This is a genomic window from Luteitalea sp., assembly GCA_009377605.1.
Taxonomy (GTDB): domain Bacteria; phylum Acidobacteriota; class Vicinamibacteria; order Vicinamibacterales; family Vicinamibacteraceae; genus WHTT01.
In genome coordinates, this window is sequence record WHTT01000015.1 from 34562 (window position 1) to 88862 (window position 54301).

General features: G+C 64.1%; 47 protein-coding genes (2 of these 47 cut by a window edge). 23 read left to right on the forward strand and 24 right to left on the reverse strand.

Features of this window, described 5'->3' with window-relative positions:
• The 4 genes from GEV06_07170 to GEV06_07185 all read right to left on the reverse strand — a co-directional run.
• A protein-coding gene (locus GEV06_07170; protein ID MPZ17674.1) for a cupin domain-containing protein crosses the window boundary here: on the reverse strand, positions 1–695 show its 5' portion. 64 nt of this gene lie to the left of the window's left edge; 695 of the gene's 759 nt are visible here — the first part of the coding sequence; the start codon lies at positions 693–695; its stop codon lies beyond the left edge, outside the window.
• Positions 679–2046: a mandelate racemase/muconate lactonizing enzyme family protein gene (locus GEV06_07175; GenBank protein MPZ17675.1), complete on the reverse strand. Its 1368-nt coding sequence runs from the start codon at positions 2044–2046 to the stop codon at positions 679–681. The genes GEV06_07170 and GEV06_07175 overlap by 17 nt, the downstream gene beginning before the upstream one ends.
• A 174-nt stretch (positions 2047–2220) precedes the next feature.
• Positions 2221–2526, reverse strand: a complete 306-nt coding sequence (locus tag GEV06_07180) for a DUF86 domain-containing protein (protein MPZ17676.1) — start codon at positions 2524–2526, stop codon at positions 2221–2223.
• A 10-nt stretch (positions 2527–2536) separates the two neighbouring features.
• Positions 2537–3262 (reverse strand): hypothetical protein, encoded by a 726-nt coding sequence (locus GEV06_07185; GenBank protein MPZ17677.1) that lies wholly within the window; start codon positions 3260–3262, stop codon positions 2537–2539.
• An 88-nt stretch (positions 3263–3350) separates the two neighbouring features.
• On the opposite strand from GEV06_07185, the gene GEV06_07190 reads away from it, so the two are divergent.
• A complete protein-coding gene (locus GEV06_07190) occupies positions 3351–4433 on the forward strand; it encodes an OmpA family protein (protein ID MPZ17678.1) in 1083 nt (360 codons plus the stop codon).
• Between the two features lie 252 nt (positions 4434–4685).
• Here the strand turns inward: GEV06_07190 and GEV06_07195 are convergent, their stop codons facing one another.
• Positions 4686–5321, reverse strand: a complete 636-nt coding sequence (locus GEV06_07195) for a hypothetical protein (GenBank protein MPZ17679.1) — start codon at positions 5319–5321, stop codon at positions 4686–4688.
• 112 nt (positions 5322–5433) lie between these two features.
• Positions 5434–6690 carry a hypothetical protein gene (locus GEV06_07200; GenBank protein MPZ17680.1) on the reverse strand — a complete coding sequence of 419 codons (1257 nt, stop codon included), beginning with the start codon at positions 6688–6690 and terminating at the stop codon, positions 5434–5436.
• A gap of 335 nt (positions 6691–7025) precedes the next feature.
• Here GEV06_07200 and GEV06_07205 point away from each other — a divergent pair, with 335 nt between their 5' ends.
• Positions 7026–7757: a hypothetical protein gene (locus GEV06_07205; protein ID MPZ17681.1), complete on the forward strand. Its 732-nt coding sequence runs from the start codon at positions 7026–7028 to the stop codon at positions 7755–7757.
• A 550-nt stretch (positions 7758–8307) separates the two neighbouring features.
• Positions 8308–8661 carry a hypothetical protein gene (locus GEV06_07210; GenBank protein MPZ17682.1) on the forward strand — a complete coding sequence of 118 codons (354 nt, stop codon included), beginning with the start codon at positions 8308–8310 and terminating at the stop codon, positions 8659–8661.
• Positions 8662–8889: 228 nt separating this feature from the next.
• On the opposite strand, the gene GEV06_07215 is transcribed toward GEV06_07210, so the two are convergent.
• Both GEV06_07215 and GEV06_07220 read right to left on the reverse strand, forming a co-directional pair.
• A complete protein-coding gene (locus GEV06_07215; GenBank protein ID MPZ17683.1) occupies positions 8890–9732 on the reverse strand; it encodes a hypothetical protein in 843 nt (280 codons plus the stop codon).
• A 330-nt stretch (positions 9733–10062) separates the two neighbouring features.
• Positions 10063–10473: a serine hydrolase gene (locus GEV06_07220; protein MPZ17684.1), complete on the reverse strand. Its 411-nt coding sequence runs from the start codon at positions 10471–10473 to the stop codon at positions 10063–10065.
• A gap of 413 nt (positions 10474–10886) precedes the next feature.
• Between GEV06_07220 and GEV06_07225 the strand changes: the two genes are divergently transcribed.
• The 4 genes from GEV06_07225 (at position 10887) to GEV06_07240 (ending at position 12884) form a co-directional block, all read left to right on the forward strand.
• Positions 10887–11396 carry a hypothetical protein gene (locus GEV06_07225; protein ID MPZ17685.1) on the forward strand — a complete coding sequence of 170 codons (510 nt, stop codon included), beginning with the start codon at positions 10887–10889 and terminating at the stop codon, positions 11394–11396.
• A 197-nt stretch (positions 11397–11593) separates the two neighbouring features.
• On the forward strand, positions 11594–12004 hold the full coding sequence (locus GEV06_07230; GenBank protein MPZ17686.1) for a hypothetical protein: 411 nt from the start codon (positions 11594–11596) through the stop codon (positions 12002–12004).
• A gap of 114 nt (positions 12005–12118) precedes the next feature.
• Positions 12119–12469: a hypothetical protein gene (locus GEV06_07235; protein ID MPZ17687.1), complete on the forward strand. Its 351-nt coding sequence runs from the start codon at positions 12119–12121 to the stop codon at positions 12467–12469.
• A 10-nt stretch (positions 12470–12479) separates the two neighbouring features.
• Complete coding sequence (locus GEV06_07240; protein ID MPZ17688.1) at positions 12480–12884, forward strand: hypothetical protein; 405 nt, start codon at positions 12480–12482, stop codon at positions 12882–12884.
• Positions 12885–12892: 8 nt separating this feature from the next.
• On the opposite strand, the gene GEV06_07245 is transcribed toward GEV06_07240, so the two are convergent.
• Positions 12893–13102, reverse strand: coding sequence for a hypothetical protein (locus GEV06_07245; GenBank protein ID MPZ17689.1), 210 nt, complete (start codon positions 13100–13102; stop codon positions 12893–12895).
• Between the two features lie 152 nt (positions 13103–13254).
• Between GEV06_07245 and GEV06_07250 the strand changes: the two genes are divergently transcribed.
• Positions 13255–14163: a hypothetical protein gene (locus GEV06_07250; protein MPZ17690.1), complete on the forward strand. Its 909-nt coding sequence runs from the start codon at positions 13255–13257 to the stop codon at positions 14161–14163.
• A gap of 119 nt (positions 14164–14282) precedes the next feature.
• Here GEV06_07250 and GEV06_07255 read toward each other — a convergent pair whose 3' ends face one another.
• Positions 14283–15257 carry a hypothetical protein gene (locus GEV06_07255; GenBank protein MPZ17691.1) on the reverse strand — a complete coding sequence of 325 codons (975 nt, stop codon included), beginning with the start codon at positions 15255–15257 and terminating at the stop codon, positions 14283–14285.
• Between the two features lie 259 nt (positions 15258–15516).
• Between GEV06_07255 and GEV06_07260 the strand changes: the two genes are divergently transcribed.
• The 5 genes from GEV06_07260 to GEV06_07280 all read left to right on the forward strand — a co-directional run bounded on the left by GEV06_07260 (position 15517) and on the right by GEV06_07280 (position 23275).
• Positions 15517–16044 (forward strand): outer membrane beta-barrel protein, encoded by a 528-nt coding sequence (locus GEV06_07260; GenBank protein MPZ17692.1) that lies wholly within the window; start codon positions 15517–15519, stop codon positions 16042–16044.
• 201 nt (positions 16045–16245) lie between these two features.
• Positions 16246–16863 carry a hypothetical protein gene (locus GEV06_07265; protein MPZ17693.1) on the forward strand — a complete coding sequence of 206 codons (618 nt, stop codon included), beginning with the start codon at positions 16246–16248 and terminating at the stop codon, positions 16861–16863.
• Positions 16864–16867: 4 nt separating this feature from the next.
• Complete coding sequence (locus GEV06_07270) at positions 16868–18349, forward strand: FAD-binding protein (GenBank protein MPZ17694.1); 1482 nt, start codon at positions 16868–16870, stop codon at positions 18347–18349.
• A gap of 193 nt (positions 18350–18542) precedes the next feature.
• Positions 18543–21947: a hypothetical protein gene (locus tag GEV06_07275; protein ID MPZ17695.1), complete on the forward strand. Its 3405-nt coding sequence runs from the start codon at positions 18543–18545 to the stop codon at positions 21945–21947.
• A gap of 716 nt (positions 21948–22663) precedes the next feature.
• On the forward strand, positions 22664–23275 hold the full coding sequence (locus GEV06_07280) for a hypothetical protein (protein MPZ17696.1): 612 nt from the start codon (positions 22664–22666) through the stop codon (positions 23273–23275).
• 240 nt (positions 23276–23515) lie between these two features.
• Here GEV06_07280 and GEV06_07285 read toward each other — a convergent pair whose 3' ends face one another.
• The 8 genes from GEV06_07285 to GEV06_07320 all read right to left on the reverse strand — a co-directional run bounded on the left by GEV06_07285 (position 23516) and on the right by GEV06_07320 (position 32626).
• A complete protein-coding gene (locus GEV06_07285) occupies positions 23516–26368 on the reverse strand; it encodes a hypothetical protein (GenBank protein ID MPZ17697.1) in 2853 nt (950 codons plus the stop codon).
• Positions 26369–26379: 11 nt separating this feature from the next.
• The gene (locus GEV06_07290; protein MPZ17698.1) at positions 26380–27063 is read right to left on the reverse strand and encodes a response regulator; all 684 of its coding nucleotides are present in this window, start codon (positions 27061–27063) and stop codon (positions 26380–26382) included.
• 187 nt (positions 27064–27250) lie between these two features.
• Positions 27251–27847: an RdgB/HAM1 family non-canonical purine NTP pyrophosphatase gene (gene rdgB / locus GEV06_07295; protein ID MPZ17699.1), complete on the reverse strand. Its 597-nt coding sequence runs from the start codon at positions 27845–27847 to the stop codon at positions 27251–27253.
• 71 nt (positions 27848–27918) lie between these two features.
• Positions 27919–28650: a ribonuclease PH gene (locus GEV06_07300; GenBank protein ID MPZ17700.1), complete on the reverse strand. Its 732-nt coding sequence runs from the start codon at positions 28648–28650 to the stop codon at positions 27919–27921.
• A 37-nt stretch (positions 28651–28687) separates the two neighbouring features.
• Positions 28688–29272 carry a hypothetical protein gene (locus tag GEV06_07305; protein ID MPZ17701.1) on the reverse strand — a complete coding sequence of 195 codons (585 nt, stop codon included), beginning with the start codon at positions 29270–29272 and terminating at the stop codon, positions 28688–28690.
• Entirely contained in the window at positions 29269–30828 is a 1560-nt protein-coding gene (locus GEV06_07310) for a hypothetical protein (GenBank protein MPZ17702.1), read from the reverse strand. Before GEV06_07310 ends, GEV06_07305 begins: the two co-directional genes overlap by 4 nt.
• Before the next feature lie 479 nt (positions 30829–31307).
• Complete coding sequence (locus GEV06_07315) at positions 31308–32057, reverse strand: hypothetical protein (protein ID MPZ17703.1); 750 nt, start codon at positions 32055–32057, stop codon at positions 31308–31310.
• Positions 32058–32119: 62 nt separating this feature from the next.
• On the reverse strand, positions 32120–32626 hold the full coding sequence (locus GEV06_07320) for a hypothetical protein (GenBank protein ID MPZ17704.1): 507 nt from the start codon (positions 32624–32626) through the stop codon (positions 32120–32122).
• Positions 32627–32954: 328 nt separating this feature from the next.
• On the opposite strand from GEV06_07320, the gene frdA reads away from it, so the two are divergent.
• From frdA to GEV06_07345, 5 genes are all read left to right on the forward strand, one after another.
• On the forward strand, positions 32955–34709 hold the full coding sequence (gene frdA, locus GEV06_07325; GenBank protein ID MPZ17705.1) for a fumarate reductase (quinol) flavoprotein subunit: 1755 nt from the start codon (positions 32955–32957) through the stop codon (positions 34707–34709).
• 6 nt (positions 34710–34715) lie between these two features.
• Positions 34716–35459 (forward strand): succinate dehydrogenase/fumarate reductase iron-sulfur subunit, encoded by a 744-nt coding sequence (locus tag GEV06_07330; GenBank protein MPZ17706.1) that lies wholly within the window; start codon positions 34716–34718, stop codon positions 35457–35459.
• A complete protein-coding gene (locus GEV06_07335) occupies positions 35456–35938 on the forward strand; it encodes a fumarate reductase subunit C (GenBank protein ID MPZ17707.1) in 483 nt (160 codons plus the stop codon). The genes GEV06_07330 and GEV06_07335 overlap by 4 nt, the downstream gene beginning before the upstream one ends.
• Complete coding sequence (locus GEV06_07340) at positions 35935–36288, forward strand: fumarate reductase subunit D (GenBank protein MPZ17708.1); 354 nt, start codon at positions 35935–35937, stop codon at positions 36286–36288. Before GEV06_07335 ends, GEV06_07340 begins: the two co-directional genes overlap by 4 nt.
• 121 nt (positions 36289–36409) lie before the next feature.
• The gene (locus GEV06_07345; protein ID MPZ17709.1) at positions 36410–37519 is read left to right on the forward strand and encodes a hypothetical protein; all 1110 of its coding nucleotides are present in this window, start codon (positions 36410–36412) and stop codon (positions 37517–37519) included.
• 54 nt (positions 37520–37573) lie between these two features.
• Here the strand turns inward: GEV06_07345 and GEV06_07350 are convergent, their stop codons facing one another.
• Together GEV06_07350 and GEV06_07355 are read right to left on the reverse strand one after the other, a co-directional pair.
• Complete coding sequence (locus tag GEV06_07350) at positions 37574–38992, reverse strand: hypothetical protein (protein MPZ17710.1); 1419 nt, start codon at positions 38990–38992, stop codon at positions 37574–37576.
• Positions 38911–39714, reverse strand: coding sequence for a DUF2437 domain-containing protein (locus GEV06_07355; protein ID MPZ17711.1), 804 nt, complete (start codon positions 39712–39714; stop codon positions 38911–38913). Before GEV06_07355 ends, GEV06_07350 begins: the two co-directional genes overlap by 82 nt.
• A 96-nt stretch (positions 39715–39810) precedes the next feature.
• Here GEV06_07355 and GEV06_07360 point away from each other — a divergent pair, with 96 nt between their 5' ends.
• The 5 genes from GEV06_07360 to GEV06_07380 all read left to right on the forward strand — a co-directional run bounded on the left by GEV06_07360 (position 39811) and on the right by GEV06_07380 (position 47112).
• Complete coding sequence (locus GEV06_07360; GenBank protein ID MPZ17712.1) at positions 39811–40563, forward strand: TIGR02453 family protein; 753 nt, start codon at positions 39811–39813, stop codon at positions 40561–40563.
• 110 nt (positions 40564–40673) lie between these two features.
• Positions 40674–42899, forward strand: coding sequence for a hypothetical protein (locus tag GEV06_07365; GenBank protein ID MPZ17713.1), 2226 nt, complete (start codon positions 40674–40676; stop codon positions 42897–42899).
• A 664-nt stretch (positions 42900–43563) separates the two neighbouring features.
• Positions 43564–44472, forward strand: coding sequence for a hypothetical protein (locus tag GEV06_07370; GenBank protein ID MPZ17714.1), 909 nt, complete (start codon positions 43564–43566; stop codon positions 44470–44472).
• 142 nt (positions 44473–44614) lie between these two features.
• The gene (locus GEV06_07375; GenBank protein ID MPZ17715.1) at positions 44615–45700 is read left to right on the forward strand and encodes an oligogalacturonate lyase; all 1086 of its coding nucleotides are present in this window, start codon (positions 44615–44617) and stop codon (positions 45698–45700) included.
• A gap of 167 nt (positions 45701–45867) precedes the next feature.
• Positions 45868–47112, forward strand: a complete 1245-nt coding sequence (locus GEV06_07380; protein ID MPZ17716.1) for a DEAD/DEAH box helicase — start codon at positions 45868–45870, stop codon at positions 47110–47112.
• Here the strand turns inward: GEV06_07380 and GEV06_07385 are convergent.
• From GEV06_07385 to GEV06_07400, 4 genes are all read right to left on the reverse strand, one after another.
• On the reverse strand, positions 46981–48441 hold the full coding sequence (locus GEV06_07385; GenBank protein ID MPZ17717.1) for a hypothetical protein: 1461 nt from the start codon (positions 48439–48441) through the stop codon (positions 46981–46983). The genes GEV06_07380 and GEV06_07385 overlap by 132 nt on opposite strands.
• A gap of 180 nt (positions 48442–48621) precedes the next feature.
• Positions 48622–49509 (reverse strand): family 16 glycosylhydrolase, encoded by an 888-nt coding sequence (locus tag GEV06_07390; GenBank protein ID MPZ17718.1) that lies wholly within the window; start codon positions 49507–49509, stop codon positions 48622–48624.
• 19 nt (positions 49510–49528) lie between these two features.
• Positions 49529–50875, reverse strand: a complete 1347-nt coding sequence (locus GEV06_07395; protein MPZ17719.1) for an alpha-L-fucosidase — start codon at positions 50873–50875, stop codon at positions 49529–49531.
• A gap of 60 nt (positions 50876–50935) precedes the next feature.
• Positions 50936–54301 carry the 3' portion of a hypothetical protein gene (locus GEV06_07400; GenBank protein MPZ17720.1) on the reverse strand. It continues 120 nt past the right edge of the window, so the window shows 3366 of its 3486 coding nt (coding positions 121–3486); the start codon falls outside the window, past its right edge; its stop codon occupies positions 50936–50938.

The following is a 54301-nucleotide window of genomic DNA, read 5'->3' on the forward strand; positions in this document are numbered from 1 at the left end:
CCATCCAGGACGAGATAAATCTCTTCCTCGGTCTTATGGCGATGAGGGTCGTTGGTGCCGCCCGGATCGATGTCCATGATGAACAAGCTCGTGAGCACATGACCCGCGGCGATGACGTCGCGTTTGCTATCGGTCCCGCCCATCAGCAATCGATATCGCGTTGAATCGGGGTGGTTGTCCAGCACTTGCGGCTTGGCCTGGCTCGTATTCGCAATCAGCAGCTTGTCGGGAATCGTGAGCTGCGTGCCCTTGGGAATGTGATAGCCCATGACCAGAATGTGGAGCGGTTCACTCCCAGAATTCGCAACGTTGTGCTCGATGCCCGGCGGCAGGTACAAAAAGTCCTCGGCTGCAATCGAACGCTCGTCCTTACCATAGTGCAGGGTTCCCTCGCCAGAGATCACGAAGTAAGCCTGTTCTTCGTCTGGATACTGCACGCGAGCGCTCTCACCACCCGCATCGACTATCAATTCACCGAAGCGCGCCAGGCCCTTGACCAGACTCGTCTCAGTGTCGCCTTCTCCAAACAGCGGCTTGTAGCGGCAGGTTGCGGTGCTCACGTCCGAAGGCTTTGCCTGCACGCTTTCCAGCCGGCGGTAAATGAACCCAGAGTTGGCCGTGCTTTCCGCCACCTGAAGAGCGAGCACTGCCGCGATACACGCTGCGAAGAACGCCACACTACTGGTACGTGACACAATTACACCAGTTGCCTTCCTCGTCGTAATGCGGCCACGGACCGCCCGGGTTGAAACCGGAGACGATCATTTCGTCGTACATCGGCGTCGGCTCGAAGTATCCCGGAATGCGCAGATGCTCCTTGAGCGCTTCGTCGTTCAGCTCGACGCCGAGGCCCGGCTTGTCGGGGACAGCGGTATGCCCGGCGTTGATAATTGGCTTCGGCACCCCGTCCACCAGGTCCTGCCACCAGGGCATGTCCAGGGCGTGGTTTTCCATGGCGACGAAGTTCGTCAGTGTGGCCGAGGTGTGGACGCCCGCGTAGAAGCCCACCGGCGAGCCGGCCATGTGCATGGCACAGCCGATGCCGGCTTCGTTCGCGTAGTCGGCAATACGCTTGGTCTCCAACAGCCCGCCAGAGGTCAGCAAGTCCGGGTGCACGAAGTCCACCGCGCGGTTATCGATGAGCTCGTGGAATCCTTCCTCGAGACCAAAGGAGTTCTCACCCACCAGAATCGGCGTCGTGCTGGACTCGGTGATCTTCTTGAACCCGCGCCAGTCGCGCCAGGCGATGAAGTCTTCCGCCCACGCCAGCCGGAACTTCTCGAACGATTGCGCGTAGCGGATGGCGTCGTCCACCGTCAAGCGCCCGAAGTGGTCGGCCGCGAGCGGTGTTTCCCAACCGAGCACGTCGCGCATCGCTTGAATGTACTCACCGAGATACTCGAGACCTTTGTCGGTCGCGGCGCCTGTGTAGTCCACCGCGCCCGGTTTATCGTTCACGAGCTCGGTGTGCAAGTCCATCTTGAAGAAGGTGAAGCCCATCTCCTGACGCTTGCGCATGCGCTCGGCATAGACTTTGGGCTCCTTGTGCTCCGTCGTGTCGGCGTAGATGCGAATCTTGTCGCGCAGCTTGTTGCCCAGCAGCCGCCATGCCGGAACACCGTAGACTTTGCCGGCGATGTCGTGGAGCGCGATATCGACGGCGCTGAAGCCGCCGCCCATGCGCCCCTGCCCGGCAAACTGTCGGATGCGGCGCAGAATGCCTTCAATCTCGAGCGGGTTCCTGCCCACGATATGCGCCTTCAAAATCAGGGCAATCCCTTCGACGCCGGCATCGCGCACCTCGCCGAGGCCGTAGACGTCCTGGTTCGTGTAGATCTTGATGATCGGATAGTCGTAGTTGGCGGCCACCCGGCAGGCGCGCATGTCGGTGATCTTCAGATCACTCGGCGCAGAGAACTTGTTGACGGTGGACTGGGCGCTGACAGAGCCTGCTGTCGCCTTGAACAAGGGGCCGGCCAGCGCCGCGGCCGCGGTGCGCCGCAGCACCGCCCGCCGGCTGATTCCTCTTTTCTGAGAAGGACGCATAGTTTGCCTCGACGAGTCTTGGAGGACCAGAAACGGACGCCTCGGCGAGGCGTCCCTACCACCATGGCAGAGTGCCTTCGCCGCACCACGAGGGCAGAGCAAATTCGCGGAACCACGATGGTAGGGCGCGTTCGCCGAACGCGCCGTGAGCTGCAGTGGTTCCAGCGCAACCTCTTACCGGAGCGTGCTCACTCTACCTTTCCTGCTCGCCATTTTCAACGTGTTCGACGTGCCCGCATGGGCATGATTCTGTGCCTCGGCTAACGCTGGAATGATGTCGGCGTATGTCGACGGACGCGGGAGACCCAGCGCGGCGATGCAATGGGTTCCTATGTCGAAGACGGCTTCGATCGCGAGGTGCAGGAAGCGCTCAGCGGCGCCGTAGTTCCGTGGGTCCGCTATAAACGCCGGGAGGTCCAGTGCCCCGAAGGGTGCAAGAATGCGGAGGTTTTCCTCGAGCACAGACAACCGCGTCGCAATGACTTGTTCGTCAAGTTCCAAAGCGCCCCTCGCGCGCTCGCGACAGGAGGATGCGATCAAAGCGCGCGAGCACGGGTTGGAAGTCGAGATATTCGGTCAGTGCTCGCGCCTCAAAGGCCACACGCCGCCGCTCGTCGCGCGTGTACAGCAGCCGTCCGTCACGCACGACACGGTGTCGGAGCAGTGGCGGCGCCTCGTTCAGGATGGCAAGATCGACCTGCTGTTCCGTTGCGCGTTCGGCCTCCTCGACAAGCGCCGCGGCAAGCTCGAACCGGCGGGACACGTCAACGTCATCATCGAAGAGGATAGCCAAGTCGACGTCGCTCAAGGGGCCAGCGTCGCGACGTGCCACGGAGCCGAACACGTACCCGCACACGACGTGAAATGTCGGGCGCCCACACACGCGCGAAAGGGCCACGAGTATCGTGTCCACCGATGTGCGCTCGCTCTGGATCCCAGCGGGACGCTCAACAGGAAACCGCATCGTGAGCAGTCTAACACGCTGAGTCCAGGGGCAACTGAGTCTACTCCAGCCCCGACCGGGTCGACGGATTCGACAGGGTCGACAACCTGATCCGGCAGAAAACCCTTGCCGTCTTCCCACGCCAAACGCCGGGCCGTGGCTCCTTGTCACTGTTGCCGGACGCGTCCCTTCCATGGGACGGGTGCGATTCCTACGTACCTTCGTAGTGACGCCCGGTCCAGACATCGCGGGTCCTTGACCAAAGGCGACCATTCAGCTCGATCAGGTCGGACGCTGACATGCGGCCAGCGCAGTCTCCCAAAAATGCAATTGCAGGCCGCCAAAACAAGGAACGTGTGACGTGTTCAGATGGATTCTCGCGATTTCACTCTTGGCGACCGCTTCTCTTGCGCTCGCCGAGGCCACGATTCCAACGGCAGACAAGAAAGGCAGCAAGGACCACCCGCTGTTGAAGCGGTACGAAGGGTCCTTCATCGTGGCATACGAACAGAAGCGCTTCGACGCCTTCACGTTGCCGCTCTCCAAATTGGAGCCTGTGCCAGAGCGGACGGACAGCCACAACAACGATTATCACGAACCGAAAGACAAGAGAGCCTTGGAAGGGGCGTACACGAGGCTCGTCTACCTCACTCCGGCAGAGCGGTCGCCTTTGGAGGTCTTGCGCAATTACCAAGACGAGCTCGAGGGGAAGGGCGCGAAGATTCTCTTCGAGTGTCAAGCTGGGGAGTGCGGCGGTGATCCGGGGCGGAGCAGCAGCGGTGGCGGCGGAAACATGAGCCTCTCCATGTATCTCTACCCAGCGGAGCGCATCACCGAGGATGGCGATTTTTCAAACGGCTACTGCGCCATGACCGCGGACATTTCCGATCAGCGCTACATGGCCGCGGAGCTGCCGGACAGCGGCGCGCACGTGTCCGTGCTGACGTACACGCTGAAGGATGATCTGTACTGCAAAGCCTTCAACGGTAGAACCATTGCCGTCGTCGACATCGTCGAGGGCAAGGCCCGAGAGGCGAAAATGGTGACGGTGGCGGCCGACGAGATAGCCAAGGCGATTTCCAGCGCAGGGCGGATCGCACTCTACGGGATCTATTTCGACTTCAACAAAGCAGACGTCAAGCCGGAATCCGACGCGACGCTCGAGCAGATCAGCAAGCTCCTCGAGAGCGCTCCAGCCCTGAAGCTCCTGGTCGTCGGGCATACCGACAATGTCGGAAGCCTGGCGGCCAACCAAACGCTCTCTGAGCAGCGCGCCGCCGCCGTGGTGACCGTGCTCACGACTCGCTTTGGGGTGGCGAAAGAGCGCCTCACTCCCCTCGGCGTCTCGTTTGCGAGCCCGGTGGCATCGAACACGACCGAAGACGGCCGCGCCAAGAACCGCCGGGTCGAGCTCGTGGACAATGAGCCCGCGTCGCGACCGTGAGAGGCCGGCCACGGTGCCGGGACGTTCCGCAGAACTGCACGAAAGTCATAGGTCGTCGACAACGTAGCGCCCGCTGTTCAGCCCGCGGGGAGAATCGGATATCCTGCGCTCCAGCGGCCGGAGGATGCTTTATCCTTCCAGTCGACTACCTAGTGGGCGCGATCGTCAATCTACGGCACAAGGGGCAGGATTGTGCACAGGATACCGTCCTGGATCCCGGTCCCAGCAAACAAGTCGACGCCAAGATCGCGTTCAGTCGAGCAGATACCCGGTGATCGTCGCTCCGACGGTCCCGTCCTTGCTCGGGGTGCTCGGCTGTTCTACCCTGAGGCACCAGGGGTCGGCTCCAGGGCTCAGGGGAAACACGATTGGGACGGGATAGGTGAGCTGCACCGTGTGAAACGATGGCACGACCACGTCAACGCCCGTCGATACTATGCTGCCCTGGCAGTCGTGTACCAACAGGCGCAGGGTGACGGACCGCGTGGCGCTCGAGGAAGGTACGAAGCTGAACGCGGCGCTTGTGATTGCGTAGTGACCGGACACCTCAAAGGCATGGACGTTGGTGTCCACCAGCTCGACGACGTCCCCCGCCACTGCAAAGCCCTGCATGACTTTCTGTTGTGTGGGTGTGGGTACCGCGAGGAGATTGTCGACGCGCACCGCCCCGTTTACGGGGACGGGCTCGGCCGGCGCGTTCGTCACGGTCACCGGAAGGCCGACGGCGGCCGGGCTTCCGGGCTCGATCTGACTGACCGCTTGGACCTCCTTGGCGTTGGGGCTGTCGATGCCCTGACCGGCGTGGGTCACCCCGATGATCCCGGTCACGCCGGCCAGCAGGCCAACCACGACGATCTTCGTCACCACGGCTTTCACGGTTGTTGTCATGTGTGCGTGCACGTTTCCTCCTTAGCGCGGTCACCTCACGGCACGTGAGGTGAAATCGACCCGCCAGATGCACGATGCGGTCGCCGGGCGGGTCCGAGGTGGTTCACCGACGTCAAGGAAACAACAACAGTTGCCGCACGAAGACGTACGCTGCCCCCTGGGAGCTGTTTCCGCCAACGTCGGCATTCGGTGCGCCAGCGACCAGTGTGTTGCCGGCGATCGCGACAGATCTGCCGAAGTCGTCGCCCGGCGCCCGGCCCAATGACACCAGCTTCCTCTGCGTCCAGCCGGTCGCGGTTAGGCTGAACACGTATGCCGCGCCCTGGTAGTCATCGGCGTAAGGCGCGCCGACCACGACCCTGTCACCGGCAACGGCGACCGATTCGCCAAACCGATTGTCGAAGGAGCCATCCGACGCAACGAAGTAGTCGAATATCCAGCCGCTCCCGTATCGCAAGAACACGAAGGCGTGGCCAACCCCGAGGTTGCTGGTGCCCGGGTCGCCGACGACCACGCGATCGCCGTCGATCGCGACAGACCAGCCAAATGCCCCCCCACTTACCTGAGGCGGTAGCAGCTGCGCCGTTTCCGTCCAGGTGCCCGACCACCAGCTCCGCCTGAACACATACGCCGCCTTACCAATCGCGCCAACGACGACTGTCGACGGAATTGTGTTGCGGGCAATGGCCACGGATATGCCAAACCAGTCGTATGCCGCCCCATTCGACGCGGTCAGCGTGGCGGTCTCGGTCCAGACGCCGCCGACTTCCGTGAACACGTAGGCCGCGCCCTTCGTGTCATCGGCACCAATCGCGCTAACGACCACCGTGTTACCAGCAATGGCCACGGAGCCTCCAAAGAAGTCGTCCTCCGTGCCGTTGCTGGCGGTTAACTTCGCCGTCTCGGTCCAGACGCCGCCGGCTTCCGTGAACACGTAGGCTGCGCCCCGCTCCGACTCTCCGGCGACATCATCCTCAGCAAGCGCACCAACGACGACCGTGTCGCCGTCAATAGCCACCGAAATTCCAAACCGTTCGATCGAAGCGTCTGACGTTGTAAGCTGCGCCGTCTCCGTCCACGTGTCACCGACCCGGCGAAGGATATAGGCTGCTTGGGCGCGAGGCGCACCGACAACCAGGGTGTCGCCGTCGAGGGCGACGGACCGGCCGAACTCGTCGGAGGGTGTGCCATTTGACGCGGTCAACTGCGCCTGCTCGGCCCAGTAAAACAAGGGGAAGCCCTGGGCGGACGGCTGCGCGATCATCCCTCCAAGGAGGATGCCGAGGACGGAGACGAAACGACCCTTCGAGAACCTCAGGGTCGCCCTGAGCCCTGTCGAAGGGCGAATGCGGGTTGAGCTTCTCAGCATGATGTCTCCTTCAATCCTCGCGTGGTCCGCGCGCCCTTCGACTCGCTCAGGGCGGCCGCGCGACGCTGTGCAATACCAATAGCCCAGCGCGGCGCGGCAAGCACTACGTACGTACGTAGCAATCTGCTCTTGGCCAGGCACGTCCGGACGATCGATGCACCATGCATTGCTGGACCGTACGATTTGGGGTGACGTTTCACCCTCGGTAACCAACCGATGTACGGCCGTCGTCGCTTTGCTACGTACCTGCGTAGTCCTCTCCAGGCGGAACGTCAGTAGTCTCTATTTCAGAACGTCGCAGCGGCATGCGTGACGAATGGAAAGAGGAGGAGACGATGCAAAAGTCAGATAGCACCGACAGGGCACATGAGATTCGTTCGATACGACTCCACGATAGGAGTCTCACGCTGAAGGTCGCTCTCGTGGCCGCTGGCATCGTCATCGGGGCCACCGCGATACCGCGCGGACCCGCCGCGGCGGAGAACGACGCGCCCCAGGCGCCCAAGGCTGGAGGGAACACCCAGCCCTCGGCGTCGGGCCTCCTGGGGCTCGGGGACGTGTTCGTTACCAACGACAGCGCCCATCCCGTGCCCACGATGGCGACGGGCACGACACCCATCTCGGGGTCCGTCACCGTCGCCAACCCAAACCCGATCCCCGTCTCCGGCTCGGTCACGATTGCCAACCACAATCCGGTCGTGATCGCCGATCCCGAGCTCGCCCGGGAGCCGACGCGCATCCCTCTCGGCTTCTATGGCGACTACCCAACCATCTACGACGTTCCCGCCGGCAAACGGCTCGTCGTCGAGTTTATCAGCGCCTGGGACTCGGACGTCGCCACGCCGCTGTGGGATCTGGTTGTCGTCGACGCTGGTAGCGGTCATGGCCGCGTCCGTTACCAGTTCGTCGGTGAGCCAGTCCCCGGCTGCTCCCCGAGCTGCTATGTCCTGAACCAAGCGATCCACTTCTACGCCGACGAGGGCGATCGGCTTATCCGAGGTGCCGGTGGCGTGGGCACCGAGGACTTGCCGCTGAACATCACTGGTTACTTCATCGACCGTCCTTGATCTCGAACGTGGTGCCGCACGCTATCCGCGCCGTTGGCGCCAAGCCGTCTGGAAGCTGGCCGCGGCACCGGTTCCGCCTCGCATCGAGACGTGTACTACGTACCCACGTAGTGCCCGCGCGGCCAAGGATCCGTTATTTGAGGGTGGAGGCTGGGAGAGACTCGGCCCTCGAAAGGCGCCGACATGATGACGAAGAAGGATTCTCGCGCCTTTACGTGGCGGAGTTGCGTGTTCTCTGAAAGCGCACTGCGTCATGTCAGTGCTCAGGCATGTACGACACGCCAGAGCGTGATCCTCGCGACCACGCTTGTGGGGGAGAGCGCGCTATATAAGATGAGGTGAGCGACGATGGCGGCGCAACGGCTCGCGGCGGCGGTGCGGACGGTGACGGCGCCGGGCCGCGATCGCGACGCATGGACGGTCATCTTCGACTGCCGGACGGCCGTCGTGCGTGCCCTGCGGGCCGTGCTTGTCTTCCACGGGTAGCGGACCGCTCGACGACCAGATCGCCACTTGGCAGGGAGCTCATCGGTTTGAAGGAGGATTGAATATGACCGGACGGAGCCTTTGCGTGGGTGCGGCGGTGATCCTCACGCTGACTGGGTCCGGCTGCGCGATCCGGGATCGCATGACCGGCGAGGCGGAGGCGAAGCAGATCCGTGCCGTGGGTGTCGCCGCCGAGGCGACTGTCGTCCAGATCTGGGACACGGGCGTGACCGTCAACGACGATCCGGTCGTCGGTTTCCTGCTGGATGTGAAACCTGATGGACAGCCGCCGTTCCAGGCGAAGACAAAGGCGCTCGTGTCGCGCCTGGCGGTGCCGCGTGTGCAGCCGGGCGCGCACCTGCGCGTCATGTTCGATCCGCACGACACGACGCGCGTGGCGATCGACCCGATTCGCTGACCTGGCTGGGATAGATCGACCGAAATGATGTCCGCGTGTGTCGAGGGACGCGAAAGACCCAGCACGGCGTGGGTCCCTCTGTCGAAGACGGCTTCGATCACGAAGCGCCCCTCGCGCGCGCGATAGGAGGATGCGATCAAAGCGCGCGACGCAGGTGGAAGTCGAGCTATTCGGTCACCGTTTCTTCACTGCGCTACCGACGTCATCTCACAATCCTGACGTGCACCCTCAGCGGAGGGCAGGCTCGAGGCGTAGGGTCGCCTCCCACGCCGTGCCATCTGTGAGCAGGAGCCGCAGCTGGCCCTTGATGCCCGGGTCTTCGATGCCGACGAACATGGTGGCAAGCAGGCCACTCCCGGCGCCGACCAGGAAGTAGCCGCTGGTGGTGCCATCCCAGGCCGCCTGGCCGGCCAACGTGAGCTCGAAGCTGAGCGAATCCGGTTCCGGGGTGAACAACACGGCCCTGAGGCGCCCGCTCAACGCGCCGCTCTCCGACTGCACGATGCTGGCCTCGATTCGACCCAGGCGTTCATCCGGCTCACCCAGCATCCCCATCCACGAGCCGCCAATAGATGGTGCGCCCAGCACCGGCCGCTGGTGTACGGCGACCAGGTCACCCTCCTGACGGCCACCCGAGAGCAGAGACACCCGATAGCTGCCCGCCAGGATGCGGGCTCGAGTGCCGCCGTCCCAGGGGCCGGTGTCGATGCTGTGAGCCTGTGCCTCCACGACGTACGGCCCGTCGAAGTCGGCGCCGATTCCTTGGAGGTTGACGCTCTCGCCTGGCCCAAGAGTGCCGGAGCCGGCGGTCGAGTGGCCGGCCAGGTTGGTTTGGCCGATGAGGACGGGCCCGGCCTGCGCCGTGATGTCGAGCGAGCCTGGCACCGTGTCCGGGTTGCCGATCGAGTCTTGGTCAGGGCCGGAGCGAGTAAAGGCGGCAAAATGGCCACGCAGGTCAGGCAGCTCGCCCGCCCTCTCGGGCTCGGCATCCGCGGAGGACGTCCCTACGGACGTGACCGCGATGAATGAGAAGGCCACAAGCGCGGTCAGTGCTCGAAGTCGGGTCTTCATCCTTGATCCTTACGAACGACCACTGTCATTGCAGGCGCCGGTCCGCAGTGCTGTGACGGCGGCCTTGGTCTGAGAGGGGATGTGACGCGTCTCGTCACTGCGACCTGTGGGCGAATCGCCCCACCGGCCGTGTCGTCGGGTCGGTATCATGAGCTTCACCGAGGTGCCGTTGCGACGAGAGGACGCGATCTCGAGCTCACCACCGAGCGCGCGAGCCCGGCGGTCCATGCTCGCCAGGCCGTTTCCCTGTCCAGTCTGGGTTTACCATTCGAGAGGGACAACGCATCGGCGCTCCCATGCGAACAGTTGCGGACGCCGAATCGACACAGCTCAACAGTGAACTTGCTGCTTCTTCGGATCGCCGGCGAGGAACGCGAGGTACTTCGCCATGTCGGGCAGCGGCGCGTTGAGGCCACCGTTGGATACCGTGATGCCGGTGTCGAAGTCGAACCGCGCCTCCTTCAGCCCCGCGTCGGTCAGGTAATAGCTATGCGAGCGGTGCCGCGTCAGATGATACGGCGCGCGATCGAAGAACGCGTCACGCATCCCGAGCGACGACAGGATGTTCTTCGTCACGTACATCTCGTAATCGTCGTTCGTCAGCGCCTCGATCGTGCGACCCAGATAGATGAACGCGGGATTCGAGTAACTGAACCTGGGTACATCAGGTAGTTGGTGCGCTGATAGTTGGGCATGGACGACTTCCAGCGGACCGCTACCGCTTGTAGGTCCTTGCCACATCACGTCACTGCGAATGGACGTGGGCTTCTTTGCATCAGTTGCGTCAGCATTCGCCTCCTATGACGTACGATCTCACGGCTGTCGTCGCTTTGCTACGTACCTGCGTAGTCCTCTCCAGCCGGAACCTCAGTAGTCTCTATTGCGAAACGTCGAACCCGGCATGCGTGACGAGTGGAAAAAGGAGGAGGCCATGCAGAAGTCAGCTAGCACTGACAGGGGACATGAGATTCGTTCCACGCGACTCGACGAGAGGAGTCTCGCGCTGAAGGTCGCCCTCGTTGCCACTGGCATCGTCATCGGGGCCACCGCGATACCGCGCGGCCCCGCCGCGGCGGAGAACGACGCGCCACAGGCGCCCAAGGCTGGAGAGAACGCCCAGCCCTCGGGCCTCGGGCCTCTTGGGGCTCGGGGACGTGTTCGTCACCAACGACAGCGCCCATCCCGTGCCTACGATGGCGACGGGAACGACCCCCATCTCGGGGGCCGTCACCGTTGCCAACCCGAACCCGATCCCTGTCTCCGGCTCGGTCACGATTACCAACCAGAATCCGGTCGTGATCGCCGATCCCGAGCTCGCCCGGGAGCCTGCGCGCATTCTTCTCGGCTTCGATGGCGACTACCAACACATCTACGACATTCCCGCCGGCAAACGGCTCGTCGTCGAGTTCATCAGCGCCTGGGACTCGGACGTCGCCAGGCCGCTGTGGGATCTGACTGTCGTCGACGCTGGTAGCGGTCATGGCCGCGTCCGTTACCAGTTCGTGGGCGAGCCAGTTCCCTATTGCTCCCCGAGCTGCTATGTCCTGAACCAAGCGATCCACTTCTACGCCGACGAGGGCGATCGGCTTATCCGAGGTGCTGGTGGCGTGGGCACTGAGGACTTGCCGCTGAACATCACTGGTTACTTCATCGACCGTCCTTGATCTCGAACCTGGAGCCGCACGCTATGAGTGTCGCTGGCGGCAAGCCGTATGTACGACACGCCAGAACGTGATCCCCGCGACCGCGCTTGCGCTGATGCCGATCATGAGCGCGCACGGAGCGGATCAAAGGCAGACCACCCACGGTGCCGGCCTTCACGTCACGCACGTCGCCCTCCCAGCGGCCGCGCAGGCGACGATTGCCGACAGGATTGGCCGGGACGACCGCCGCTATCACGCCACCACTGTCGGGCGCACAGGGCGTGCAGGGCGAACCGGGCCTGCAGGGGCTGCAGGGCGAACAGGGTCCACAGGGCGAGCCGGGGCCGGCGGGACCCGGGATCACCGGCTACCAGATCGTCGAGGATGAGGTCGGTCCCAACACATGGATCGAGAAGCAAGCTGAAGCAGCCTGCCCTCTTGGCTTTCGAGTGCTCGGGGGCGGTGCGTCCACTTCCTGGATCCACATCGCGTCGATCTATGGCTCCCCCAGGACTACCACTATTGGCAAGTCGTCCTGGTTTGTCCGGGCCGCATTGCTACCCGATGTTGCCCCGGGTCTTGAATGGAGCCTCACGGTGTATGCGATCTGCGCTCAGGTCGAGGAGTGATGACCGGAGCGAGCCTTTTCGTGGGTGCGGCAGTGATCCTCACGTTGGCTGGGTCCGGCTGCGCGATCCGAGATCGCATGACCGGCGAGCGCGCGCTATATAAGATGGAGTGACGTGTCGGGCAGTTACACGGCGCAGTGGCAGGAGTACCGACGGCGGCGGCGGTGGGCGTTCGGGCTCGCGCTTGGGATAGGGCCCTTGGCCGCGCTCTGGCTCGTCATCGATGGGCACGCGTGGCTAGAGCCGTTTGCCGTCGCGCTCAGCCTGGCCTGGATGGGCGCCATGGTGATCGCGGGCTGGCGGTTTGGCCTCTGGCCGTGCCCCCGCTGCGGGCGCCCGTTCTGTCTCACGTCCGTCAGGGACTGGTTCTGGTCCATGGGCGGCGACCGACTGCGCGCGCTCCTCACACCGCGCTGTGTGCATTGCGGCCTCCCGAAGTGGGCGACGAGAGACACGGGCTCCTGAGTGGGGCGACATGGATGACCGAGCGACCAAGGCAGCGCAACGTCTCGAGGAGGCGGTGCGGACGGTGACGGCGCCAGGCCGCGAGCGCGACGCATGGACCGTCATCTTCGACTGCCGGACAGCGGCCGTGCGTGCGCTTCAGGCCGTGCTCATCTTCCACGGGCAGGCGGGACACAGCAGTCGCGACCTGGGTGAGCTCATCACCCGCGTCGGTGGGATCGACGCGGAGTTCCTGAAGCTTCGAGCGCAGCGGCCACACCTTGCCCAGCCGCATCTGCGCGTGCTGGAGACCGTTGATCCTCTCGCTTCCTCCAGAGTCGACCGGGCGTTCGCGACCACCTGCACCGCCTTTGCGCTTGCACATCGCGCCCTCGACCTGTCCTACAGCGACCCTCCTCGCCCGAGTTTCAGCTAACCAGTCGATCACCGGATCTCGGGGTCCCAAACCCCGAGCTCGGTGACAATCTCGTCATGGAGGCGGGGGAGGATCGCTCCGTCATCGCCGTCGAACTCGAGCAGGTTGTGAAAGGCGCCGAGGGGCTCACCTTTGCGACCTCGGACGAGGCCGGAAAGCGCCTGCAAGAAATCGTCCGCACGATCGCCGAAGGATATCGAGTCGATCCCAAGAGTCAACGCTTGATCAGTGAGGGTCGCTGACTCCTGGGCTCGTCCGTCCAGACAGTTGACGCGTTGGTATGTATAGAAGTCAGGTGGGTGAGGACGAGCCCGCAACGAGCCCGCGGGGGTCGTGACTCTCGCGCAGGCCGGATTACACATTGCCGATCATGAGGACATTCATTGCCACGGGTCGCGATCAGTCTGGTGGGCTCATGACCATCGCGCGCGGAAGAACGCTGCCCCTCGTGTGGCTGGTCGTGGTGCTTGGCGGGGGCGTCGCACACGGGACGCGCGGCGCGCAGTCCGCGTCGCCGAAGCTGCCGCCAGACGCGTGCGCGCGCCTGACGCGGGCGGAAGCGGCGCAGGTGCTGGGTGCGCCGGTGGGCGAAGGGCGGGTGCGGACGCACGACATGGCGACCGAGTGTCGGTACGACACGGCCGGTGACACGCGCGGCCGGCTGACACTGGCGTTCGACGTCTACGAGACCGGTCGCGCGGGCCTGGACGGTTCGGCCGCGGCGTACTTCGCGCAGGTGCGCCGCGGGTCGGGCCACATGGGACTGCGGCTGGAAGCGGTGCCCGACGTGGGTGACGAAGCGTATTGGATGCGGGGGGTGTTGAACGTCCGGCAGGGAGAGGATCTCGCGCTCGCGATCGAAGTGTCCGGCGCCGGCATCGCCAGGCCAGACAATACGGCAGGCGAGCCGACGGTCGATCCCAGGGCGCTCGCACTCTCCAAGACGGCTGCCGCGATCATCCTACGAAAGGCGAACGCCGCTTCGTCTGCCCGCACGCGCACCGGCGAGACCTTGACGATTCAATCCAACACACAGGCCCACCTGCAAGACCTGAGGATTGGGGTGGGCAACATCTGGGAAGAGGCGTACACGCCCGAGGGCGGCCAGCCGACGCGCGGGCTGACCGCCATGCTGCAGATCGTGACGTCGGACGGCGCCTCAGCGCGCCCGCGCGTGCATGTCGGTCAGACGCTGCACGTGTCCGGCTACGTCATCCGCGTGCTGTCCATCACGCCGGCGCGTGTGTCGCTGACGGTCGCGCGCGAGCCTGAGCGCTAGACCTGCCGGCGCTCATGTCTCATTGGGCGCGGCGCCCGTACAGTTGGAAGCTGCTCAGGTCCGCGACGGAAACGTTGCCAAAGATGCCCACCGAGACGCCGTTGGCGAACCCTGGGGTGTCAATGGCTCCCAGGAACGCGGGCGCCTGATTGTCGGCAACGGAAAGGACGGACACTCCATCCAGCCCGTCGGCAATGTAAGCGACACGGCCCACCACCTGAATCTCTCTCGCATACCCGGAGGACGCCTGAGTCTCCGCCGTCGGCGCCCGTGAAGAGACGGTCGCCTTCGGCGTAGACGTCGACCTGTCCCGTCAACGGAAAGTCGATCCTGTCCACCTCGACGATATTGGCCGGGTCACTCGCGTCGAGGGCGACCACCGCAGTGAGCGTCTCACCGACGTAGAGCATGTCGCCGATCGATGTCATCGAGCTCGGCGTCCCCTCGAGAGCGAAGACGCTGATCGGCGTTGGCGCCGAGGGGTCGGAGATGTCGACGGACGTCACGCCACCCGTCAGGGCCTGGTCGCCCAAGCCGACCCACGCCGCGAAGAGTGTCGAGTCGTCCAGCGCGAGCGACACGATCTGCTCGGGGTCGCTGATGATCGGCAGGCTGGCGAGCTTCGTCGGATGCGTCGGATCGGAAACGTCGAGCAGGGTGATGGCGTTTCCCTCCCCGAGCGTCAACGTTGTTCCGTTGACGCGCATCGCGTGGACCCGCGATTCCATGAGGTCCGAAAACTCCCCGACGATGCGAGGCGCGAGCGGGTCACTGATGTCGATGATGCGAAGCAGGGCTTCTTCGTAGACGATCTCACCCGACAGCACGTAGGCGTAATCGCCCGAGATCTCCAACGTGAGCGACCCGCTGCGATCGAGGAAGAGCTGCGAAAGCTGCTGCGGGTTGGAGCGGTCCGACACGTCGTAGATCACGAGCCCGGCGGTCGAGGCCATGTAGGCGATGTCGCCCGAGATGCGGACCGCGCGGGTCGAGCTGAACAGGTCCGCGACGACGGGTTGTGGCGCTGCTGAAGCAGGCGACGGGGCCAGTACGGCTCCCGCCGCGACGATAAATGCAAGCACGAATGAACGCATAGAAGTTCTGTCTCTCTCAGGCTCGCTGGCGCGCCGATTATATCCCCGGAATGTTGAAGAGGTTCGACGCGCCGGCCACGTCCTGGGTCGCCAACGCCGAGGTAACGAAGGCTACGTACGTAGGTAGTGCAGGTTCGTCGTGTTCGGCGCATCCTGGTCGCCAGCCGGTGGAGCGCATTTGGATCAGGCGCGCGGCCATCCGTGTAGCGTGAGCCAATTGGCGCGCGCATTTCACATTCCTCGGTAGACGAGGTGCGTTATGACTTTTCAATCAGACGGAGTCCGCCCCTGGCTGGGACGGATTGGCTTGCTCATGCTTCTGTGCCCGCTGCTGGCACCACGCGCTGCGGCACAAACACCGGTAGAAGGCTATGTCTATGCTGGACCCGGTGGTTACAGTGGATTCTCCAACGACAGCTGGCTCGTGTCCCTCGGTGGGGGCGCGGAGATCTTTCCAAGCGCTGCGCCTTTGAGCGTCGGAGTGGAGCTCGGCTACCTCGGCCAGCCGACCGCGCTGAGTGGCGGACTGGCTCTCTTCTCTGCCAATGGCGGCTACCACTTCGCCCGCAGAGGAGGCCGGCAAACCGTGTCGCCGTTCGTGACGGCCGGTTACACGAGGCTCTTTCGACCGGACGTTGGCTTCAATGCCTGGAACCTTGGGGCGGGGATCAACTACCGGGTCAGCGAGCGCGTCGGCCTCCGGATAGAGCTTCGTGACCACATCCGACCCGACGATCGGTCCACCATTCAGTACTGGACCGTACGATTCGGCGTGACGTTCCTCTGAGGGGGTGACGGTCGCTCTCCGTATTATTAGGAGAGCTTCCTACGTACGTGTGTAGTGACAGGTACGCGATCTTGTCGTCTACTTCTTGGGTCGGAATGGCTTGGTGATCGATGATTTCTCAGCAGCTGCTGCAGGTGGTGTTCCCCGAATACGCGGACTACACCGCTCGAACGGGAGCGCTGATTCCGAGGCTTTCACGTGATGATCGCCGAGCCTGACGTTACGTTGACGGACTACGCGCTCGCCGTGGAGTGCGCGGTTCTGGCCCGGCTCGTGGCAGGCCACGGTGGCGCGGCTTCCGGCTGGTTCGCACTGTTCTTCGCCGCGCTCGGCATCGGCGCGGCCGCGGGCGGCACGGTGCACGGCTTTCCAGGTGTGCTCGAGACCACGCTGTGGCTGGCTGCGCTGCTGGCGTTGGGCGTAGGCGCTTGGGCGGCCACTATGGCCGGTGTGCGGATCGGCCTGCCGGCGTCCGCTGCCCGGTGGGTTGCGCGCGGCGCGAGTCTCGGGCTGGTCCTCTATGCCGTCACCGTCACGTGGATCAGTCGCGACTTCGCCTTGGCCATCGTCGGCTACTTGCCGGCCGTCGTCTTCTTGTTCGCGGTCTTCGCTTGGCGCTATGCACGTGACCGGGCGCCAGGCTCCGGAGCGGCGATGGCAGGCCTCGCGTTGACGCTCGCGGCTGCTGCCGTGCAACACTACCGGATCGCGCCACCGCGGCTACCGCTCGACCACAACGCGCTCTATCACCTGGTCCAGGCCGTCGCGCTCTTTCTCATCTACCGCGGGGCGCGGCAGGCTGAACCGCTTGGGAGATGACGACATGTTGACCCGACGACAGTTCTTCCAGCGAGGCGCCGCCTCGACCGCGGCGATTGTGTCGGGCGCTGCACGCTGGCAACGGAGTGGCGACGACGGGATCGTCGTGAATGATATCCATTCCCAGCTCAACCAGTCGCGGGTCAACCGCGTGGTTCAGGTCGCGTCGGTCGAGGACGTTGCGCGTACGATCGCGGCGGCGCGGGAAGAGGGGCGCGCGATCAGCATCGCAGGGGGCCGCCACGCGATGGGTGGCCAGCAGTTCGGTGCCAACACGATCCTACTCGACACGACCGGTCTGAACCGCGTGTTGGCCTTCGATCGGGAGCGCGGACATCTCGAAGTGGAGGCCGGGATCGAGTGGCCCGAGCTCGTCTCAACTCTCACCCGGACGCAAAAGGGTCAGCCGCGGTCGTGGGGGATCGTGCAGAAGCAAACGGGTGCTGATCGCCTCACCATCGGCGGCGCGCTCGCGGCCAATGCGCATGGGCGCGGGCTCCGTTACAAGCCGATTATCCAGGACGTCGAGGCGTTGTCGCTCGTGGATGCTGCTGGCACGGTTCGGCGTTGCAGCCGCCGCGAGAACCCCGAGCTCTTTCGGATGGTCATCGGCGGTTACGGGCTCTTCGGCGTCGTCACATCGGTGACGCTGCGGCTGGCCCGCCGACAGAAGCTCGAACGCGTCGTCCAGGTGCTCGCGGCAGACGACCTCATTCCGGCCTTCGAGCGGCGCATCGCTCAGGGGTTTCTGTACGGCGACTTCCAGTACTCGACCGACGCGGCTTCGGGCAACCTGCTGCGCAAAGGCGTTTTCTCCTGCTATCGACCGGTCGAGGACAGCCGGCCGATGCCCGAGCGGCAGAAGGAGCTTGCCGCTGACGATTGGGGCCGGCTCTTGTACCTAGGCCACGTGGACAAGCAGCGGGCTTTCGACATGTACGCGAACTACTATCTCTCCACATCGGGGCAGCTCTACTGGTCGGATCTGCACCAGATGAGCGTCTACATGGACGACTATCACGCAGCGCTCGATCGCCGGCTCGGAGCGGCCGACCCGGCAACCGAGATGATCACCGAGATCTACGTTCCACGCGCGGCCCTCGCGAAGTTCATGGACGATACGCGCCGCGACATCATCGAGAACCGCACCGACGTCGTGTACGGGACGATACGGCTCATCGAGCGCGATGATGAGAGTCTGCTCGCCTGGGCACGGGAGCCGTGGGCCTGTGTCATCTTCAACATCCACGCAGTGCACACACGGGAGGGGCTCGAGCAGACGAGGGCAGCCTTCCGGCGGCTCATCGGCCATGCCATCCGCTACAACGGCAGCTACTTCCTGACCTACCATCGTTGGGCGACCCGCGCGCAGGTGGAGGCCTGCCATCCTCGATTCGCCGATTTCCTCCGCCTGAAGCGCCGCTCCGATCCCGATGAGCGCTTCCAAAGCGATTGGTATCGGCACTACCGCGCCATGTTCGCCTAAGGACTCGTCTAGGAATACGAATCCTGAGCCCCACGAGCTGGAACGTGCTCTCCGCCAGAAATCGCATCGTGTGATCGCCCAAGATGAGGTTGACACGGTCGAGGGAGGAGACCTAGAGTCCGCGGAACACTGAACTGGGGATACGCCATAGCCCTCGGCTCTGAGGACAAGAGCTCTGAGGGGGAGGAGAGACATGCGACGTTCCGCGCTCATGGCCAGTGTGTGGGTTGTTGTCTTCTGCAGTGTGGCGGCCGCTCAAATCGGCACGTCCACGCTCGTCGGGCAGGTCTCCGACAGCAGCGGCGCGGTTCTTCCTGGTGTCTCGGTGACGGCGGTCCAACCGGATACCGGTTTCCGATTCGACGCGGTCACGAACGAGGCGGGGCTCTTCCGGATTCAGGGCCTGCAGCCAGGAGAATACCGCGTGACCTTCGACCTGACCGGGTTCGGGCGCCTGGTGCGTGAATCCATTCAGCTGAGCGCCGGCGACACCGTGCGCGTGAACGGGGCTCTCGAGGTCGGCCAGGTCACCGATGACATCGAGGTGGTGGGGAAGCCACCGCTGTTGGCCACCGAAACCTCGGACACCGGCACGGTCATGGAGGGAGAGATGCTGTACGAGCTCCCCCTCTACCAGCGCTTCGCCAACTCCGCGCTCACGTTGGTGCCGGGCACCAGCAGCCAGGGGTACGCCTATGCGGGCTCACTCGGCAACTTCCACGTGGCGGGCCAACGGAACACGGCGATTGCCTCGGTCATCGACGGCATGATTGCCAACAACCCGGTCGGCGGCACGACCACGGTGAGAGCCACACAGAATTCGGTGGCTGAAACGAAGATCTACACGGGGACGCTGCCCGCGGAATTCGGCCATACGGCTGGCGGGGTCGTCAGCGTGACGAAGAAGACCGGGACCAATGACCTACATGGCATGGCCTCCGTGTTGTGGCGGAGTGGGCACATGCAACACAGAAATTTCTTTGACCGTGAAAGGACGGCCAACATTCGGTTCATGCAGCCCGACGCCTATTTGGGCGGGCCGGTCGTGCTCCCAGGCGTGTACGATGGGCACGGCAAAACCTTCTTCTTCGTGTCCTTCGAACGCTTGCTGGACAAGCAGGTGGTGCAGCTCCCCGGCGAGGTGCCGTCTCCCGCGATGAAGCAGGGAGATTTCTCGCTCGGCGGGATCGGCAATCCCATCTTCGATCCCGCCACGACACGTCAGCTTCCGGACGGCACATGGACGCGCGACCCGTTTCCCGGCAATGTCATTCCGCAGGAGCGGATAGACGCGGTGGCGCGCAGGATCTTGGACGCCGATCCCTGGCTGCCCCCCAACCAGCCAGGCTCGCTGAGTCCCGAGGGCCCCGTCTCCAATCTTCTCTACGACCGGAGAGGGCGCGTGGATTGGAACGACTTCAGTGCTCGCCTCGACCACCAGTTCCGTCCCGCCTTCACGGTGTATGGCAGTTATCAACTCAACGAAAGCCGCGGCAACCCCGGCCGGCCCACGAATATGAAAGTTGAAGATGACCTGCAGGACTTCGCCGGAGGCAGCGGGCGTCAGACCGATACGCTGGTGCACATCTTCTCAGGGGGGAATACCTGGGTGCTCAGTCCTACGCTGGTCAGCAGCACTCGAGTGGGCTACCAGCGTCGTTTCGAGGAGCAATTCGCGTTCTCCTGGGGGAAGAGCTACGGAGAGATCCTGGGCATTCCCAACATCTCCGGCGAGATGCTGCCGTCGTTTGGGACTGGCAACGAGTTCTCACCATCTTCACTGTACGGCATCACGCCGACCGGCCCCTCGCGTGACGTCAGCGAAACGTATTCCTTCCAGACAGACCTGACCCAGGTGAAGGGCTCACACACCCTGAAGATGGGTTACCAGTTTCTCCGGCTGAGCGTCGACTCCACCAATACCAACATTCCCAGCGGTCGCTTCTCGTTCGGCGAGATGACCGCCGGGCTGCAGCCGGACGGCAACCCGATGCCCAACACGGGCAACACCTTTGCCGGCTTCCTCCTCGGATATGTGCGACAAGCGGAGTTCGATCGAGAGCTCACGAGCTGGCGGCCGCGCTCCAATATCCATGGCCTCTTCATCCAGGACGACTGGAACCTCACCTCGTCACTGACCCTGAACTTGGGTCTGCGTTACACGAACGAGAGCCCGTACAACGCGAGTCAACTGAGCAACTTCGATCCCACGGCCATCGACGAGGTGACTGGCCAGCGCGGCGCCATCGTTCATCCCGACACACCTCTGCATGCGCGCGACAATAACAACTTCCAGCCACGCGTGGGGCTGGCGTGGCATCCGCTCGAGCGCTGGGCATTCCGCGCAGGGTTTGGCGTCAACACGGTGGACGTCAAGTTTCCCCTCTCCCGCGGGAATTTCGACGAGTTCGTGGCCGTGGACAATCAACAGCGGGCGCCCGGCGACCCGCGACCGCTCTTCCGGATCAGCGAGGGCCCTCAACCCGTTGACTTCGACGTGCGCCCCAACGGGACGGCCCCCTTCGTCGGCGAGAACTTTGGCGCCAGGGAGGTGCGATGGTGGGATCCAGAGCTGCGGAACCCGTACGTGATGAATTGGAACCTCAGCGTCCAGTTCCAGGCCGCCGACAACTACTTGATCGAAGCGATGTACCAAGGCTCGGCAGGCGTCGGGTTAGTGGAGCAGTGGGAGGTCAACACGTTTCCGGTGGATTTCGGTGCGGACGATCCCGACCTGCGGGCCGCCGCCTTCCGTGCGCCACAGGACTTCAGGCCGTACCCGCACTTCGGGAGCATTCAGATGCGTTCCAACTTCGGCCACTCCACCTACCACGGTGGAACGCTGAAGGTACAGAAACGTTACTCGCACGGGCTGACCTTCCTGAGCCACTACACCTTCTCGAAGGCCATCAACACGCAGGATGGCGACAACGATGGGAACGGCGTGGCCCCGATCCAGAACCGCTCGCTGGAAAAAGCGCGCGCGAGCTATGACCGCACACACGTGTTCACGTCGAGCATCCTCTACGAGCTGCCCATAGGTCAGGGCCGCGCGTTCTTGAACCGAGGCGGGCCGGTCAACGCGATCCTGGGCGGCTGGGACATCTCCTGGATCCAGACCTTCCAAAGTGGCAATCCTTTGACCTTTGCCTTCGCGGGCAGCCCGAACAACTACTACCCGGAGTGGGTGGGCGCGCGCCGCCCGGACCTCGTCAGCCGGCCGGAGCTGGTGGACAACTGGAGAGAGTTTGGTGACGATCGCTTCAACACGGCCAATATCAATCCCATCATCGACATCAACCACTTCGCCTACCCCGACGCGTTTACGCCCGGAAATACAGGGCGGAATATCCTGACCGGTACGCCGCTGATCTGGAGCGCCGCGTCGGTACAGAAGAACCTGACACTGTCGGGGCAGACACGGCTCCAAGTGCGTCTCGACTTCAACAACCCGCTCAAGACCTGGAACTTCAATCCTCCGAACACCACGGTGAACCTGCAGACCCCCGAGACGTTCGGAAAGGTGACGGGGAATCCGGTGACAGCAAATTTCGGCGGCTTGCCGCTGATGAACCTGTCCGTCAGGGTGATCTTCTAAAAGATGTAGCGGGCCATCACCTGGACGGAGCGTGCGTCATTCGCCTGGCCCGTGATCTGACCAAAGTTCTCGCTGGCAAAGTTGGCGCTCGGGAAGCCCCACTGGCGCCGATTGAACACGTTGTAGAGCTCGAGCCTGAGCAACAGGCGATCGTTGGTCGGCATCTGAAAGCTCTTGGACCGCGACACCCGGAAGGCCCGAGCCTGTCGTGTCCGTGACGGTTCCCCGAACCGTTCCCGTGACCGTCTGGGCTGAGACGCCGGCAGGAGCCGCCAGGAACACCGCTGCTGACGATAACGAAACAGGCGGCAAGGCGGGTGCCGCGCGGGCGAGGGGCCTAAAGGCCCCTCCCTCCTGGTTCGGGCTTCGCGGCCGCAGAACCTGTGGTGAGGTCCGTCAGATGCCGATGCATGATCGCGTCGCCCCTTGCTTCAGATGAAGCGAATGCGTTGCGCGCACCCGCGCCGCTCAGGTGACCTCGGACCCTTCGCGAAACAGCGCGGGATCATCCCGACGTTGTGACCGTGGCTCGAGCCCCATGGTGGGCCATGGCCCGGTGGTTGTCACTACCTAGGTACGTAGGATCTGTAGGCGGCACAGGACCGTACGCCTGCACCTTCGATGGGTAAATCGCTCTGTAGGTAAATGGCTGTAAATGGCTCTTGACTTGCCCGAGACGACGATGGCATCGTCGTCGTCGTGGGAGGTGGGGAGTCATGAAGCCAGCAAACGTGCAACACGCAGTGTCAGTTGGTGAATCGTCCCGTCACCACCTCCAGAGAGGAGGCTCGCGTATGACCACGATGGAGTATCTCGCAACGCCCGAGACCGCGTTTCCTCAGGAGCTGGCCTATGGCGTCCTGCATGTCGCCGAGTCGCCGACCGCACGGCATCAGGCTGCAGTCGGCGATCTGTATGTGGCATTGCGCGAACACGCGCAGACATCCGGGCTTGGGCAGGTCTGGCTCTCGCCGCTCGACGTCATCCTCAACTTCGACAAGCACCTCGTGGTTCAGCCCGACCTATTGTTCATCTCAAACGCGCGATCACATATCGTGTCCGATCGCGTGCGAGGCGCACCTGACCTCGTCATCGAGGTGCTCTCGCCGAATCTCCGTGTCGGCAAGGTGATCGATCATCTTCGATGGTTTGCCGAATGCGGCGTGCCCGAGTGCTGGCACGTTCACCAGACTCAGCGGTGGGTCGAGGTGATCCGCTTCGGGGGCGGGGTAATCGCGAGCCGCCGGCGCTTCCATGACGATGAACGAATCCGTTCGTCCGTGTTGCCAGCGTTCGACCGGACTCTCACGTCGATCATCGGGTACTGATCAATGCAACGCCGCGACGGATCGCGGCACAGCGGGTGCGGCGGCCGCGCCGTACCATCGGGCGCGGCCGACCGGCGGCGTTAGGGCCTGTCAGGGAATAAGTGCACCATTCTGGCTGCCGATGCATCCCGTCCGGCAGCGTTGCTCGTCGCTTACATACTCCCGGTATGCGCACTCCTCGCGCCTTGCCAGACGGGCGCCTCGACACCCAGAACGGCACACTTATTCCCTGACAGGCCCTTACTGCGCGGCTGGCGCCGGTACGAGCGTCGCGACCGTGTAGCGATCGAGCGAAAAGTACCTCCGAAAGGCCTCCTGAACGGTCTGCGGCGTAATGGCGTCGATCCGCGCGCCGCGGCTCAGGATCTCACTCGGGTCGCGCCGGAACATCTGCACCGCCTGAAGACGGCTCACCCAGTAATCGTTCTGCTGGAGCGCGGTTTCGTGCCTTCGTCGGGTCGACTCCTTGGCACGGCCTATCAGATCGGCAGATGGCCCTTCCTGCTGCAGACGCTTGATCTCCTGGAGGACATGCTCGGTCATCGATCCGATGTTCTCGGGAGCCGCGCCGAAGCTCACTTGGATGTGCCCCCCGCCGCGCTGCGGCAAGCGTTGCAGGAGGCCGACCGACACGGTGTAAGTCTGGCCCAATTCCTCCCTGAGCATGTCCCGCAGGGCGATGTTCAGAACCGTTGTCGCCGCCGCGGTGTTCTCTTGCTCAACTGGGTCAGGGGGCGGGTCGGCGAAGAAACTGATCACGACATCACCTTTCGGCTCGCGCCCCATCTCGACCGTCGCACGGTCCACCGAGGATGGAAACCGTATCCCGACATCACGGAATTGCGAGGCAGGCTTCCCTTTCGATGGCAGAGAGCCGACGTACTGCGCCAGTAGCGGCACCGCCTCGTCAATCTTGAACGCGCCGACCATGAACAATGTGAAGTCGGCGGCATTCGCGAACAGCTCGCGGTAAGAGGCCGTCATCTTCTGACGGTCGAGCGCGGCGACCCGCTCGGCCGTGAGCGGCTCTGACGTCCAGTGGTTGGACGTATTGAGCTGCGTCAGCCGCTCGCCGAAGACCTGTCCTGGTGACCGGCCGCGATTCGCCGCGGCGGCCCCCATTTGCCGCTTCATCACGGCAAAGGCCTCGGGATCGTCACCGGGAGCTGTGAACGCTTGGTGGAGGAGCTGGAGGCTGGTCTCGAGGTCCGCCGGTGTTGCTCTCCCTGAAATGCCGTGCGTGGACATCGTGGCGAACGGTGACGCGCCAGCAAGCTTCCCCGCGAGAAGCTTCTGGAGATCGACGGCCTTCAGACCGCCGACTCCAGAGGCGCGAACGTAGGCCGGCGACAGCGAAGCCTCGATAAAGTCGGGTCGCGACGCGAGCGACACTCCGCCCAGCGCGCGCAGCGTGAAGAGGATCTGATCGTTCTTGAACGTCGTCGGCTTGAGCCACGCTTCGACGCCGTTGGCGAACCGCACGACGGTGACGCCGACGTCAGAGATCTCCCGTCTGGAGGAGACGCGAGAGGGTGTGGGCTTTGCCTCCATCAACTCGCGTCCCAGCGGAGCGTCGCTCCAGGCCGTCACCGCTCGCGCGTCGGCGGCTGTCAGCGCCGCCTGGAGCTCACGCTCGGTCGGCACCCGCAGGCCCCTCTTTTGCGGCGAGACGGCGAGGACCATGCGGCCGTCGTCCGCAAGCAGCGACCGAGCCATGGTGGAGATCTCGGCGGTCGAAATGCTCGGCACGAGCCGCTGTACTAGCCGATACTCGTACTCGATGCCTGGCGACGGCTCGTCCTCCAGAAAGAGGTTCAGGTATTCCTGGGCAAAAGCGCCGCTCTCGGACTTGTCGCGCTCGGCGTACGCCCGCTTGTAGAACGCCGCCATCGATTTCTTGGCGCGATCGACCTCAGACTCAGTAAATCCGAGCTCGCGCGCGCGCTTCGCTTCGACGGCCAACAGTTCGACGCCGTCTTCGATCCGTCCGTCTGCCACACGCGCACTGAGCCCGAATGCGGCGACCGTCGAGCTGATTGCGCCATCGTTGGCGCTGGCGCCGAGAAATTTCGCGTCGGGCTCCCGCGCGAGCACGTCCAGGCGCTCGTTGAGCATCCGCTCGACCATCCGTTCGATGAGTGCGCGGCGGTAATCCGCGACCCGATAGTCGGCCTGTTTGGCGCGCTTGCGAAGGACCTGCACCGACGACCGCGTCATCTCTGGGTCGGTCACGACGCTCGCGAGCAAGCGGTGCCTGAGAGGGACGGTCGCGGTCGGGTCAGGCGCGACGGCCGCACGTGCCTTCAGCGATGCAAATTCCGACGTCACGGCCGCCTGAAGCAGAACGGGATCGACGTCACCGACGATGATGAGGGCCATTCGTTCTGGGCGATACCAGGTGTCGTAGTAGGCGCGCAAGTGCTCCACTGGCGCGTTCTTCAGGATGTCGGGCTTGCCTATGGGCAGGCGTTCGGCATAGCGTGACTTGAAGAAGATGATCGGCAGCTGCTCGTCTCGAATGCGCGAGCTCACTCCAAGACGGCCCCGCCACTCTTCGACGACGACACCTCTCTCCTTGTCCACTTCCTTTGGATCGAGCGTCAGGCCGCCAGCGACGTCCGCCAGCGCCGTCAAGCCCTTGGCGATGACGTCTGCCTTGTCGCTTGGCAAAGCGAGGCTATAAACCGTGTGGTCGAAGCTCGTGTAGGCGTTGACGTGGGGGCCTAGCCTGGCGCCGATCGACTCGAAGTAAGACACCATCTCGCCCGGCTTGAAATGTGTGCTTCCATTGAACGCCATGTGCTCGATGAAATGCGCCAGGCCTTGCTGGTCGTCGGCTTCTTGGAGCGAGCCGGATTTCACCGCCAGTCGCAAAGAGACGCGCTGCGCCGGGCGATCATTGTGGCGGATGAAGTACTTCAGGCCGTTTGGCAGCGTCCCAGTCCGGACAGCGGGATCCAGCGGGAGCGCAGCTCGTGGATCCAAGGGCTGTGCGGGAACCTCTGGCGCCTGCGCGAACAGCCAGGACGCACCGCACGACAGCACGGCGAGTGTGAACAAGGCGATGGCACGGCGTGCAACGCGTGTACGCATGTGATCATCTTTCACCGCAGCAGGCGATGTTGCACCGCCTTGGCGACGGCCTCGGTCTTGCTGTGGACCTGGAGCTTCTCGTAGATACGGCGGAGGTGAAACGAGATCGCGTGCACGGTGACGCCGAGCTCCGTGGCGGCCGTCTTGTAGTTGTAGCCGTCGGCAAAGAGGCGGAGCACGCGGATCTCGTGCGGTGTCAGGTTGTAGTCGGCCTGTGCTGGCGGGCGGATATCGCGAAAGATCGTGATGACACGGTGTGCCACCTCCGGTGACATTGGGGCTCCACCAGCGACGGCTTCTTTGAGGGAGTCGAGCATCCCCGCCGGCAGCGTCTTCTTGAGCAGGTACCCGCACGCGCCAGCACACAGCGCTTCGAAGATGCGTGCGTCGTCCTCGTACACCGTGAGCATCAGGCACAAGAGCTTCGGGGCGGCGGCCGTCAGGCGACGAACGCCGTCGATGCCTGACATGCCCGGGAGGCCAATGTCGAGCAGGGCAATATCGGGCGGATCGCCGAGCACCGGGCCAAGGGCCGCTTCCATGGAGCGATAGGATCCCGAACAGTGAAACCCGGGCGTGCTGTCGAGCAGGGTCGCGAGGTATTCGCGAATCTCTCGTTGATCTTCGACGATGGCCACCCGGATGGGTGGCGCGGTGGTGCGAAGCGCTTCCGTGGGTGGCAACTGGTCGGGCATGATGGGTCTCACGCGGTCGTTACTCCACAGCTTGTCCGCGCGCGGCACATCACGTCACTACCAAAGTACGTAGCTTTCGGCGTAGGGGGATGCATAACGTGACGCGTGTGCCCTCGTCCAGGGCAGAAACCACGTTGAGTGTGCCACCGAGCTGGCTGGAAACGAAATTCTGCAGACGAGGCTAGTACTAGAGCGTGGCCCGCGCGAGCCAGGCGCGGAGCTGGCGAAACGCCTGGCCGCGATGGCTGACGGCCGCTTTTTCGTCCTGTGAGACTTCGGCGAGCGTCCGGCCATAGGGTGGGTAGAGGAACATCGGGTCGTAGCCGAAGCCGCCTGTGCCTCGCGGTTCTGGGGCGACGGCGCCTTCGACGGTGCAACGCGTCTCGAACAACACGGCTCCCGATGAGGCGAGCGCCACAGCGCAGACGAAGCGTGCGCGAGACTCGCGTGGGCCGCGCGCCTCGAGCTCGGCGTAGAGCGTCGCCATGCGCTCGGCGTAGTCGCGGCCAGGGTGCCTGGCCGAACGCACGCCTGGCGCGCGATCCAGCCGGTCGATTTCGAAGCCGGAGTCCTCGGCGACAACGACCTCGCCGGTTGCCGCGGCATAGTGCAGCGCCTTCTGGCGTGCGTTGGCCTCGAACGTCTCCTGATCTTCCGGCGCTGGAGACACGCCGGGATAGGCGGAGAGCGGTACCAGCTCCAGCGGCAGATCTGTGAGGATCTGCTCAATCTCCCTTAGCTTGTCTGAATTCGTCGTGGCAATGACGATGCGGGAGAGCGACATGTCTCGATACAGAAACGGGGACAGCCCCCGTTTTCCGTCATGCGAAAAACGGGGGCTGTCCCGTTTTCTCGTCAGACGTCCAGATAGCGGCCGACGACCTGGCGCTGGTGCTCGATCAGCCGCTCGATGCCCCTCGTCGCGACGTCGAGGAGCTCGTCGAGCGCGGTGCGCGGAAATGGCGTGCCCTCGGCCGTGCCCTGCACCTCCACGAATCGGCCGTCCCCCGTTTGCACGACGTTCATATCCACTTCAGCGCGCGAGTCCTCGTCGTAAGCGAGGTCGAGCATGGGCGTTCCCTCGACAATCCCGACGCTCGTGGCGGCCACGTAGTCGCGAACGGGCATGGTCTCGATGACCTTCTTCTCGCGCATGCGCTGCAGGGCGAGGACGAGCGCGACGAAGCCCCCGGTGATCGCCGCCGTACGGGTGCCGCCGTCGGCCTGGATGACGTCGCAGTCGACCCACAGCGCACGCTCGCCCAGCGCCGCCCTGTCGACGACCGCGCGCAGCGAGCGTCCGATGAGCCGCTGGATCTCCATGGTCCGTCCACCGACCTTGCCCGCTGCCGCCTCCCGCTGCGTCCGCGTCGTGGTCGCGCGTGGCAGCATGCCGTACTCGGCCGTGACCCAGCCCGTACCGGATCCGCGCAAGAAGGGGGGCACACGATCGTCGAGGCTCGCCGAGCACACGACGCGCGTCCGACCGATCTCGATCAGCACGGAGCCTTCGGCGTGGATTAGGTAATCCGGCGTGATGACGCAGGGCCGGGGATCGACTGACGTGCGGTTGTCCAAGCGAACCATAGGCGCACTAGTGTATGTGAAAGTGACGAGATGCCTGTCATCTTTTCTCTTCACTTTCACGGGGGCGGAGCGGACGGCGGATGTCGACGTGGCCCGCGAGGGTTTCCACTTCTTTGCCTTCGACGAGTACTTGCACCGCGGTGATCGCCGGCAAGTTTGTCGTCAGCACGTTCACGATGGCATGAACGGTGAGCAGCTCGTTGAGCGATCCTCCTGGGTGGGCCGTAATCAGCTCTCGGCTGAAATCGACGTAGGCCTCGCCGCGATCCGTCACATAGACCTGCCGGAGCCGTGTGCCCGCCGGGATCGCCGGTACAAGCGGCTCGGGAGGAGCGGTGAGCTCGGCTTCGAGCAGCCGCCTTGCCTGATCGGCGGTCGCCTCGGCAAATGGAACCTCGCGATCGACCGTCGCGAGCTCCTGGCCGTCCTCCGAGACGTAGAGCAGCTTGGCCCGAATTCGCCGCTCGGCGTCCCGCGGGGTGGGCGCAGCGGCAGACGTCGTCGGCTGGGCTTCCGGCGGTCCTGCCGGGCGGGAGAAGCTCGCGGCAATGAGCCAACCGATGAGGAGCGCCGTGAGCACGCCGGCTACGCCTACCAGTAGCGGCCGTCCTAAGCGCGTCATCGAGAGCGCTCCGCATCCTGCGTGGCGTTCGCCGCCGGAACCATCACGTCGGCGCCAGGCGTTTCTGCCTGCCTCACTGCAGCTGCCCGAAACCGTTCGATCGCCTGGTAGAGAGCCTGGACGATGTTGCTCTGGAACTCGCTGGACGCCAGTCGGCGTTCCTCATCCACGTTGCTCAAGAAGCCCATTTCTACCAGGACAGCGGGCATGTTCGCCCCCACGAGCACGCCGAGCGGCGCCTGCTGCAGGGCTCGGCCGCTCATCGAAAGGCGCTGTCGCAACGATGCGTCAACCAGGCGGGCCAGCTGCGCGGAGCGGTCGATGTGACGTGCCTGTGCGAGATCCCACGGGACGATGGCGATAGTGCGCGTGCTTCCACCGAGCGCCGGAATGGTATCGGCCGACTGCAGCGCCGCGCTCTGCGCTTCTGGACCATACTCGGCGAGGCTCAAATACAGCACCTCTGCCCCCGACACGTCAGACTGCATGGAGGCGTTCGTGTGCAGGCTGATAAACAGATCCGCCTTGTTGTTGTTCGCGAACGCTGCGCGCTGATCGAGCGACATGGTCTCATCGCTGCTCCTCGTCAGCAGGACGCGGAGGCCGAGCTTGTTCTCGATGAGCGTCTTCAGCTGCCGTGCAACGACCAGCGTGATCTCCTTCTCGAATGTGCCGCCCGGTCCTCTGGCGCCAGTCTCAGCGCCGCCGTGGCCCGGATCGAGGACGATCGTGCGGATCCCCGGCGCTGCGGTGAGAAGCGGCGGCGGTTCCCCCGCGGGCAGGGCGGGCTCAGGACTGCTGGGCGTTGGAGTGCTTGGTGCCGGAGCACTGGGTGTGGCGGTGTCAGGCGCGGTGGGTGCGAGGTCCAGTGTGACCTCGAGCGTGTCGCCTTCGCTCGTTTGGGAGGCACGGTAAGTGCTGAAGCGACGTCCGAGCTCGAGGACCAGCGACGAGGGTTGTGCGACGCGTACGTTTTGGACGTAACCATCGCCTTTGATGGGACCGATCTTTGCGTCGATCGCCGGCGCCGCAAAACGGACGATGAGCTGGCGCCCCTCGAGCGCGACGGTGGGCTCGGCGCTCGGTGTGGCCTCCACGACCAATCGCGACATATTGGCATCGGTTTTCTGCGCCACGGTGACACGCGGCACACGGACTTTGCCTACGATGACCAGCCCAGATGGACGGAGCTCGATGGGCACGTCGTAGATTGGGGCGAGGGCGCGGCTCACGAAGTCGAGCGGTACGAGCCAGGTATCGCCCGTGCGCGTGGCTGCGGCCGACAGCGAGACGACGCGCCCCTGCACCGACGCGAGGTTTTGATTGGGCGCAAGGACGATGGTCTTGCCCTTGTAGCTGACCGTGACCCCTCCCGCGATTGTGTCCTCCCGTACCGTCAACTGGAACGCGGGACCGAGATCTCCCAACGACAGCATTGGACGGCCCTTCGCGCGCGTCAGTGGGAGCTCGCTGCGCCCCTCGGCACGAATGACCACGAGCGCACGTAGCTCAGGCGGGGCCTGCGCGACGAGCACGCCGACGGCACCGACGATCACGAGCAAGCACGTGGCGAGACGGCGAAAGGTGCGAGGTGCAACGGGCGAGGAGCGAGGGGCGAGGGGCAAGGTGCGAGGTCCAAGGTTCAAGGTTCAAGGTTCAAGGTTCAAGGTTCAAGGTTCAAGGTTCAAGGTTCAAGGTTCAAGGTTCAAGGTTCAAGGTTCAAGGCTCAGGGTACGAGGTGCAAGGTACGAGTTGCAAGGTTCTAGCGGGCCGCGGCCTTCGGTCGCGCCCCACGACGCTCACTTGTGAGCCCCGAAACTTGACCCAAATGCGTCAAGTTTCGGGTTCTCAAGGGTTCTAGCGGACTGCGGCCTCCGGCCGCACTCCCCGACGCTCACTCGAGAGCTCGAAACTTGACACAACTCGAAACTTGACACAATACGTCAAGTTTCTCGCTCTCAAGGGTTCTCGGATGGCTGCCCTGGCCCGAGTCGTAGAAATCACCCACCTGGCCCTTGCCCCTGGCCCCTTGGCCCTACTGTTTGCATGGTGCGCCCGCCAGAGTTACGAGGACGGCGAGCGGTCGACGCCCCTCGCGTCGGATGGCGTACGAGACGCCGCGCGGAATCACGACGACCATCGATTCGACGAGCGGGTGGTGCGCTTCGCCGAGCCGGAGCACGCCTTCGCCCTCGACGACGGTCAAGACGGCGTCAGCGTCTCGATGGAGTTGATTTTCGAGCAGATCGCGGAGCTGGTGCAGCACGACCGTCGCGGCGGCCGTGCAGCCGATTTGCGTTTCCTGATTTGGCTCATCGCCCTTGATCCGATGCTTGTCGAGGAACGCCTCGATGACAAGGGATGTCGGCTCCGCGGGCTCTTCCGGCGGCGACGCAGGCGGCTCCTCGGGCTCTGGCAGAGGCTTGTCGACGGCGGAAGGCTGCGCTGCGAGCGCGGCGCGCACCTCATTCACCCGACCGGCTCCAAGGTCGGCTTCGCGGTCGAGCGAGGCAAAGCCCTCGGCATCGAACCGGAAGTGGTAGGTCCCGGGGGGCAAGCCGGTGAACCGTGCCTGGCCCGTCGCGCCGGTCACACCGTGGCGCTCGGCCGGTCCGGTCACCGTGATGTCCGCACCGACCAGCCTGTCGCCAGATTTGTTCGTGACGATGACCACGACCGCGGTGGCGGCCGCTCCGGCTTTCTTTGCCTGTTGGGCTGCCGCCTGAGCCGGCAGGACCAAGACGAGGGCGCAGAGGAAAGAGCTCACCACACGCATGTGATGCATCTAACCGCCGAACGCGCGCCCAGTCAAGGCCTGCCTGGGGCCTGCCTGGGGCCTGCTCGGGCCTACTCGGACTCGATGACCGCTTCCCGCTGCGACTCGCGGCCCTCGAGCTCCGGATGACGCATCAGCGTCCGCGCGCACGCATTGAACCGCAAGACCGCATCGTCATTGCCCGCCGGCCGCTGTGCCACGGCCAGCTCGAAGACCCTCAGCGCGGCCTTGAGCCAGTCATACGCGAGGAAGCCGCCGCCGGGGCCGCTCTGCGCGAGGTGTGCGCGTGCGCGTCGTTCGTAGACGATGCCCTCGTAGTACCGACGCTCGTATTCGCTGTCGAGGCGAGGAACGAGGGAGAGCGCCCGGCTGACGTTTCCGCTGATGCCGTGGTCGCGGAACTGATCAGTGACGGCGAGCAGCATGGTGACCAACGCCCGCTGGTTGGCCGGCTCGGCCGAGAGGATGTCCTCACAGATGCTTTCGGCCATTTCGCCTTCGTTCAACAGGCGATAGCGCTCGGCCATGGCCAATGCAGCCGGGATCGCCTCCGTCGAGAGCGGCTTCGGCTCGTACATGCAGACCTCCGAACGAATGGATAGGGGCATCATAGCAGCTTTGCGGCGTCGGGGGTTGGAGGAGTCAAGGGGTCAAGGGATCAAGGGATCAAGGGATCAAGGGGCAAAGGGCAAAGGATCGAGGGCAGGCGTGCGACGGTTCAAGCGCGCAAGGTATTCGTTGGAGAGCCGGCAGAGTCGGACCTAGCCCAAAACTGAGCGAGCTACCAGTTGCTGATCCCTAGATCCCTTGATCCCTTGATCCCTTGATCCCTTGCCCCTTGCCCCTTGCCCCTTGCCCCTTGCCCCTTGATCCCTCGAACCTGTATGCTCTTCCGCGACTTTCCCAATGGATCTCTTTTCCTGCGACCTGCTCGTGGTTGGCGGCGGTGGGGCGGGGCTGCGCGCAGCCATTGCGGCTGCCGAAGCGCAGCCAACCCTGAAGATCAGCGTCGTGTCGAAGGTGTATCCCATGCGGAGCCACACGGTCTCCGCGGAAGGCGGGGCGGCGGCTGTCATCAAGCCGGGCGACAGCCTCGATGAGCACGCCTACGACACGATCTCCGGCGGCGATTGGTTGAGCGATCAGGACGCCGTGGAGGCGTTCGTTCGCGAGGCGCCGGCCGAGATGTTACAGCTCGAGCACTGGGGCTGCCCGTGGAGCCGTGAGCCGGATGGCCACGTTGCTGTCCGGCCGTTCGGCGGCATGAAGGTCAAGCGGACCTGGTTCGCCGCCGACAAGACCGGCTTTCACATGCTGCACACGCTGTTCCAAACCAGCTTGAAATACGAGCAGATCCACCGGTTCGACGAGTACTTCGTGACGAAGTTGGTGGTTGACGACGGCCGGTGCCGAGGCGTGGTGGCGATCGAGCTGGCGACAGGTAAGGTCGTGGGGATCGCGGCGAAGGTGGTCATCCTGTGCACCGGCGGGTGCGGCAAGATCTTTCCGTTCACCACGAACGCCAGCATCAAGAACGGTGACGGGATGGCGCTGGCATATCGGGCGGGCGTGCCGCTCAAGGACATGGAGTTCGTTCAGTACCATCCGACCGGTCTTCCGTTCACGGGCATCCTGATCACGGAAGCCGCCCGCGCCGAGGGTGGATGGATGCTCAACAAGGAGGGTTATCGGTACCTGCAGGACTACGACCTCGGCAAGCCGGAGCCGACACCGGTGCTGCGCTCGATGGAGCTGGGCCCGCGCGACCGGCTGTCGCAAGCCTTCATCAAGGAGCAGGAAAGGGGCCGCACGCTGGAAGGGCCATACGGGCACTACGTGCATCTCGACGTGCGGCACCTCGGCAAGGATGTGATCGACAAGAAGCTGCCTTTCGTCCGCGAGCTGTGCCTCAAGTATGTCAATCTCGATCCGGTGACGGAGATGATACCTGTCCGGCCCGTCGTCCATTACATGATGGGTGGGATTCACACGGACCTCGACGGCGCGACGCCGCTGCCTGGCTTGTACGCCGCCGGTGAGGTGGCGTGCGTGAGCATCAACGGCGCCAACCGACTTGGCTCGAACTCGCTGACCGAGCTGCTGGTCTTCGGCGCGCGGGCGGGGAGAGCGGCGGCGGCCTTCAGCGTCGAGTCCCGTGACGGCTCATCCGCGGTGGCAACCCAGGCACACGACGAGGAGCAACGCCTCGAGCAGCAATTTCGGCGGCGCGAGCGCGCTGGATCCGGCAGCACGGAGCGGATCGCGACGCTTCGGACCGAGATGCAGGTGGTGATGGAAGAGAGCGCGGGCATTTACCGGCACGCCGCTTCGCTCGAGCAGGGAGCCGCCCAGCTTCAACGCTTGCAGGAGCGTCTGACTCATGTGGGCGTGGACGACAGCAGCTATACGTTCAACACGGAGGTCACCGCTGCGCTCGAGTTGTCGTACATGCTCGATCTGGCTGCCGGCATCGTGCGCTCTGCCCTCGCGCGCACGGAATCGCGCGGCTCCCATCAGCGTACGGATTATCCCGATCGCGACGATACACGATTTCTTGCGCACTCCCTGGTCTATCGCACATCGTCAGGGGACCCGCGAATCGAGTACGCGCCCGTGACGATCACCCGATGGCCGCCCGGCAAACGCGTCTATGGAAAGTAGGGCTGCATGGCCTCGACGATCACGCTCGCCGTCACGCGCTACCGGCCGGAAGAGGAAGCCGAGCCAACCGTCCAGAGCTACACCGTTCCGTTCCGAAAAGACTGGGTTGTCCTCGATGCGCTGAACCACATCAAGGACACGCAGGACGGCACGCTGTCGTATCGGTGGTCCTGCCGGATGGGCGTATGTGGCAGCTGCGGGATGATGGTGAACGGATCACCGAAGCTGACCTGCGCGGCGTTTCTGTCCGACTATGCGCCGGGCCCGCTCCGCGTGGAACCGCTGCAGTTCTTTCCAATCATCCGTGATCTCGTTGTCGACGTCGGAGAGTTCCTGCACAAGCTCAAGAAGGTCAAGCCGTGGATCGTGCGTGCGGAGGAGGCGCCGCTTTCAGACGGGGAGTATCGTCAGACGCCCGATGAGCTCGACGCCTACAAGCAGTTCAGCATGTGCATCAATTGCATGCTTTGCTACGCGGCCTGTCCCGTCGTTGGCCTCGAGTCAAATTTCGTCGGGCCTGCCGCGATCGCGCTTGCACAGCGCTACAACCTGGACTCGCGCGATCAGGGGGCGCCCGAGCGGCTCGATCTGCTGTCGGATCACGAAGGTATCTGGGGTTGCGTGTTCGTGGGCGACTGCACGAAGGTGTGCCCGAAGAACGTCGACCCGGCCGGCTCCATCCAGCAGTACAAGCTCACGACTGCCATTGACTCGCTGAAATCCTGGCTGTTGCCTTGGGGGGCGCGATGAACGGAGATACCAGCGGTGACGCCGGGTTCTCGCCTGTGCGCTCCGCCTCGACCGCTGGTCCGGCGGGCCATCTCTATACGCCGTATCACCCGAAGTGGTATAGGCGCCGGCTGTCGGTCTGGTGGTGGCTGCAGCAGGGGAGCTATGCCAGGTTCGTCATTCGCGAGCTCACGAGTGTCGCCGTCGCGTTCTTCGCGCTCGTCTTCCTGTGGCTGGTGTGGGCGCTTCGGCAGGGTCCAGAGGTGTATGCGCAGGTCGTCGATCGACTTGGTACGCCGCTCTGGGTCTGCGTCAGCGTGGCCGGCTTCGTTCTGGTGCTCTACCACACGGTGACCTGGTTCAACCTTGCGCCGGCAGCGATGGTCGTTCGCATCTCCGGAAAGCGCGTGCCGGACTGGGTGGTGGCCGGGGCGAACTACGCCGCGTGGGCGCTCATCTCTGCCATCGTTGCGTGGTTCCTCATTGGAGCGGGACAATGAGCGAGCGACTGACACCGTTTCTCTGGCTGCTCTTCAGCGCGGGGGGGACCGTGGCGGCGTTGCTGTTTCCCATGCATGCCCTCCTGATCGCGTTGGCCTTCCCGTTGGGCTGGTTGCCGGCGCCCAGCTACGAGGCTCTGCACGCATTGGTCCAACATCCGATCACGCGAATATATATATTCGTGCTGATTTCCCTGCCCCTCTTTCATTGGGCGCATCGCTTTCGCTATACCTTGTACGATGGACTTCAGCTCTATCACCTCACCAACTTCATTGCCGTTCTCTGCTACGGCGCCGCGCTGGCAGGATCGGCGGCGATGGCCTACGTCCTGTTGACCTTTGCACAGTAGCCCGCGTCCCTCGAGGAGCCTCCCGCGCGGCCTGACCGCCTCCGCCGTGGCTACGGCGAGTCCCCTCGTCCGTACGCGACCGGTTGGTGGCTCTGAGATAATCGACAGAAAGGAGGAGCCGATGCCGTTGACGGTGACTCGCGACGTCGATGCCTTACTAACGCGGTTATCGCGATTCGAGCCATGCGATGCGCCCGTGCTGAGCCTTTACTTGAACGCACAGCCAGACGAGCACGGCCGCGATCACTTCAAGGCTTTCGTGAGGAAGGAGCTTCAGGAGCGCGTCGTTCAATTCCAGGCGTCGCGCGAGGTTCGCGACAAGCTCGAGACGGATGCGACGCGTGTCGAATACTTTCTGCGCGAGGAGCTCCAGCCCTCCGCAAATGGCGTCGCGCTCTTCGCCTGCAGCAGCGCAGGCCTGTTCGAGACCCTTCAGACCCAGGCGCCGTTCGAGGCGCATGCGTTGTATCTGACCCCCACACCTCACCTCTATCCGCTCGCGCGGCTGAGTGAGAAGTATCCGCGCTACGCCGTCCTGCTCACGGACACGAACACGGCGCGCATCCTCGTCTTTGCGCTCAACCGGCGCGTTGACGAGCAAGTCGTGGAGAGCCCGAAGACGGCGCGCACCAGCGGCAGCGGCTGGTCACAGATGCGTTACCAACGCCATGTCGATCACGAGCGCCTCCATCACGTGAAGGACGTGGTCGAGCGCCTGGAGCTCATCACGCGAGCAGACAAGATCGACAAGGTGGTGCTAGCGGGCGAGGAACGCGTGCTCCCAATGGTGCGCGATCAGTTGCCACCGGCGCTCGCCGCCCTGGTGGTCGACAGATTGCGCCTGGATGTCGGCGCGCCCGAGCGTGAAGTGTTGGAGCGTACGCTTGACGCGATTCGCCAGCGGCACGTGCGAACCGATCGGGAGATCGTCGAGCACACTTTCGATAATTACCAGGCGGGCGGCTTGGCGGTGGTCGGGCTCCAGCCCACACGCCGGGCGCTCGAGCGCGGGCAGGTGCACGTGCTGCTACTGTCGGCGCAGCCCGAGCCAGGCGATAACGGGTTCTCTCCGAACCAGCGGGAGAGCGGCCCAGGCGATCTCTCGGGAGAGGTTGCAGATGAGCTGCTGCGCCGCGCGCACCAGACCGACGCGCAGGTCCGGGTCATCGAGGACCCAGAGCTCTTGCGTAAAGTGGGAGGAGTGGCCGCGCAATTGCGCTTCCGACTGTAGCCGAAGTGGAACCGGGTACCTTTTCGCGCCCGAAAAGATACCCGGTTCCGTTTTCTACCCGCGCAGCGTCTGCACGAGCTGATAAATCCCGATCGCGATCATCGAGACGGCGGAGATCCAGAGCATCGCACCCCAGCTACGACCTGGGCGGAGATCGGCCGTGGTGCGATGGCGATGGAAGTACAGCGCCGCACCAGCGAGAAACGGCAGCATCACGCCCTGCCCGACGGCACCAACGATGACCAACGTGACCGGCCGCGGCCATAGCGTGTAAACGAGCGCTGACGCGAGGGGCAGCAGGACGCAAGCCCACTGTATGCCTCGGCGCCGATGTTGCTCGGTCTGCCAGCGCGCGACACGGGCGAGTCCCAACACATCGACCAGGAGCCGTGCGTTCCCGGCCGTGGAGACGAAGAACGTCGAGTAGAGGACGACGAGCGCACCGCCGAGAAAGAACAGGGTGCTCCAGGGGCCGAGAGAGTCGCCGTACATGTGCGCGAGCGTGGGCACGAGCGCATCATCCGTCACCGGAGTGCCGCGGGCATGGAGCACGGCCGCTCCGAGCAAATAGAATGCGGCGGTTGCCGCCGCATAGACGGCCAGCGAGCACCAGGCATCCACCTGCATCACGCGTAGCCAGCCCCGAGCCCGGGCGCGCCACTCGGCCGTCTCGACGCGCGGGCCGACCTGCCGCCCATAGCCTTTCTCCAGGCACCAATAAGGGTAGTAGACCAGCTCCGACGCGCCCACGCCCGTAATGCCAAACGCGGCAAAGGCGACCGTGAACGACGGCGGCAGCGAGAAGCTCAGGCCTTCGGCGAGGTCGCCGGCGGTCACTCGGTAGGGCGTCCACTGCAAGGCAATCACCGCGACGATCGTGCAGAGCGTGAAGCCACCCACCATCATGGTCGACCAGCGTTCGACCGGCCGATAGCGCCCGGACCACAGCAACAGCACGCAGGAGGTCGTCACGAGCACCACCCAGAAGCCTTGGGATTGCGCGAAGCCAAGCTCAGCGAGAACATTTACAATGCCGCCGATGATGCCGCCGACCTGAAGCACCGTGCCGACATACATCCCCAGCCATATCCAGACGACCCACGACACGCGCCAGCGCGGTCCTGGGATGCTATCGAGCGCCGCGAGCGTGGTGGTGTGCGTCGCGACGGCGTACCGCGCGAGCGCGATCTGCACGAAGACCTTGAGAAAGCAGCCGAGGATCACGAACCAGAGTAGGCCGAAGCCGACGTCTGCACCGAGCTTCGGCACGACGATGAGCTCCCCTGAGCCGACAATGCTTGCCGTGAGGATCAGCCCCGGTCCGAGCTGGGCGAGGGTGCCTGACAGCGAGCGGGGTGGCGGCTGCGCGACGGGTCCTTGCGGCGCGTCAGTCACGGTTCCATGACAACCGGGTTGCTGAGCTCGCCAATCCCGTCGATGGCGACGGTGACCTGATCGCCCGGCTGAAGCCAGCGCGGCGGCGTCCGCGCCATGCCGACGCCTTGCGGCGTCCCGGTCAGGACCACGGTGCCCGGCAGTAGCGTCGAGCTCTCGCTCAGGAACGAGACGAGCGTCGCGACATCGAAGATCATGTCGCTGGTGTTCGAGTCTTGCATGGTCTCGCCGTTCAAGGTCGTGCGTATGCCGAGCGCTTGGGGATCCGGAATCTCATCGGTCGTGACGAGCGTCGGACCAAGCGGTGCGAAGGTGTCGAACGTCTTTCCCCGACACCACTGCCCGCCGCCGCGCTTGATCTGCCAGTCGCGGGCGCTGACGTCGTTCGCGCAGGTGTAGCCGAGCACGTAGTCGAGGGCCTTGTCTTTTGGTACATTCTTGCAACGCCGACCGATGACCACCGCCAGCTCGCACTCATAGTCCACCTCGGCGCTCGCGGCGACACGAGGCAGCTCGATGGGATCACCCGGGTGCTGAAGAGCGTTGGGCCCCTTCGCAAAGAGAATGGGCTGTGCCGGTACCTTGCCACCGGTCTCCTGGGCGTGTTGCGTGTAGTTCAGGCCAATGCACCAGATCATCGGCGGTTCGACTGGCGCAAGCAGCTTCTCGATCGTGACGACGCGGTCGGTCGGACGCGGGTGGTCGAACAGGTTGCCCTCGAGCAGCCGGGCGGAGTCGTCTGGCTGCAGGGCGGCGTGGACGATGCGATTCCCTTCGGTCAGGCAGCGAATAATCCTCATGGGGCAAGATAATGCCACAAGCTGTTCGAATTGCGGTCACTGGCAGGGCAAGCCCATTGGCTTGCGGGATCATCTTGCCCAGGACGGAAAGGGGCTATGCCCAGCATCTTCACCCCAGCGACGCTTCGGTTCCTTCGCGCGTTGAAGCGAAACAACGATCGAGATTGGTTCAAGGCCCATCGCGACGAGTACGAGCGGTCCGTGCGCGCGCCGATGGTGGCGCTCATCGAGCGGCTGGCCGAGGAGCTGCAGCGCTTTGCACCGGATCTGGTCGCGTCTCCCCGCGAGTCGCTTTACCGGATCTATCGCGACACGCGCTTCAGCGCGGACAAATCGCCGCTCAAGACGTACGTTTCTGCCGTCTTCCCGTCACGCGGCCTGTCGAAAAAGAATGGCGCTGGCTTGTATGTCGAGGTGACGCCGAGCCACGTCTGGGCCGGCGGAGGGATCTATCGACCTCAGTCGCGCGAGCTCCTGCGCATTCGCGAGCACATTGCCGCTCACCTCGACCGCTTTCGCGCCATTGTCGACTCACCTCGCCTGGCGCGCCGGACGGGCGGGGTGAGCGGCGAGCGCCTGCAGCGTGTCCCGCGCGGTTTCAGCGTGGATCACCCGGCTGCGGAATACCTGAAGTTGAAGCAGTTTCTGGCTGGGCGTGAGTATCCCGCCGCGTTTGCCACGAGCCCACGCTTCCTGCCGGCGCTCCTGGGGGTCTTCGAGGCTGTGGCGCCCCTCGTGACGTTCCTCAACGAACCGTTGCTCACGCCGCCCCGCGCGCCGCTCGGGTTGGATCTGCTGACGCCGATGCCCCCGAGCACGACGCGGCGGAAGGTGCGAGGTTCGAGGTAAGAGGCCTTGACTGCCTGACCGGTTGGCCGCATAAATGAGCATTCGTCTCTCGAGGCACAGATGTAGGCCCGACCTTCAGGTCGAGCGCTGCCGGGATTATCGGACACCCCATGAACGAGCGCGATACGGTCCAACATCTTTCGCGTCGGCAGTTTCTCGCTGGCGCGGTTGTCACAACCGCGGCGGGTTTCACATCACCTGCCGCAGCGGCGGTCCAGGAGGCTCGAGACGATGACGCGCGATCCGACCCAGGCTGGTTCGACCGGCCGATGCGATGGGCGCAGCTCACGCTGGTCGAGAACGATCCAGGGAGGTACGACCCGCAGTTTTGGCTCGACTACTTCAAGAGGCTGCATGCTGACGCTGCCTGCCTGAGCGCCGGCGGCTGTGTGGCGTATTACCCCACGCGCGTCCCGTTGCACCACCGCAGCGCGTGGATGGGAGACGGCGATCCGTTCGGGGAGCTCCTGACCGGTTGCCGCGAGCTTGGCATGGTGGTGATCGCGCGCACCGATCCGCACGCCGTGCACCAGGATGTGTACGACGCGCATCCCGACTGGATTGCCGTCGACGCCGAAGGGCGCAAGCGGCGGCATTGGGCCTCGCCGGAGATGTGGGTGACCTGCGCGCTCGGGCCGTACACCTTCGACCTCATGACCACGGTGCACGACGAGATCGTCTCCCGGTATCACGTGGACGGCATCTTCTCGAACCGCTGGGCAGGCTCTGGCATGTGCTATTGCGAGCACTGCGAGCGCAACTTCAAGACGGCGACCGGCCTGGATCTTCCGCGGACGTCGAATCCCCAGGATCCAGCTCGCCGGGCCTACATCGTGTGGCGACAGGAGCGGCTCTTCGAGCTGTGGCGCGTCTGGGATCAGGCGATCCAGCGGCAGAACCCGGAGGCGCGGTTCATTGCCAATGCAGGCGGCGGCGCGCTCAGTTCGCTCGACATGAAGACGATCGGCGAGCTGGCGCCGACCTTGTTTGCGGATCGCCAGGCGCGGCGTGGCCTCGCGGCTCCCTGGTCCAATGGGAAGGCGGCCAAGGAGTATCGCGCAACGCTCGGCCAGAAGGCGACTGCCGGTATCTTCAGCGTCGGGGTCGAAGAGCCGTATCGCTGGAAGGATTCCGTGCAAAACGAGGCGGAGATTCGGATCTGGGTTGCGGAAGGCACCGCAAACGGCACGCGGCCTTGGTTCACCAAGTTCGGAGGCACGCTCTACGACCGTCGATGGCTCGAGCCGGTGGCCAAGATGTACGAGTGGCACTACCAGCATGAGCGCTATCTGCGGAACGAAGCATCGCTGGCGCGCGTCGCGCTCGTCTATTCGCAGCAGACCGGGCTGTTCTACGGTGGCGAGCAGGCCCGCGAGAAGGTCGAGGATCACATCCTCGGCTTCTATCACGCGCTGGTCGAGGCGCGCGTGCCCTTCGAGATGGTGCACGATCGGCTGCTCGACGCGGCTCATCTGGAGCCGTACAAGGTGATCATCCTGCCGAACATCGCCGCGCTGTCCGACGCGCAATGCGACCAGATCCGAGCGTTCGTGGCCAGGGGAGGCAGCGTCATCGCCACCTTCGAGACGTCGCTCTATGACGAGTGGGGCGTCCGGCGTGCAGATTTTGGTCTCGCCGATCTCTTCGGCGCCAGCTGGAAGAAAGGCCCCGAGGGCCCGCAGCAGAATTCTTACCTCACGGTGGAAGCCGGCCGCGATTCCACCTCTGCCCACCCGGTCCTCGCCGGCCTCGAGGACGCGGGCCGCATCATCAACGGCGTTGGATGGATCGACGTGGCCCGCCTCGACGACACGGCGGACCCGCCCCTGACGCTCGTGCCCTCCTATCCAGACCTACCGATGGAGAAGGTGTTCCCGCGCGTGCCGCACACCGACATCCCGGCGCTGCTGCTGCGGGAGCAGGGTGCCGCGCGCGTGGCGTATTTTCCCTGGGATGTCGATCGCACCTTTTGGGAAGTCATGTGCGTCGACCATGGCCATCTGCTTCGCAACGTCGTTCACTGGGCGATGAACGAGGAGCCGCCGGTGACCGTCAGCGGACCCGGTTTGCTCGACGTCACCGTCTGGCGCCAGCGCAACTCACTCACCGTCCATTTGGTCAATCTCACCAACCCGATGACCATGAAGGGCCCGTACCGGGAGCTGATTCCTCTGGGGGCGCAGCGCGTTCGGGTGCAGCTCCCGGAGGTTGCGCAGGCCAGAGAGGTGCGCTTGCTGGTGCACGGCGGCACGCCCCCAATAGCCAAGTCGGAAGGGGCGGTCGAGCTCACCGTGCCATCGATTCTCGACCACGAGGTCGTGGCAATCGATCTCTGAATCGTCGCGCGCGCTACTGACGAGGAAGAGGTTGACGCCGTGTGTTCTTCTTTAGCCGGGCGGCGTAGTGGGCGCTCCACGCACGAAGGGAAGATCGTTCCAGCCAGGCTTCGAGGCCCTGGCAGAGCTCGAGGACGCGCCGCGGTGTGAAGTCCGCAGGAACGTGAAGAAGTCGATCGATCGCTGCCAGTGAGCACCATCGACCGGCGGTAGTTCGGCGTTCGGGTGCAGTTGCCGTAGTTATCTCGATGATGCGGATCCAACGCTTGGGAGTTGCCAGACCGGTCGCAGATCAAGAAGGAATCCTGGTAGAAGCGGTTCCCCGGACAGTTCCAGCGGTTTGTCCAGACGCTCGACGGCCACGTCTGGGCGATAGATGTGGACGCACTCGGTGAGCCTCCATTGATCTCTCTTGACCCTGCCGTTTTCCTCTGCACAACGCCGGAAAGTAGCTAGAAGCGATTGACGGTGTGCTGGTTATCGTGAGCAGCACTATGACTGAGTGGTGTGCTCTGCGAAATATCGCTGTATCGACTGATTGTCGGTGTATCCGGGGGACCGCTGGTGTTCAATCGTTGGAGAACGAACAAGCTCGAGCCCTCACAACGCCACGGCCCGTCGACGAGCCCGAGGGTTCCTCTCGAATCAGCTCGATCCGAGATTCTTGGCGCTGGGCAACCTGCTCACCGAGCCGGCGACGCCAGAGAACATCTCGACCGCGCGGGCGATCGTGCCGGACATCGGCCTGCCTTACGAAGGGTTCTCTGGCACCATCGCACAGATGCTCCGGCCCTTCCCACAGTACAGCAGTGTGACCGACGTGTACGGCAACGTCGCGCGCTCCAACTATCACTCGCTGCAGATCACGGTCGACCAGCGGCAGTTCCATGGGCTCACTCTGAGCTTCAACTACACGCTCAGTCGAACGGAGGACGATCTGAGCGTGCGCAGCGGCTACAACCGCGAGCCCGACTGGGCCGTGGGGACCAACGATCAGCCGCACGTCCTGAACGCCATCGTTGTCTACGATCTCCCGTTTGGTGGGGAAGGGCAGCCGGGCAGCGCGAATCCACTCGTGCGGGCAATCGCGAGCGGATGGCAGATCTCGGGCATTACGCAGTTTCGATCCGGCCGTCCGCTCGGGCCGATTGAGGCGGCGTGCAACCTGCCGAGCGCGGGCACGTGCTACGCTGATTTCAATCCGGACTTCTCGGGCTCGGTGCGCATCAACGGTGACTACGGTGACGGCGATGTCCTTGGCGTGAATCCGCCGTCGTACATCAACCGCGACGCGTTCGTCTCACCGGCGTCCTTCACGTATGGCAACACATCACGGACGCTCGCGCACGATCTGAGAAACCCCAGCTTCTACAATCAGGACCTCAGCGTGCGCCGTGATTTCCGGATCGGTGGAGGGGTGAAGCTCATGATCGGCGCGGAGGTCTTCAATGTGTTCAACACCGTGGTGTTTGGCGACATTCAGACGAACATCACCAACGAGAGCTTTGGCCAGGTCGGCCGGCAGGTCAACACACCGCGCGTGGTACAAGTCAAGGCGCGGATTCAGTTTTAGTGACGAGTGACGAGTGGGGTGTACCCACTGGATCGTCTGACGACATGAAACGGGGCGCCCTCAATCCTGCGTCGTCAGCCGGAGCGCCGCGAAGCTGCGGCTCGTCACTCGCCACTCGTCACTGAAACTAATGGGGAGAACCATGCATCAACGGATCTTTGTCATCCTGTTGTTGGCCTTGCCCAGCGTGTTGCTGCAGGCCAGCGACGAGCCGCCCACATCTTGGATCGATCCAGATACGGGCCACCGCGTGGTACGGCTCACGAGCGAGCCCGGGAGTGCGAGCCTCTACTTCAACCAGAATGGCTACACCGCCGATGGCAGCCGTCTCGTCTATACGACGCCCGACGGCATCTCGGTGCTCGATCTGACGACCCGTGAGGCGCGGCAGGTGGTCAAAGGACGAGCACGAATGGTCGACGCTGGCCGGAAGACGCCGCGAATTTACTACACGCGTGACGAGGCGGTGTACTCGACAAACGTGGATACCGGCGAAACGCGCAAGATTGCCACGCTGCCCCCACGGGGATCGATCGACACCGTCAACGCCGACGAGACGCTGTTGGCCGGCACGTATATCGAGGGCGACGGGAAGGACTACAACAACCGGCGCCCCACGCCGAGCCGCCGCGGCCGGCAGGCCGCCGCTCAGCAGGGGCATTCGCTCGACCAGCCGCGCAACAAAGGACAGATGATGGAGGAGCGCTGGGCTGCGCGCCTCCCAATGGGTCTCTTCACGGTCGATATCGAGACCGGCGAGGTCAAGACCATCCACCGGAGCAATGATTGGCTCAATCATCTGCTGTTCTCTCCGACGGATCCCACGCTACTGATGTTTTGCCACGAGGGCCCCTGGCACAAGGTGGATCGCATCTGGACGATCCGCACGGACGATACCGACGTCACCAAGATCCATACGCGCACGATGGCCATGGAGATCTTCGGACACGAGTTCTGGGGCGCCGATGGCAAGACCATCTGGTACGACCTCCAGACACCGCGCGGTGAGGACTTCTGGCTGGCGTCATACAACGTCGACACCAAGCTCGAGGAACTGAGCCCGCTCGTCAAACACGAGTTCCTCGACGGACAGGTGTGGGCGATGGCCGGCGGAAGTCCCGATCATGCCGCGATTGCCGGTAACGTGCTCCGCGCAGCACTTTTGCAGTCGTTGTCCTGCTCGCTGCCCCTCGACGACGTGTACCGCAACCCGCCGGCGTCCAGGTAAACAGGGAAAAACGTAAAAAACGGGGACAGCCCCCGTTTTCCGACCCTGCTGGACGGGACGAGCTCGTCGTGACATAATGCCGTGAGATCGCCCGGCTCCGATCTCGTGTTGATTCCCGCCTTTCTGCTGAATCCACACCGCTTTCCTTGGGCCGCAGTTGATTTCGCTTGACCTTACAGACCAATCCTCTTCCTCGCGGCCGACGGCGCCGCACCGTTCGTTCTTCGTCATCCGCTCCTCGCTCGCGGCGGGCACGTCCCGAGGCGCCGGCGCTCACATTGGTGCCCGAAGCGGCCCCGCCCGAGCCGCCGCTGGCCTTCGACTCCCTTGGCCTCGACCCGGCGGTGCAGCTCGGCATTGCCGATCGGGGGTTCTCGCACACGACGCCGGTTCAGACCGCCGTCCTGCCACTGATTCGTGAAGGGCGCGATCTCGTGGCCTGTGCCGAGACCGGGACCGGGAAGACGGCAGCGTTCGTCCTGCCTATCCTGGACCGCCTGCTACAGCAGTCGCTCTCTGGTCACGCGGGCGCGACGAAAGTACTGGTTCTCACACCCACGCGTGAGCTGGCTGTCCAAGTGGACGATGACGTGCAAGGCTTCGGCTACCATGCCGGCATCAGCAGCATGGCCGTGTACGGAGGCGTTCCCATGGATCCTCAGGTGCGTGCGCTCGCCGCCGGCGTGCCGGTGGTCGTGGCAACACCCGGCCGGTTGATCGACCACATGCGCTCGGGCGGCACGTCGTTTGACGGTCTCGAGGTGCTCGTGCTCGACGAGGCCGACCGGATGCTCGACATGGGCTTCTGGCCCGATGTCCGGCGCATCGTCGGTGCCCTGCCGCGGGAACGTCAGACGCTCCTCTTCTCAGCGACCATGCCGGACGAGGTGATGCAGTTTGCCAACGCGATCATGCGTGAGCCGGCGTTCGTGCAGGTGGGTCAGCGCAATGCCGCGGCCCGCACGATCACACACGCGGTCGAGCACGTGCCGAGGGGCCAGAAGACCGACTGGCTGGTTCGCTTCCTGCGGGACGAGACCGGTCCAATCCTCGTGTTCGTGCGCACCAGGCGCGGCGCAGAGCAATTGGCACGCGCCCTGGCCGGCCGGCGCATCCGCACGGCTGCCTTGCATGCCGATCGCACACAGCGAGAGCGGATGGCCGCCGTGGAGGGCTTTCGCTCGGGACAGTATCGAGTGCTCGTTGCCACCGATATCGCGGCGCGCGGGTTGGACATCGATGGCATTACGCACGTGATCAACTACGACGTGCCGCATTCTTCAAACGCGTACGTGCACCGAGTAGGCCGCACCGGCCGCGCCCTCAGCACCGGCACCGCGCTGACGCTCGTGTCGCCCGGTGACGAGCGCGCGCTCCAAGCGGTCGCCGATCACATCCCCCTCGCCGGCTGACAAAGTATTACTAGCCACCCGATACCGAAACAGTGTGGCGCCGGAGCGGTCCTTGAACGCAATCTCCAGGTGCGTGGCATGGACGGCAAGGCGCGTGTATCCGTAGCCGGAATGGTAGAACAACGTACCGTTCCCCCGCGTGACCGGATCGAGCTTGGCAGCGACACCGCTCACCACCTGCAGTATTGACCGACTGCCCCCGGGCGCGTCGAGCTCGATGAGCTGCGAGTTGTGATCATGACCGGAGAGCACCACCGCCGCGTGGTGCCGCTCGAGGCGCTCCAGCAGGGCTTTGCGGTAGGCACGGTTCGCGGACGAGTGAGAGTCTTGGTTCGAGGCGATGGCCCAGCGCACGGTCGTGGCCAGCGTCCCGAGCGGCGGGATCGCCAGCACGACTTCCCACGGGCTGCGGAACTGACGCCAGCCTGGTCCTAGGAGAAAGCGCGCCGGCATCGTCACATGATGCGCCCCGTACGACTCGACCGGGTGGTGCGTCGCGACCAGGCGCCAGCGAGCCGATGCGGCTCGCGCGAGCTCGCGATCGAGCGCCTCCAGATAGCGTGCCGCGAGGTCGTCTCTGCCGGCTGCGAAAAGATCAATCAATAGCTGGCTGTCGATAGCGACGATGGCGAGCGACGCAGGCGTGTGCGGGATACGGCGCGGCCGCATGAACTCTGACAGCCGCTCCGGCGCTTCATACAGGCGCTCGTAGAGCTTGGCCGCATCGCCCGCTTCCTTCGGCCGCTCGCCTGGCAGCATCGTCCAGTGCGACACGCCGCCGATTCCCAGATCATCCAGATAGTACCAACGTGTGATGTCGCCCTCGTCTCGATCGCGTGGAAGTGCCCGATCTCCGTAATCGTGATTGCCTGGAACCAGGACGAGCGGTGCCGGGCGCCCGCCGAACCGGCATCTCGCGAGGAGGTCGGCGATGCGACCCAGCCGTCTGATGGGCGCCGTGTCGCCGGTCCCAGGCCGAGGCAGCCCGACCTCGTACAGGTTGTCTCCCAAGCCGAGGAGCAGCGGCGACTCCTTGACGTGGCCGCCGGCATGGTCGGCGGCCAGCTCCTTGGCCATGGCGGCAGTCACGTCGGCAAGGCCCGGCGTCGGCGCACCCATGTCGCCAAAGGCGTAGACGACCCCCTCGGTGGCTGACGTGGGCTCCGCCTGCGCCGGCGTGCGCTGGCTCGGCGCGATGTAGAGCGGCGCGCAGGCGACGAGTGTGCTGAGGAGCGTCGCAAGCAGCGTGCGTCTTGCCCGCACCGAAAAGGTTCCCGCCCTCACCGAAAACGTACCCGGTTCCTTTTTCTCACGCGAAGTCATCAACACGATAACACTCGTGGTATAGGCGGCGTGTCAAGTCTTCTCCTGCTGACAGGGCTACCAAGACAACGATTGGTGATATAGAAAATCGATATCGCGCGCGGGATTGAGGGGACGACTGCACGCCGCGCGACCAGAATCGATGCGATGGAGGCGCTCAGATACGAGTAGCTCGACGCTTGGCTTTCACCGTGCGCCCACTCCAGCGCGTGTCTGGTAGACGCGCACGTAGTCCACTTCGTAGCGCGCGGGGAACTGGGTCATTGACGGATCACCCCCTTGGGTTCCTCCGACGGCGAGATTCAGGATGATGTAGTGCGGCTGTCGAAGCGGGTTCTTTCCAGACCCATCCTCATTGGACGTTTCTGCGAGCGGAATCGCGTTCAGCAGGACGTCGTCCACGTACAGGCGGATCTCGTCTTCAGTCCAATCCATGCGCCAGACGTGGAATCTGTCGGCCCAGGCGGAATCCCCGAGCTCAGTGATCGGTTTCCTCGTGTCGTCCCACTTAGGACGTCTCGCATTGTCGGCCCATGCGACGTTGGCCAGCAGCATGCCGCGGTAGTACTCCATGATGTCGATCTCTCCGTTGGCAGGCCATCGACCCTCCACGCCGAGTGTCCAAAACGCAGGCCACAATCCGGGGCGGGTGTCGATCTTCGCCCGCATCTCGAATCGACCATATTGCCAACTATGGAGTCCGCGCGATGTCAGCGACGCGGACGTGTGCTCGGCGTACTGCTGCTGGCTCGCCCAGTCGGTACCGTTCGGTTCGTATTCAGGGTTCGCTCGGCGTTCGCGTCGCGCCTCGATAATGAGTAATCCGTCCTCGCACCACGCGTTGTCTGGCTGGTACCACTGCAGCTCCTGGTTACGCACGAACCCCGTTTCATACGTCCAGTTCCGTGGGTCCGGCTTGCCATCAGGCTCGAACTCATCCGACCAGACGAGCTCATATGCGGCGGACGCCGGATCATCCTGACCGGCCCGAACGCTCTCCCTGTGCTCGGCCACGAGAGCAACGCTCGCGCATACGAGCAGTGGAATGGAGACGATGGCGCTGCGCAGGTGCATCACGTGAGGTGCTGTCATATCAACTGGGTCGTTCGTCGTAACTCAAGACGATAATGCTGTTGACCGGATCCGGGGGCTCCGGGGGAACATGGATCATCAGGCTTCGGCGGGACACGTCCACCTTCAAGTCGGCCTGGGCCGGGTCTGCCAGCAAGTACGCCTTCTTCAGACGATGCCTGAAATCGAAGTAGAAGACTCTCTGATCCTGCGGCCAGTCGACAACGTGCAGGTACTCTTTCCCTGGTCTTCGTGTCACCATCTTGACGCTCTGCTCCCAACGCATGTTGGGACCGGGCGTCGTGTCGTAAATGGCCTCACCGTTCACCTTCAGCCACTGACCGACTTCCCTGAGCGTGCGCACCTCCTCGTCGCGTATCAAGCCTTCTTCCGTGGGACCGACGTTCAACAGGTAATTGCCGCCCTTGCCAGCGATATCGGAGAGATTGAAAATGATGGTCTTGCCATCCTTGAACTCGTCGTTCCTGCTGTAGCCCCAACTGCGACCGATTGTCATGCAGACTTCGAATGCCGTTTCACCACCGCCCTCGGGAATCTGCTGCTCCGGCGTTCCGTAATCCGCGCCGATGCCCGCAAGCCGGTTGTTAATGGCACAGGTCGGCTGCAGCTCGTGGACCATGTCGACGATCTCCTGAGCGCGCCGGCGTTCTAGCTCACTCTCGAATGCATCGCCATACCAGTCGAAGAAGAGCGTGCCAATCGGCCCGTAGCCTGTCATCAGCTCCCGCAACTGGCCCTGCATGTAATCGAGATACTTCATGAAGTCGGCCTTCGGATTGGGAAAGCCGTGAAAGCCGTCTGGATGCTTCTTCTCTCTGCGCGTGTAGAGTGTGGGATATTCCGGGTGATGCCAGTCCTTGACGGAATAGTAGACACCCAATGTCACGCCTTGACGACGACATTCCTCGGCGAGCTCCTTTAAGGGATCGCGGCCGAACGGTGCCGCCTTGACAATGGTGTAGTCCGTCAATTTCGAGTCCCACATACAGAAGCCATCGTGGTGTTTGGTGGTCAACACCATGTACTTCTGACCTGCCTCCTTGGCGAGCGCTACCCACTCGCGCGCATTGAACTTCGTGGGATTGAACCGGGCGGCATACTTCTCGTACTCCGGACCCGATATGCCGCGGTGGAACTGCACCCATTCCCCTCGCGCGGGGATGGCGTACAGGCCCCAATGGATGAACATGCCGAACTTGGCCTCTCGGAACCAGCCAAGACGATTGGCTTCGCCGTGGTCTGCCTGCCCGCGGCTCGCTCCTCGTGCCGTAGTGGTTGGCACTACTGGCTGGGCCGCGGTGACGACTCCCGCTGCCGCAAGTGATTTCCAGAACGATCGACGTTGCATGTCCTCTCTCCATGGAGCGCGGGACGCCAACCCCGCCCATTCGCCTGGCGACGCGTGCTCTCAGAAGTTCACGCGCGCCATCAGTTGCAGCGATCGGGGCCCGTACGCCGGCTCGTTGATGAGGCCGAAGTCGGGGCTGGTGAAGTTGGTGTTCGGGTTGCCGCGCCCGGCGCGGTTGAACAGGTTGAAGGCGTCCAGGCGTACGTCGATGCTGACGCCGGCTGCGAGCGCGAACCGCTTCTGCAGACCGAAGTCCTCGGAGGCTCGCCCTGGACCGCGAACATCTTCCAACAGGCGCGGACTGTTGCCGAGCCGAAGCGGCACGCCTCCCGCGGTCACAGGTGGCATTACGAAGGCGTCTGGATTGAGGTAGCGCGTGCCGTTCTCGAAGTCGACGCCACCCTCGTCCACGACGACATCGACGCCTGGTACCACGTCCGGCCGGATACCGCCACCGAACATTGTCGTGTCCGTATTGATGCTGCTGGTGATGCCGAGAGGCGATCCGGACCGGTAGTTGTGCACGCCCGTGATCGTCCAGCCTCCCAGCAGGGTGTTGAGCAGACCGCCGCGGTCCATGAACCGTCGCCCCTCGCCGAACGGCAGGTCGTAGACCCAGGTCAGCTTGAGGAAGTGCGGAACGTTGAACGACGCTACGGAGTACTCGGCGTCGATGTCGTACACGTTCACCGCGCCGGCACTGAGCTGCGAGTCGGTGTTGGTCATGGCCTTCGACCACGTATACGCCGCGAGGAAGCTGAAGCCCTCGCTCAGCCGCTTGGTCACGGTCGCTTGTAGCGAGTCGTATCGGGAACGGCCGCCCTTCGCGAGGAACGTCCCAACACCGGTGTACTGCGGAAACGGGCGCAGCGCCTGAGCCACGGTGCCGGTGAAGCTTGGGTACGGCGTCGGCACCTGGTCTGAGAGCGGCTCTCGCAGCGTGTCACCCATCGCCAGGACCTCGGGACGGTTCTGGTTGAGACGCCCTGCACTATCGAACCAGAGGTTCTCGCCCTTGTTCCCGACGTAGGCGAGCTCGAGCACGCTCCGCCACGGGAGCTCGTACTGGAATCCGATATTCCAGTTGTGCGTGCGCGACTGCTCCGTCGAATCGGATGGAGTGAACTGGATCCCTTGCCCGTTGCGGAGCGCCGAGTCCTTGTTCGGCAGCGTCGCTTCGAACGCCGGATAACCCGCATCCCAATAGAGAACCGGATCCTGTGGGACGCCAGACGAGGCCGTGCCGGACACCAAGCCCTGACCCGCGTTGAAGCCGTCGATGCTCGGGGTTTCGAAGTTCAACACCGGTGCGCCGAACGTGAGACCGTATCCGCCACGGAGGATCAGCTTGTCGGTGAGGCCGTAGGCCACGCCGACACGCGGCCCGATCTGCTGGTAGTAGGTCTCCTGGAACGAGCGCCTGCCCAGATCTTCGAGGAACACGAGCGCGCCGGGCACGCCATCAGCACCCGGATTGGGCAGCGTCGGATCGAGCCCGGACAACCGATTGTGCGCCTCCGTGATGGCCGTCGGGATCTCCCATCGCAACCCGAGATTGACGGTGAGCCTGGGTGTCGGCTTCCAGTCGTCCTGCACGAACGACGCAACGTACCACTGGCGGAACCCGGGTGAGGTCGTGATGACGTTGCGACTGGCGTTATCAACGGCGCCGAGCAGGAAGCTCCCAAACGAGAATCCGGTCTGGAGGTCGAAGCCTGGCAGCGCGGTCTGCGCAGGACCGAACGCAAAGGTGCCGGACGTGTTGTTCTGCGACCGGTTGTTGAGCCGGTACCGGCGCACCTCGCCGCCGACTTGAATCGTGTGGCGTCCTTTCAGCCACGTGAACGTGTCGGAAACGATGTAGCTTTCATTGACAGTGAAGTCGTTGAGGGACACGCCGAGGCGTGCCAGGTCGCCGCCCTGCACGGCCTCGCCCGTAAAACTGATCTGCGGGAAGTGCGACTCGGTGACGCCGCCCAAGCCGATCTGGTCCGCCCATCCCTGGTCGGCTACGACCGACCGGTTGGGATTCTCGAAGCGGTTGTAGCCGACCACCACGTGGTTGAACTTGTCGCTGCCGATGGTCCAGTCTTCGCTGAGGCGCACGATGTAGCCGCCGACCTCTTGCAGTTGCCACGTTGACGAGGCGGAGCCGGGCGCCGGCAAATAGCTGAACGAGGAGTTGAACCGTGGCCGCCGGTTCCAGTTGAAGAAGCCGCTCAGCTTGTGCCGCTGGGTGAGCACGTGCGTCAGCTTCGTGCCGACGTTGTTGACGTCGAGCTTGGGCTGGCCACCGAGACCAGGATAGTTGTCGAGGAACCGTGGAAGGTCGGGATCCGGATGGGGGAGCTCGTCAACAGCGAAGCGGCTGACGGTGCTCCACTGATCGCGTGGAATACGGTTGCCCGGAAACGAATCGCGCACCGCCGTTCCGTCTGCCAGCTGGCGCGTCGTCCGTGGATCGTAGAGCTGGCCGAAGATGACGGGCCGGCCGAGCGCGTCCACACCGACCTGGGTACCCGACCGCGGGTCGCCCGTGAAGCGCGGATCGAGGAGCGCCGAGAAGTCGCCCGCCCCCATCGCCTCCGTGGGCATTGTCCGAAAGCCGCTCGTGGAGGCTGTTGTTCGCCGCGTGTGCTCGGAGAATGCGAAGAAGAAGGTCTTGTTGTGGCCGTCGTAGAGCTTTGGCAAGACGACGGGACCGCCGAGCGTCCAGCCACTGTTCTTCATGTTGAGCGCCGGCTTCTCACGCCCCAAGAAGTTGTCGAGCGCGTGGGTCGCGGTGAGGCTGCGGTCCTGATAATAGAAGTACGCACCGCCTTCGAGCCGGTTCGTGCCCGACTTCAGCGCGAAGTTGGCCACCGCGGTCTGCGTGCCACCGTACTGCGCGCCGATGGTGCCGGTTTGCACGCTGAACTCGCTGATCGCATCAGCCGTCGGTGTGAACTCATTGTTCGACCCACCGGTCAGATCCCACCGACCGAGTGAGATGCCTTCGAGCACGATCTCGTGCGAGTACTGTTGGCCGCCGTTGATCGATCCCTGGAACGATCCGCCGACCGAGCCGGGAAGATTGCGGAAGATGAAGTCCTGCGGGAGGCGCAGGCCATCACCGCTCACAGGGACCGTCCACTTCTTGAACTCATCGGGCGAGACGCTGCGTCGGATCTCGGCGCTGCCGCGGTCGAGCAGGGCGCCGGCGGTGACCGTCACTGATTCCGCGAGCTCGCCCACCTCCAACGCGAAGTCCACCGTTGCCGTCTGCGCCACGCTGATGACGACGTTCTCGACCACACTGGCCCTGAAGCCCTCGAGCTCAGCGCGCACGTGATACGTCCCAGGCGTCAGCGCGGAAATGCGATAGACACCGGCATCGCTCGTGACGCCCACGTTCTCGACGTTGGTTGCCACGTTGGTCGCGGTGAC

Excerpts from the sequence above, each read along its gene's own strand:
- GEV06_07395 (MPZ17719.1), bottom strand. The coding sequence starts at position 50,875 with ATGCAACGTCGATCGTTCTGGAAATCACTTGCGGCAGCGGGAGTCGTC.
- GEV06_07365 (MPZ17713.1), top strand. The coding sequence starts at position 40,674 with ATGAACGAGCGCGATACGGTCCAACATCTTTCGCGTCGGCAGTTTCTC.
- GEV06_07290 (MPZ17698.1), bottom strand. The coding sequence starts at position 27,063 with ATGCCCGACCAGTTGCCACCCACGGAAGCGCTTCGCACCACCGCGCCA.
- GEV06_07390 (MPZ17718.1), bottom strand. The coding sequence starts at position 49,509 with ATGCACCTGCGCAGCGCCATCGTCTCCATTCCACTGCTCGTATGCGCG.
- GEV06_07335 (MPZ17707.1), top strand. The coding sequence starts at position 35,456 with ATGAACGGAGATACCAGCGGTGACGCCGGGTTCTCGCCTGTGCGCTCC.
- GEV06_07185 (MPZ17677.1), bottom strand. The coding sequence starts at position 3,262 with ATGGTCGCCTTTGGTCAAGGACCCGCGATGTCTGGACCGGGCGTCACT.
- GEV06_07355 (MPZ17711.1), bottom strand. The coding sequence starts at position 39,714 with ATGAGGATTATTCGCTGCCTGACCGAAGGGAATCGCATCGTCCACGCC.
- GEV06_07315 (MPZ17703.1), bottom strand. The coding sequence starts at position 32,057 with ATGCATCACATGCGTGTGGTGAGCTCTTTCCTCTGCGCCCTCGTCTTG.
- GEV06_07360 (MPZ17712.1), top strand. The coding sequence starts at position 39,811 with ATGCCCAGCATCTTCACCCCAGCGACGCTTCGGTTCCTTCGCGCGTTG.
- frdA (MPZ17705.1), top strand. The coding sequence starts at position 32,955 with ATGGATCTCTTTTCCTGCGACCTGCTCGTGGTTGGCGGCGGTGGGGCG.
- GEV06_07300 (MPZ17700.1), bottom strand. The coding sequence starts at position 28,650 with ATGGTTCGCTTGGACAACCGCACGTCAGTCGATCCCCGGCCCTGCGTC.
- GEV06_07205 (MPZ17681.1), top strand. The coding sequence starts at position 7,026 with ATGCAAAAGTCAGATAGCACCGACAGGGCACATGAGATTCGTTCGATA.
- rdgB (MPZ17699.1), bottom strand. The coding sequence starts at position 27,847 with ATGTCGCTCTCCCGCATCGTCATTGCCACGACGAATTCAGACAAGCTA.
- GEV06_07210 (MPZ17682.1), top strand. The coding sequence starts at position 8,308 with ATGACCGGACGGAGCCTTTGCGTGGGTGCGGCGGTGATCCTCACGCTG.
- GEV06_07275 (MPZ17695.1), top strand. The coding sequence starts at position 18,543 with ATGCGACGTTCCGCGCTCATGGCCAGTGTGTGGGTTGTTGTCTTCTGC.
- GEV06_07305 (MPZ17701.1), bottom strand. The coding sequence starts at position 29,272 with ATGACGCGCTTAGGACGGCCGCTACTGGTAGGCGTAGCCGGCGTGCTC.
- GEV06_07270 (MPZ17694.1), top strand. The coding sequence starts at position 16,868 with ATGTTGACCCGACGACAGTTCTTCCAGCGAGGCGCCGCCTCGACCGCG.
- GEV06_07220 (MPZ17684.1), bottom strand. The coding sequence starts at position 10,473 with ATGTGGCAAGGACCTACAAGCGGTAGCGGTCCGCTGGAAGTCGTCCAT.
- GEV06_07240 (MPZ17688.1), top strand. The coding sequence starts at position 12,480 with ATGGATGACCGAGCGACCAAGGCAGCGCAACGTCTCGAGGAGGCGGTG.
- GEV06_07285 (MPZ17697.1), bottom strand. The coding sequence starts at position 26,368 with ATGCGTACACGCGTTGCACGCCGTGCCATCGCCTTGTTCACACTCGCC.
- GEV06_07200 (MPZ17680.1), bottom strand. The coding sequence starts at position 6,690 with ATGCTGAGAAGCTCAACCCGCATTCGCCCTTCGACAGGGCTCAGGGCG.
- GEV06_07280 (MPZ17696.1), top strand. The coding sequence starts at position 22,664 with ATGAAGCCAGCAAACGTGCAACACGCAGTGTCAGTTGGTGAATCGTCC.
- GEV06_07330 (MPZ17706.1), top strand. The coding sequence starts at position 34,716 with ATGGCCTCGACGATCACGCTCGCCGTCACGCGCTACCGGCCGGAAGAG.
- GEV06_07255 (MPZ17691.1), bottom strand. The coding sequence starts at position 15,257 with ATGCGTTCATTCGTGCTTGCATTTATCGTCGCGGCGGGAGCCGTACTG.
- GEV06_07195 (MPZ17679.1), bottom strand. The coding sequence starts at position 5,321 with ATGACAACAACCGTGAAAGCCGTGGTGACGAAGATCGTCGTGGTTGGC.
- GEV06_07320 (MPZ17704.1), bottom strand. The coding sequence starts at position 32,626 with ATGTACGAGCCGAAGCCGCTCTCGACGGAGGCGATCCCGGCTGCATTG.
- GEV06_07175 (MPZ17675.1), bottom strand. The coding sequence starts at position 2,046 with ATGCGTCCTTCTCAGAAAAGAGGAATCAGCCGGCGGGCGGTGCTGCGG.
- GEV06_07215 (MPZ17683.1), bottom strand. The coding sequence starts at position 9,732 with ATGAAGACCCGACTTCGAGCACTGACCGCGCTTGTGGCCTTCTCATTC.
- GEV06_07375 (MPZ17715.1), top strand. The coding sequence starts at position 44,615 with ATGCATCAACGGATCTTTGTCATCCTGTTGTTGGCCTTGCCCAGCGTG.
- GEV06_07260 (MPZ17692.1), top strand. The coding sequence starts at position 15,517 with ATGACTTTTCAATCAGACGGAGTCCGCCCCTGGCTGGGACGGATTGGC.
- GEV06_07250 (MPZ17690.1), top strand. The coding sequence starts at position 13,255 with ATGAGGACATTCATTGCCACGGGTCGCGATCAGTCTGGTGGGCTCATG.
- GEV06_07265 (MPZ17693.1), top strand. The coding sequence starts at position 16,246 with ATGATCGCCGAGCCTGACGTTACGTTGACGGACTACGCGCTCGCCGTG.
- GEV06_07340 (MPZ17708.1), top strand. The coding sequence starts at position 35,935 with ATGAGCGAGCGACTGACACCGTTTCTCTGGCTGCTCTTCAGCGCGGGG.
- GEV06_07345 (MPZ17709.1), top strand. The coding sequence starts at position 36,410 with ATGCCGTTGACGGTGACTCGCGACGTCGATGCCTTACTAACGCGGTTA.